The organism is Streptomyces bottropensis ATCC 25435 (assembly GCF_000383595.1).
GTDB lineage: Bacteria > Actinomycetota > Actinomycetes > Streptomycetales > Streptomycetaceae > Streptomyces > Streptomyces bottropensis.
Window position 1 is genome coordinate 1506584 of the sequence record NZ_KB911581.1, and the last position, 57671, is coordinate 1564254.

The 57671-nt window shown below is 71.4% G+C and carries 49 protein-coding genes and 2 tRNA genes (2 of these 51 running past the window's edge); 34 read left to right on the forward strand and 17 right to left on the reverse strand.

The window, feature by feature from the left end; translation table 11 throughout:
• The 6 genes from STRBO_RS45875 to moeZ form a co-directional block, all read left to right on the forward strand.
• Positions 1–626, forward strand: partial view of a DUF3152 domain-containing protein gene (locus STRBO_RS45875; protein ID WP_245170580.1) — the 3' portion only. Its footprint begins 1195 nt before the window's first position; only the last 626 of its 1821 coding nucleotides appear in the window; its start codon lies beyond the left edge, outside the window; its stop codon occupies positions 624–626.
• Between the two features lie 219 nt (positions 627–845).
• Complete coding sequence (locus STRBO_RS0106805; RefSeq protein ID WP_005480525.1) at positions 846–2966, forward strand: DUF3492 domain-containing protein; 2121 nt, start codon at positions 846–848, stop codon at positions 2964–2966.
• Positions 2963–4333: a hypothetical protein gene (locus STRBO_RS39950; RefSeq protein WP_020113971.1), complete on the forward strand. Its 1371-nt coding sequence runs from the start codon at positions 2963–2965 to the stop codon at positions 4331–4333. The genes STRBO_RS0106805 and STRBO_RS39950 overlap by 4 nt, the downstream gene beginning before the upstream one ends.
• Positions 4334–4531: 198 nt before the next feature.
• Positions 4532–5491, forward strand: a complete 960-nt coding sequence (locus STRBO_RS0106815) for an NAD-dependent epimerase/dehydratase family protein (protein WP_005480523.1) — start codon at positions 4532–4534, stop codon at positions 5489–5491.
• Entirely contained in the window at positions 5479–6228 is a 750-nt protein-coding gene (locus STRBO_RS0106820; RefSeq protein WP_005480522.1) for a spherulation-specific family 4 protein, read from the forward strand. The genes STRBO_RS0106815 and STRBO_RS0106820 overlap by 13 nt, the downstream gene beginning before the upstream one ends.
• Before the next feature lie 63 nt (positions 6229–6291).
• The gene (moeZ, locus tag STRBO_RS0106825) at positions 6292–7470 is read left to right on the forward strand and encodes an adenylyltransferase/sulfurtransferase MoeZ (protein ID WP_005480520.1); all 1179 of its coding nucleotides are present in this window, start codon (positions 6292–6294) and stop codon (positions 7468–7470) included.
• An 89-nt stretch (positions 7471–7559) separates the two neighbouring features.
• Here moeZ and STRBO_RS0106830 read toward each other — a convergent pair whose 3' ends face one another.
• The 3 genes from STRBO_RS0106830 to STRBO_RS0106840 all read right to left on the reverse strand — a co-directional run bounded on the left by STRBO_RS0106830 (position 7560) and on the right by STRBO_RS0106840 (position 13728).
• On the reverse strand, positions 7560–9095 hold the full coding sequence (locus tag STRBO_RS0106830; RefSeq protein WP_020113972.1) for an alpha/beta hydrolase: 1536 nt from the start codon (positions 9093–9095) through the stop codon (positions 7560–7562).
• Positions 9096–9214: 119 nt separating this feature from the next.
• Positions 9215–10765, reverse strand: a complete 1551-nt coding sequence (locus STRBO_RS0106835; RefSeq protein WP_005480515.1) for an alpha/beta hydrolase — start codon at positions 10763–10765, stop codon at positions 9215–9217.
• 167 nt (positions 10766–10932) lie between these two features.
• Positions 10933–13728, reverse strand: coding sequence for a lysylphosphatidylglycerol synthase transmembrane domain-containing protein (locus STRBO_RS0106840; protein WP_020113973.1), 2796 nt, complete (start codon positions 13726–13728; stop codon positions 10933–10935).
• A 185-nt stretch (positions 13729–13913) separates the two neighbouring features.
• On the opposite strand from STRBO_RS0106840, the gene STRBO_RS0106845 reads away from it, so the two are divergent.
• From STRBO_RS0106845 to nudC, 5 genes are all read left to right on the forward strand, one after another.
• Positions 13914–14279: an MGMT family protein gene (locus STRBO_RS0106845; protein ID WP_020113974.1), complete on the forward strand. Its 366-nt coding sequence runs from the start codon at positions 13914–13916 to the stop codon at positions 14277–14279.
• Between the two features lie 311 nt (positions 14280–14590).
• On the forward strand, positions 14591–18016 hold the full coding sequence (locus STRBO_RS0106850) for an ATP-dependent helicase (protein ID WP_086016330.1): 3426 nt from the start codon (positions 14591–14593) through the stop codon (positions 18014–18016).
• 58 nt (positions 18017–18074) lie between these two features.
• A complete protein-coding gene (locus tag STRBO_RS0106855) occupies positions 18075–21695 on the forward strand; it encodes an ATP-dependent helicase (protein WP_005480505.1) in 3621 nt (1206 codons plus the stop codon).
• Between the two features lie 10 nt (positions 21696–21705).
• On the forward strand, positions 21706–23118 hold the full coding sequence (locus STRBO_RS0106860) for a dipeptidase (protein WP_020113975.1): 1413 nt from the start codon (positions 21706–21708) through the stop codon (positions 23116–23118).
• 83 nt (positions 23119–23201) lie between these two features.
• Positions 23202–24149, forward strand: coding sequence for an NAD(+) diphosphatase (nudC, locus tag STRBO_RS0106865; protein WP_020113976.1), 948 nt, complete (start codon positions 23202–23204; stop codon positions 24147–24149).
• A gap of 32 nt (positions 24150–24181) precedes the next feature.
• On the opposite strand, the gene STRBO_RS0106870 is transcribed toward nudC, so the two are convergent.
• The gene (locus STRBO_RS0106870) at positions 24182–24424 is read right to left on the reverse strand and encodes a mycoredoxin (RefSeq protein ID WP_020113977.1); all 243 of its coding nucleotides are present in this window, start codon (positions 24422–24424) and stop codon (positions 24182–24184) included.
• A 240-nt stretch (positions 24425–24664) separates the two neighbouring features.
• On the opposite strand from STRBO_RS0106870, the gene STRBO_RS0106875 reads away from it, so the two are divergent.
• From STRBO_RS0106875 to STRBO_RS0106895, 5 genes are all read left to right on the forward strand, one after another.
• Positions 24665–26884 carry an ATP-dependent DNA helicase UvrD2 gene (locus STRBO_RS0106875; protein WP_005480497.1) on the forward strand — a complete coding sequence of 740 codons (2220 nt, stop codon included), beginning with the start codon at positions 24665–24667 and terminating at the stop codon, positions 26882–26884.
• Positions 26885–27048: 164 nt separating this feature from the next.
• Positions 27049–27372 carry a hypothetical protein gene (locus STRBO_RS0106880; RefSeq protein ID WP_005480496.1) on the forward strand — a complete coding sequence of 108 codons (324 nt, stop codon included), beginning with the start codon at positions 27049–27051 and terminating at the stop codon, positions 27370–27372.
• A 173-nt stretch (positions 27373–27545) separates the two neighbouring features.
• Entirely contained in the window at positions 27546–27914 is a 369-nt protein-coding gene (locus tag STRBO_RS0106885; RefSeq protein ID WP_005480495.1) for a WhiB family transcriptional regulator, read from the forward strand.
• Positions 27911–28234, forward strand: coding sequence for a hypothetical protein (locus tag STRBO_RS0106890; RefSeq protein ID WP_005480494.1), 324 nt, complete (start codon positions 27911–27913; stop codon positions 28232–28234). Before STRBO_RS0106885 ends, STRBO_RS0106890 begins: the two co-directional genes overlap by 4 nt.
• Before the next feature lie 149 nt (positions 28235–28383).
• On the forward strand, positions 28384–28593 hold the full coding sequence (locus STRBO_RS0106895; RefSeq protein ID WP_005480493.1) for a hypothetical protein: 210 nt from the start codon (positions 28384–28386) through the stop codon (positions 28591–28593).
• A 72-nt stretch (positions 28594–28665) separates the two neighbouring features.
• Here STRBO_RS0106895 and STRBO_RS0106900 read toward each other — a convergent pair whose 3' ends face one another.
• Together STRBO_RS0106900 and STRBO_RS0106905 are read right to left on the reverse strand one after the other, a co-directional pair.
• On the reverse strand, positions 28666–30021 hold the full coding sequence (locus tag STRBO_RS0106900; protein ID WP_005480492.1) for an ABC1 kinase family protein: 1356 nt from the start codon (positions 30019–30021) through the stop codon (positions 28666–28668).
• Positions 30014–31279: a TOMM precursor leader peptide-binding protein gene (locus STRBO_RS0106905; protein WP_005480491.1), complete on the reverse strand. Its 1266-nt coding sequence runs from the start codon at positions 31277–31279 to the stop codon at positions 30014–30016. Before STRBO_RS0106905 ends, STRBO_RS0106900 begins: the two co-directional genes overlap by 8 nt.
• A 219-nt stretch (positions 31280–31498) precedes the next feature.
• On the opposite strand from STRBO_RS0106905, the gene STRBO_RS0106910 reads away from it, so the two are divergent.
• The 4 genes from STRBO_RS0106910 to STRBO_RS0106925 all read left to right on the forward strand — a co-directional run bounded on the left by STRBO_RS0106910 (position 31499) and on the right by STRBO_RS0106925 (position 35425).
• Complete coding sequence (locus tag STRBO_RS0106910; RefSeq protein ID WP_028796514.1) at positions 31499–32095, forward strand: M48 metallopeptidase family protein; 597 nt, start codon at positions 31499–31501, stop codon at positions 32093–32095.
• Positions 32096–32360: 265 nt separating this feature from the next.
• A complete protein-coding gene (locus STRBO_RS0106915; protein WP_005480489.1) occupies positions 32361–33959 on the forward strand; it encodes a TerD family protein in 1599 nt (532 codons plus the stop codon).
• 8 nt (positions 33960–33967) lie between these two features.
• Positions 33968–34645 (forward strand): AIM24 family protein, encoded by a 678-nt coding sequence (locus STRBO_RS0106920; RefSeq protein WP_005480485.1) that lies wholly within the window; start codon positions 33968–33970, stop codon positions 34643–34645.
• 27 nt (positions 34646–34672) lie between these two features.
• The gene (locus tag STRBO_RS0106925) at positions 34673–35425 is read left to right on the forward strand and encodes an AIM24 family protein (RefSeq protein WP_005480483.1); all 753 of its coding nucleotides are present in this window, start codon (positions 34673–34675) and stop codon (positions 35423–35425) included.
• A 146-nt stretch (positions 35426–35571) separates the two neighbouring features.
• Here the strand turns inward: STRBO_RS0106925 and STRBO_RS0106930 are convergent, their stop codons facing one another.
• Together STRBO_RS0106930 and STRBO_RS0106935 are read right to left on the reverse strand one after the other, a co-directional pair.
• Positions 35572–36087: an NUDIX hydrolase gene (locus STRBO_RS0106930; protein ID WP_005480481.1), complete on the reverse strand. Its 516-nt coding sequence runs from the start codon at positions 36085–36087 to the stop codon at positions 35572–35574.
• On the reverse strand, positions 36084–37499 hold the full coding sequence (locus STRBO_RS0106935) for a zinc-dependent metalloprotease (protein ID WP_005480480.1): 1416 nt from the start codon (positions 37497–37499) through the stop codon (positions 36084–36086). The genes STRBO_RS0106930 and STRBO_RS0106935 overlap by 4 nt, the downstream gene beginning before the upstream one ends.
• Before the next feature lie 190 nt (positions 37500–37689).
• Between STRBO_RS0106935 and STRBO_RS0106940 the strand changes: the two genes are divergently transcribed.
• From STRBO_RS0106940 to STRBO_RS0106955, 4 genes are all read left to right on the forward strand, one after another.
• The gene (locus tag STRBO_RS0106940) at positions 37690–38802 is read left to right on the forward strand and encodes an SDR family oxidoreductase (protein ID WP_005480478.1); all 1113 of its coding nucleotides are present in this window, start codon (positions 37690–37692) and stop codon (positions 38800–38802) included.
• A gap of 105 nt (positions 38803–38907) precedes the next feature.
• Complete coding sequence (locus tag STRBO_RS0106945) at positions 38908–39369, forward strand: molybdenum cofactor biosynthesis protein MoaE (protein WP_005480474.1); 462 nt, start codon at positions 38908–38910, stop codon at positions 39367–39369.
• A gap of 130 nt (positions 39370–39499) precedes the next feature.
• Positions 39500–39664, forward strand: coding sequence for a hypothetical protein (locus tag STRBO_RS43675; protein ID WP_020113979.1), 165 nt, complete (start codon positions 39500–39502; stop codon positions 39662–39664).
• Positions 39665–39735: 71 nt separating this feature from the next.
• The gene (locus STRBO_RS0106955; RefSeq protein ID WP_005480472.1) at positions 39736–40833 is read left to right on the forward strand and encodes a YlbL family protein; all 1098 of its coding nucleotides are present in this window, start codon (positions 39736–39738) and stop codon (positions 40831–40833) included.
• A gap of 72 nt (positions 40834–40905) precedes the next feature.
• Here STRBO_RS0106955 and STRBO_RS0106960 read toward each other — a convergent pair whose 3' ends face one another.
• A complete protein-coding gene (locus tag STRBO_RS0106960) occupies positions 40906–41448 on the reverse strand; it encodes a PPA1309 family protein (RefSeq protein WP_020113980.1) in 543 nt (180 codons plus the stop codon).
• Positions 41449–41611: 163 nt separating this feature from the next.
• Here STRBO_RS0106960 and STRBO_RS0106965 point away from each other — a divergent pair, with 163 nt between their 5' ends.
• The 4 genes from STRBO_RS0106965 to STRBO_RS0106980 all read left to right on the forward strand — a co-directional run bounded on the left by STRBO_RS0106965 (position 41612) and on the right by STRBO_RS0106980 (position 46995).
• On the forward strand, positions 41612–44542 hold the full coding sequence (locus STRBO_RS0106965; RefSeq protein ID WP_202499822.1) for a UPF0182 family membrane protein: 2931 nt from the start codon (positions 41612–41614) through the stop codon (positions 44540–44542).
• A 44-nt stretch (positions 44543–44586) separates the two neighbouring features.
• A tRNA-Met gene (locus STRBO_RS0106970) sits at positions 44587–44660 on the forward strand.
• A 171-nt stretch (positions 44661–44831) separates the two neighbouring features.
• Positions 44832–46832, forward strand: coding sequence for a tetratricopeptide repeat protein (locus STRBO_RS0106975; protein WP_028796516.1), 2001 nt, complete (start codon positions 44832–44834; stop codon positions 46830–46832).
• 89 nt (positions 46833–46921) lie between these two features.
• Positions 46922–46995 (forward strand) — tRNA-Met (locus tag STRBO_RS0106980).
• A 96-nt stretch (positions 46996–47091) separates the two neighbouring features.
• On the opposite strand, the gene STRBO_RS0106985 is transcribed toward STRBO_RS0106980, so the two are convergent.
• From STRBO_RS0106985 to hisN, 3 genes are all read right to left on the reverse strand, one after another.
• Positions 47092–47508, reverse strand: a complete 417-nt coding sequence (locus tag STRBO_RS0106985) for a Fur family transcriptional regulator (RefSeq protein ID WP_005480466.1) — start codon at positions 47506–47508, stop codon at positions 47092–47094.
• A 275-nt stretch (positions 47509–47783) separates the two neighbouring features.
• On the reverse strand, positions 47784–48176 hold the full coding sequence (locus STRBO_RS0106990) for a CBS domain-containing protein (RefSeq protein ID WP_005480464.1): 393 nt from the start codon (positions 48174–48176) through the stop codon (positions 47784–47786).
• Positions 48177–48476: 300 nt separating this feature from the next.
• On the reverse strand, positions 48477–49277 hold the full coding sequence (gene hisN / locus STRBO_RS0106995) for a histidinol-phosphatase (RefSeq protein ID WP_005480462.1): 801 nt from the start codon (positions 49275–49277) through the stop codon (positions 48477–48479).
• Positions 49278–49693: 416 nt separating this feature from the next.
• On the opposite strand from hisN, the gene STRBO_RS0107000 reads away from it, so the two are divergent.
• Positions 49694–50320, forward strand: coding sequence for a TetR/AcrR family transcriptional regulator (locus STRBO_RS0107000; protein WP_028796517.1), 627 nt, complete (start codon positions 49694–49696; stop codon positions 50318–50320).
• A gap of 32 nt (positions 50321–50352) precedes the next feature.
• Here STRBO_RS0107000 and STRBO_RS0107005 read toward each other — a convergent pair whose 3' ends face one another.
• From STRBO_RS0107005 to STRBO_RS0107020, 4 genes are all read right to left on the reverse strand, one after another.
• A complete protein-coding gene (locus STRBO_RS0107005) occupies positions 50353–50676 on the reverse strand; it encodes a DMT family transporter (RefSeq protein WP_005480459.1) in 324 nt (107 codons plus the stop codon).
• 119 nt (positions 50677–50795) lie between these two features.
• On the reverse strand, positions 50796–51809 hold the full coding sequence (gene rsgA, locus STRBO_RS0107010; protein ID WP_005480458.1) for a ribosome small subunit-dependent GTPase A: 1014 nt from the start codon (positions 51807–51809) through the stop codon (positions 50796–50798).
• A 16-nt stretch (positions 51810–51825) separates the two neighbouring features.
• Positions 51826–53157 (reverse strand): 3-phosphoshikimate 1-carboxyvinyltransferase, encoded by a 1332-nt coding sequence (gene aroA, locus STRBO_RS0107015; RefSeq protein WP_005480457.1) that lies wholly within the window; start codon positions 53155–53157, stop codon positions 51826–51828.
• 141 nt (positions 53158–53298) lie between these two features.
• On the reverse strand, positions 53299–54021 hold the full coding sequence (locus tag STRBO_RS0107020; RefSeq protein WP_005480455.1) for a M50 family metallopeptidase: 723 nt from the start codon (positions 54019–54021) through the stop codon (positions 53299–53301).
• A 103-nt stretch (positions 54022–54124) separates the two neighbouring features.
• Here STRBO_RS0107020 and STRBO_RS0107025 point away from each other — a divergent pair, with 103 nt between their 5' ends.
• The 4 genes from STRBO_RS0107025 (at position 54125) to rsrA (ending at position 56840) form a co-directional block, all read left to right on the forward strand.
• Positions 54125–54940, forward strand: coding sequence for an SOS response-associated peptidase (locus STRBO_RS0107025; protein ID WP_005480454.1), 816 nt, complete (start codon positions 54125–54127; stop codon positions 54938–54940).
• A 1-nt stretch (position 54941) separates the two neighbouring features.
• Entirely contained in the window at positions 54942–55589 is a 648-nt protein-coding gene (locus STRBO_RS0107030) for an alpha/beta hydrolase family protein (protein WP_005480453.1), read from the forward strand.
• Between the two features lie 268 nt (positions 55590–55857).
• Positions 55858–56529, forward strand: coding sequence for an RNA polymerase sigma factor SigR (gene sigR / locus STRBO_RS0107035; RefSeq protein ID WP_020113984.1), 672 nt, complete (start codon positions 55858–55860; stop codon positions 56527–56529).
• Positions 56526–56840: a mycothiol system anti-sigma-R factor gene (gene rsrA, locus STRBO_RS0107040; protein ID WP_005480448.1), complete on the forward strand. Its 315-nt coding sequence runs from the start codon at positions 56526–56528 to the stop codon at positions 56838–56840. Before sigR ends, rsrA begins: the two co-directional genes overlap by 4 nt.
• 82 nt (positions 56841–56922) lie before the next feature.
• On the opposite strand, the gene STRBO_RS0107045 is transcribed toward rsrA, so the two are convergent.
• Positions 56923–57288: a hypothetical protein gene (locus tag STRBO_RS0107045; protein ID WP_005480440.1), complete on the reverse strand. Its 366-nt coding sequence runs from the start codon at positions 57286–57288 to the stop codon at positions 56923–56925.
• Between the two features lie 195 nt (positions 57289–57483).
• Here STRBO_RS0107045 and STRBO_RS0107050 point away from each other — a divergent pair, with 195 nt between their 5' ends.
• Positions 57484–57671: the 5' portion of a hypothetical protein gene (locus STRBO_RS0107050; RefSeq protein WP_005480439.1), read on the forward strand. Its footprint extends 154 nt past the window's final position; 188 of the gene's 342 nt are visible here — the first part of the coding sequence; it begins with the start codon at positions 57484–57486; its stop codon lies off the right edge, out of view.

Below are 57671 nucleotides of genomic sequence, written 5' to 3' on the forward strand. Positions count from 1 at the left end.
GTCCGCCGAGCCCGAGCGCGACCCCGTTGTCGTACGACGAGAAGATGGGCAGGACGTACCCGCTGGCCGCGGACCTGGAGGGCGGCGGGAAGTTCGAGGCGGTCAAGGGCTTCGACAGGGCGCCGGGGAAGGGACAGAAGTTCCGCTACCGCGTCGACGTCGAGCAGGGAATCGGCCTGGATCCCGCGCTGTTCGCCGAGGCGGTGCAGAAGACCCTGAACGACGAGCGGAGTTGGGCCCACAGCGGCGGCCGTACGTTCGAGCGGATCTCCTCGGGCACACCCGACTTCGTGATCACGCTGGCCAGCCCGGGGACCACCGCGACCTGGTGCGCCAAGTCAGGGCTCGACACGACCGTGGACAACGTGTCCTGTGACTCGGCCGCCACCGAGCGGGTGATGATCAACGCGTACCGCTGGGCCCAGGGGTCGAAGACGTACGGCGATCAGATCCACGCGTACCGGCAGATGCTGATCAATCACGAGATCGGTCACCGCCTCGGCTATCCCCACGAGACGTGTGACAAGGCCGGGGAACTCGCGCCCGTCATGCAGCAGCAGAGCAAGTTCCTGACGTACGACGGGATCACGTGCAAGGCCAATCCCTGGCCGTATCCCGGTAGTTGACGACGGCCGCCGGGCCACCCGTCTCCTGACGCCACGTGATCGAGTGATCCCTTAGCGCGACAAAACGCGTCCCGCTAGGGAAAGTTACGACCGTTCACCCCTTTTGGTGGTGTGACGGACAACCGTCCGTCACACCCCCGCCTTGTCCGCGTACGTTCGTCCCGCTGCGAGCCGCCGGGTGAACGGCGGCTCCTCAAACGGGAGATCGGGGGTGCACGCGTGCGCATCGGACTGCTTGCGGAGGGTGGCTATCCGTATGTGAGCGGTGACGCCAGGCTCTGGTGCGACCGACTCGTACGTGGGTTGGAGCGACACGAGTTCGACATCTACGCGCTCAGCCGGAGCGAGCGGCAGGAGGACGAGGGCTGGATCCCGCTGCCGCCCCAGGTCAGGCGCGTCCGTACGGCGCCGCTGTGGGCCGCGGAGGACGACGGCGTCGTCCACGGGCGCCGGGCGCGGAGGCGCTTCGCGGAGGCGTACGGCGAACTGGTGTCGGCGGTGTGCTCGGGGAGCGCGAGCGGTGCCGATGGTGTGGCCGGTCGGCCCGGTGGGTTCGGGGCGGCTTCCACAGGTGGTGCCGACGCTGAGGCGGACCGTTTCGGCAGCGCGCTGTACGGGCTCGCCGAGTTGGGCCGCGACGAAGGTGGACTGGTCGGCGCACTGCGCTCCGAGGCCGCCGTACGCACGTTGGAGCGCGCTTGTCGCGCGCCGGGCGCCCTGCGAGGGGCGCGCGAGGCGCGCGTACCGGATCTGCTGACGGTCGCCGCACATCTCGAACGCGCCCTGCGCCCCCTCTCGCTCGACTGGTACGAGGACGACGGGCTCGGCTCGGTCGACCTGTGCCACGCGACGGCCGGTGGCTCGGCCGCGCTTCCCGGGCTGCTGGCCCGGTACTTCCACGGGGTGCCGCTGCTGGTCACCGAGTACGGCGTGCAGCTGCGGGCGCACTACCTCGGAGCCTCGGGAGAAGCGCCGGTGCGCGCCCTGCTCGCGGCCTTCCACCGGCGGCTGACCGCCGAGGTCTACCGGCAGGCCGCCTGCCTCACCCCCGGCAACACTCACGCCCGGCGCTGGCAGGAGCGCTGCGGCGCCGACCCGTCGAGGATCCGGACGGTCTACCCCGGCATGAACGCCGCCCGCTTCGCGGAGGTCGGCGAGGCGCCGGAATACGCCGATCCGTACACGCTGGTCTGGGTCGGCCGCATCGAGCCCGCCAAGGACCTGATCTCGCTGCTGCACGCCTTCGCCGAGATCCGCCGTGCGGAGCCCAAGGCGCGGCTCAGGATCGTCGGTGCGGCAGCGGGCTCCGAGGCCACCGCCTACCTGGGCCACTGCCGCGCGCTGGCGGCGCAGCTCTTCCCCGACCGGACGGACGGTGTCCACTCCGTCGGCGACAACCCCGTCTCCTTCGAGGAGATCGGCGACCCGGCCGTTCCCGATCTGGCCGAGGCCTACGCGGCGGGTGCGGTGGTCGTGCTGTCCAGCGTCGTCGAGGGCTTCCCGATCAGCCTGGTCGAGGCCATGTTCTGCGCCCGGCCGACGGTCTCCACCGACGTTGGCGCGGTCGTGGAGGTCATCGGCGGCACGGGCCTGGTCGTCCCTCCGCGCAATCCGCGGGCGCTGGCCGAGGCGTGCGTGGCACTGCTACGAGAACCCGAGCGCCGCGCGCGCCTCGGCGCGGCCGCCCGCGCACGCGCTCTCGAACTCTTCACGGTGGAACAGAACGTCGAGGCATTTCGAGGCATCTACCTGGAGGTCGTCTCCCAGGCCCCGGTGCGCAAGGTCGTTGTCGACGGCACCGGTGAACCGCGTCCCTTCGGAGCCCCCGCCGAGGCCCGCGTGCCCGGCCGCTGGACCGATTCCCGACTGGTGACGGGCGGCCTCGGGGTCGCCGGCGTGGCAGGAGTCGCCGGCGTGGCAGGGGTTGCCGGGGGCGCCGGTGTCGCGGGTCTCGCTGGAGGCGTTCCCGGACGGCCGCGCTGGGCCGTCGACACACCTGGGCGGGCGACGACACCTGTGGGGGGAACCACGGCATCGGAGCCGGTCGCGAAGCCGGCTCCGGTTACCGCACGCGCCTCGACGCCCGACGCGGTACCGGGCATGGCACCGGGTTCTCCATCCGGTCCCGCGCAGGACCGTGCAGCGGGCGCGACTCCGGCGGCGGCGTCGCCCGCGACGACCCCCACCTCCACCACGAACTCTCCCTCCACCGCGGGTACTTCCTCCGGTTCCGCTGGGGCATCGTCCACCGCTTCGGCGGCGGACGCGGTTCCGGCCGCGGAGAGTTCTGCGGGTACGGCGGCCGGGGAGCCCGTGCCCGCGGGGGAGGGCGCGCGATGAGCGAGTTGCGATGGGACGGGCTGGACGGACCCGATGGGCTGGACGGCTTGGACGGCTTGGACGGCTTGGACGGACGCGAAGGGCTGAACGGCAGTGAAGGGCTGAACGGACGGGAGGGGCTGGAGCGCTTCGGCCGGGCCCCCGGCGCGGTCGATGTGAAGAGGTTGTCCGGCCCGGATCCCCATCTCGGGGCCATGCCCTCGGCCGATTTCCGGGCGGCGCATGACCTCGTCGCCTCACTCGACCCGGCCCACCGACCAGGCGACTGCGACGCCACTGCGGACGTCCCCAAATCCTCTGCCCACCGGGGGGCCGTCGACCCTGTGAAGGCATTGATGCGCCGGCACCGGGACCTCTGCGAGCGGGCGGTGGACCCCTTGGAGATCGCCGCCGGGCTGGAGGCGCACGGGGTGACCGACCGCACGGCTGCCCGCTTTCGGCACCGGGACGTGTTCTCACTCGCCGAAGAGATGTACGCGCGTGTGTCGCGGGACGGGGAGGAGTCCACGGCGCGCGAGCCGGTGCAGCGCGCGCCCGGCGCACGAGGTGGGTGGGCCGTGCTCGCCCTCCTGCCGGGTGCCCTGTGCGCGGCGGCCGTCGTCGGCGTGCGCCTCACCCACGGCCAACCCCGTCTCGCCGTCGCAGCCGTCGGAGCCCTCGCGGTGGCGCTCGGTCTCCGTGTCGCCCTCGGCCGCGGCCCCCTGCGCGCGCCGTCGGACGCGGCGGGCCGTACCCGCGCCTGGACCTGCTGGCTGGTCGCGTACGCGCTCCTCGGCGACGGCCTGCTCGCCGCCGGCCTCGACGGCGGTCCCCACGGGCCGTGGCCCCTGGCGGTCGCGCCCATGCTCGCGCTCAGCCTGTCCTGCGCCCCCGCCGTCTGGTGCGCCGGGCTCCTCGGCGCCCGCGCCCGCCGCAAACTCGCCGCCAGCCGAGGACTCGCGGAGTTCGCCGACTCCGTGAAGCCCCTGATCCTCGGCGTGTTCGCGCTCCACCTCTGTGCCCTGGCCGCCCTGCTCGCGCTGTGCGGCGAGGTCCTGCACGAGCCCTCCGGGTACGCCGGCGCGGGCGCCCTCGGCGCCCTCCTCCTGCCCGCCCGCCTCCTCATCGCCCACGGAGCCGCCCAGGCCTCGGTCGTCGCCCTCCGCGCAGCCGCCCTGGCCGAGGCGCTCGCGCTGGGCACGGTCTTCGCGAGCCGCCTGCCCGGCTGCTCCTTCCTGGCCGTCCCCGTCGAGGCGGTCGTGGACATCTGGGGAGCCGGAGCCGTCCCCGCCCTCGTGTGCGGCACCGCCGCGCTCGTCCTGCTCGTCCACGCCACCCGCACGCTGACCCGGGCCTCGGCCCACGCCCTGCCCTCCGGGGCGACCTGACCCACCTGGGCCCTTCGTCCGGCGGCCACCCGTCGCCGTACGAAGTCCGGGCCCGACCGCCGCACGGGGCTCACGTCCCGGGCGCCCGTCCCGCGGGGCCGACACCGCGGGCCACCTCATCACCCACGGCACCACCCCATAAGGAGAACGCCAGATGATCACCTCCCGAACCGGAGAACCCGCCCCGGGAGCCGCCCGATGAGGGTCCTGCTGATCGGAGCCAACGGATACCTCGGCCGCTTCGTCGCCGAACGTCTGCTCGCCGACCCGGCCGTGCAGCTCACCGCGCTCGGTCGCGGCGACGACGCCGACGTCCGGTTCGACCTCGCCACCGGCAGCCCGGGCGCGCTCACCCGCTTCCTGGACGCCGTCCACCCCGGAGTCGTCGTCAACTGCGCGGGGGCCACCCGCGGCGGCGCCCGCGAACTCACCCGGCACAACACCGTCGCCGTCGCCACCGTCTGCGAGGCCCTGCGTCGCAGCGGCTGCGGGGCCCGCCTGGTGCAGCTCGGCTGCGGCGCCGAGTACGGGCCCAGCCAGCCCGGGTCCTCCACCGCCGAGGACGCCGTGCCCCGCCCCGGCGGCCCGTACGGCGTCAGCAAGCTCGCCGCCACCGAACTCGTCCTCGGCTCCGGCCTGGACGCCGTGGTCCTGCGCGTCTTCTCGCCCGCCGGACCCGGCACACCGGCCGGCTCACCGCTCGGCCGCCTCGCCGAGGCCATGCGCCGCGCCATGCAGTCCGGCGACGGCGAACTCAAACTCGGCGGTCTCGGTGTCCAGCGTGACTTCGTCGACGTCCGCGACGTCGCCCGCGCCGTCCACGCCGCCTCGCTCTCCGCGGCCCAGGGCGTGATCAACATCGGCTCGGGCCGCGCCGTGCGTCTCCGCGACGCCGCGGCGGTCCTCGCCCGTGTGGCCGGCTATGGCGGTGCCCTCCACGAACTCGACGCTCCGCCCGGCCCCCTCAGGTCCACCATCGGCCACCCCCGACCAGAACCGGACCACGGCGGCCCCGTCTCCTATCCGTACCCGGACGGCTGCGGCAGCTGGCAGCAGGCCGACGTCCGCACCGCCCGTGACCGGCTCGGCTGGCGGCCCAGGATCAACCTCGAGGAGTCCCTCGCCGACATCTGGATGGAGGCGGCATGCCGTATCTGACCCCGGCCCCGTCCGCCATCGCGAGCACCGGCTTAGGCCTCGGTTTCGGCATCCCCGGCTATGCCCACCCCCTTGTCGCCCCTCTGGAATGGGGTGAACTCGCCCGCCCCGGGACCCCCCTTCACTGGGTCGTCCTGAACGTCTCCGGCGGGCCCGGCACCCGCCCCGACCCGCACTGCCTCGAAGCCGCCGCACGGCTGCGGAACGCGGGGGTCCAGGTCCTTGGCCACCTGGACACGGCCTACGGGGGGCGTGCCTTCGCCGAGATCGCCTCCGACGCGCGTCGGTATCTCGACTGGTACCGGATCGGCGGGTTCTTCCTGGACCGTTGCCCGACCGAGCGCGGTGCCCTGCCGGACATCGACCGCACGGTCACCGCGCTGCGCGCGCTCCTCGGCGGCGGCCACATCGTCCTCGGCCAGGGCACCCACCCACACCCCGGCTATGTCGAGACCGCCGACCAGCTGGTGACCTTCTCCGGGCCCTGGAACGACTACCGCTGGTCGCAAGTGGCGGAGTGGACCGCCGACCATCCCCCCGAGCGCTTCTGCCACTTCGTCCACGGCGTCCCGCGCGGCCACCTCGACGAGGCGTTGCGCGTCGCCCGCTGGCAGGGCGCCGCCACGATCTACTTCACCGACCGCACGGATCGCGGCGGCCGGACCGACCCCTGGGAGACGATGCCCGGCTACTGGGACGACATCGTCTCGCTGGTTGGAACGGGTGTCTCGGAATGAAAAAGGGCGTGGCAGTGTTACGCGGAGAACAACCGTAGTGATTGACCGACCAACGGAGTCCCCGTGTCGCTGCCACCCCTGGTCGAGCCCGCTTCCGAGCTCACCGTAGACGAGGTCCGCAGGTACTCCCGCCACCTGATCATTCCCGACGTGGGGATGGACGGGCAGAAGCGGCTGAAGAACGCCAAGGTGCTCTGTGTGGGCGCCGGCGGCCTCGGTTCGCCGGCGCTGATGTACCTGGCCGCGGCGGGCGTCGGGACGCTCGGCATCGTGGAGTTCGACGAGGTCGACGAGTCGAACCTGCAGCGCCAGATCATCCACAGCCAGGCCGACATCGGCCGCTCCAAGGCCGCGTCCGCGCGTGACTCCGTGCTCGGCATCAACCCGTACGTGAACGTGACCCTCCACGAAGAGCGGCTCGAAGCCGAGAACGTGATGGACATCTTCAGCCAGTACGACCTGATCGTCGACGGCACGGACAACTTCGCGACCCGCTACCTGGTCAACGACGCGGCGGTGCTGCTGAACAAGCCGTACGTCTGGGGCTCGATCTACCGCTTCGACGGCCAGGCCTCCGTCTTCTGGTCCGAGCACGGCCCCTGCTACCGCTGCCTCTACCCCGAGCCCCCGCCGCCGGGCATGGTCCCCTCCTGCGCCGAGGGCGGCGTCCTCGGCGTGCTGTGCGCCTCCATCGGCTCCATCCAGGTCACCGAGGCCATCAAGGTCCTCACCGGCACGGGCGAGCCGCTGGTCGGCCGCCTGATGATCTACGACGCCCTGGAGATGCAGTACCGCCAGGTCAAGGTCCGCAAGGACCCCGACTGCGCGGTCTGCGGCGAGAACCCCACCGTCACCGAGCTCATCGACTACGAGGCCTTCTGCGGCGTCGTGTCCGAGGAGGCCCAGGAGGCGGCGGCCGGCTCGACGATCACTCCCAAGCAGCTCAAGGAGTGGATCGACGACGGCGAGAACATCGAGATCATCGACGTCCGCGAGATCAACGAGTACGAGATTGTCTCCATCCCGGGCGCCAAGCTGATCCCGAAGAACGAGTTCCTCATGGGCACCGCCCTGGAGGCCCTCCCGCAGGACAAGAAGATCGTCCTGCACTGCAAGACGGGTGTCCGCAGTGCGGAAGTCCTCGCGGTCCTGAAGTCGGCGGGCTTCTCCGACGCGGTCCACGTCGGTGGCGGCGTGATCGGCTGGGTCAACCAGATCGAGCCGAGCAAGCCGGTCTACTAGGCACACGCCTTCCAGGGAGGGGCTCGGCACCGTGGGTGCCGGGCCCCTCTCCGCCGCGCCCGGTGGAGACGCGCGGCGGCCGTCCCGGCCTACGCGCAGACCTTGCCGTCCTTCGGCACCGTCCCGTTGAGCAGATACGCGTTCACCGTCGAGTCGACGCAGTCGCTGCCGCTGCCGTACGCGCCATGGCCCTCGCCCTTCCAGGTGAGCATCACACCGACGTCCTCGCCCAGTTCCGCGGCCATCTTCCGCGCGCCCTCGTAGGGCGTCGCCGGGTCCCCGGTGTTCCCCACCACGAGGACGGGCGCCGCTCCCGCTGCGCTCACCTCCGGCGAGTCGGTCAGGCCCGGTACCGGCCAGTCGTGGCACCAGCCCGCGGTGTCCCAGCCCAGGAACTCGCCGAAGACGGGCGAGATCTCCCGGAACTCGGGCAGTAGCTTCTTCGTCTCCTCGACGCTCGGCCGCTGCTTCTGGTCCAAGCACGATATGACCCGTTGGGAGTGGGTCGTCGTGCCGTAGCGGCCCGCCGCATCACGCTCGTTGTATCCGTCGGCCAACGCGAGCAGGTCGGTGCCGTCGCCGTCCTCGGCCGCGTCGAGCGCGCTGGTCAGCGTGGGCCAGCTCTGCTCGCTGTAGAGCGGCAGGACGATGCCGGTGGTCGCCAGTGTCTGCGTGAGCTCGCGGCCGGACGTCGTCGCCAGCGGTTCGGCGTCGATCCGCTCCAGCAGCTTCTCGATCTTCCTTGTGCCTGCCCCGGGGTCCTGACCGGTGGATTTCAGGTAGTTGTCGAGAGCGCGCTGGAAGCCCAGGGTCTGGTTCTTCGCGTGGCCCACCGTGTCGGCGGTCGGGTCGACCACCGCGTCCAGGACCAGGCGTCCCACGTGCCGGGGGAACAGATGGGCGTAGACCCCGCCGAGTTCGGTGCCGTAGGAGATGCCGAAGTAGTGCATCTTCTCGTCGCCGAGAGACTGGCGCATGAGGTCCATGTCGCGGGCGGTCTCGGCGGTCGAGACGTGCGACAGCAGCTTGCCCGCGGCCTTCTCGCAGCCCGCGCCGAAGTCGGCCGCGTCCTGGAAGAAAGCCGTCTCCTCCTGGGCGTCGTCGGGTGTGGCGTCCACCGACTCGCCCGCCTGGATCTCCTTGTCGCTGCGGCAGCGCACCCCCTCGCTTTTCGCCACCCCACGCGGGTCCCAGCTCACCAGGTCGTACCGCTGGTGCAGTTCGCTCGTCAGCCCCGCGTACGACGGCAGCATGGACACGCCGGAACCGCCGGGCCCGCCGAAGTTGAACAGGAGGGAGCCGATGCGATCGTTGGCGTCGCCGGTCGCCTTGCTGCGGATCAGTGCGAGCCCGATCGTCCCGTCGTCCGGGTTCCCGTAGTCCAGCGGCACCTTCAGCGTCGCGCACTGCCAGTCACCGCCCGGTGCCGGCCCCTCCGAAGTCGCCTCGCAGCGCCCCCAATCGAGCTTCTGGGGTGGTGTCGGCGGCGCCGACGACGCCGGTGCGGAGGGCGAGGCCTTCCCGTCGTCCGCTTCCTCACCCGCCCTGTCGCCCGTGCCCCCGCTGCAACCGGTGACCAGCACCACAGCGGCGGCCAGTGCGGCCCCCCGTACAAAGCGCGCCATGCGTACGTCCCCCCTCTGGCGGTTCCGTCCGCCAGATGTCCCGAATGGCGGTCATGCCATGGTATGCGGACTGCCGCCTCAACCGAGACTGCCTGTGGATAACGTTCTGACCTGCGAATTCACGCACAGACCCGGCCGGATTTCGGCACCTTCCCCGTGAGGAGGTAGCCGTCCACGGCCGTCTGTACGCAGGCATTCCCGCCGTTGTACGCACCGTGGCCCTGCCCCTTGTACGTCAGCTCGATCCCGACCCCCGCCCCGAGCGCCTCGACCATCTTCCGGGCTCCTTCGTACGGTGTGGCCGGGTCACCCGTGTTGCCGATCACGAGGATCGGAGCCGAGCCCGGGGCCCGCACGTCGGGGTGGTCCGCCGCACCGGCGACGGCCCAGTCGGCGCAGGAGACCAGGGACCAGGCCAGCCATTCACCGAAGACGGGGGAGGCCGCCCGGAACGTGCCCAGCCGCGCTTCCACATCCGCGGTGGTGTAGCGCGGCTTGGAGTCCGCGCAGTTGATGGAGACGTTCGCCGCGGTGAGGTTGCTGTACTCGCCGTTCTCGCCGCGTCCGTTCATCGAGTCGGACAGCGACATCAGCAGGCTGCCGTCCCCGCCGTACGCCATTTCGAGGCCCTCGGTCAGATACGGCCAGAGGTCCTGGGAGTACAGGGCCTGGGCGATACCGCTCGTGGCGACGGTCTGCGTCAGATCGCGGGGGAAGATCCCGTCGATCGGCCGGGTCTCGAGGTCGTCGAGCAGCTTGGTGATCCGGTTCTCGACGTCCTGTTCGGTGTCGCCGACCGGGCAGTCCTCCGCCTTCGACACGCAGTCCCGGGCGTAGTTTCCGAGCGCCAGCTGGAAGCCCTTGGCCTGTCCGAGCGTGCCTTGCTCCGACGTCTGCGTCGGGTCGACGACCGCGTCGAACACGGCGCGTCCGACCTTCTCGGGGAACAGGTGGGCGTAGACGCCGCCGAGTTCGGTGCCGTAGGAGATGCCGAAGTAGTGGAGTCTGTCGTCGCCGAGGACCTGGCGCATGAGGTCCATGTCGCGGGCCGCGTCGGTGGTGCGCACGTGCGGGAGGGTCTTGCCGGAGTTCTTCTCGCAGGCCGAGTTGAAGGCCTTGGTCGAGTCGAGGAAGTCGGTCCGTTCGGCCGCGTCGTCCGGGGTCCCGTCCTGCTGGAAGTACTCGTCGAGTTCCTCGTCGTCCTCGCACCGGACGCCCGCGCTGCGGCCGACCCCACGCGGATCGAAGCTGACCAGGTCGTAGCGGGTGCGCAGTTTCGCGTAGTCCTGGGCGGAGGCGGGCAGGGCCTTGACGCCGGAGCCGCCGGGGCCGCCGAAGTTGAACACGAGCGAGCCGATGCGCCGGCTCTCGGGGCCGCTGGTCCGTACCCGGATCAGCGCGATGTCGATGGTGCCGCCGTCAGGTTCGTCCCAGTCGAGCGGAGCCTTCATGGTCGCGCACTGCCACTTGTCGCCGTCGGGCAGCGGTGAGGGCGCGGTGCCGCCGCCCTCGGACTCCGACGGGGCATCGCAGCTCTTCCAGTGCGGTTTCTGGGCGGTCAGGTCGCTGTCGTCCCCCTGGGCGTCGTCGCCGCAGGCGGCCGCCGACAGGGACAGCAGGACGGCGATCGTGGCCGCGGTCACGGCACGGGTCCGGGGCGAGGTGGGCATGCCCCCATCGTGGAGGTCTCCGCGGCGATGTGCCCCGGGGCACGGGCCGTGCGGGTGAGGGGGACGGGCAGCCACGCACGCGGAGGCGAGGTGAGGACGCAAGCGCCGTCACGCGCGCGTGCGCCGAGCGAGCGGGGAGCGGGGATCCACGCGCGCGTGCGCCCCTCCTACAGCGCGCCCTTGCGTGACAACTGGTTGAAGGCCAACCAACCCGGAAGGACCGGCAGCCACAGGGTGAGCAGGCGGAACAGCAGCACCGCCGGTGCGGCGACCTCCTTGGGAAGGCCCACAGCGATCAGACCCACCGTCAGGGTGGCCTCCACCGCTCCCACACCGCCCGGGGTCGGTGCCGCGGAACCCAGCGCGTTGCCGGCGAGGAAGACGACGGCGACGCTGGCGATGCTGATCGAGACGTCCTCGTTGCCGAAGGCGCGGATCGAGGCGTCCAGGCACATCACGAAGCAGCCCGTGAGAAGCAGCATGCCGCCGATGCCGGTGACCAGCTTCTGCGGCCGCTGCAGCACGTCGAGCATGCGCGGCACGACACCGGCGAAGAGCGACCGCACGCGCGTGACGACGAACTTGCGCAGGAACGGGATCGACGTGACCACCAGGACGAGCACCGCGACCGTCAGAAGACCGGCGATGACGGTGCGGGACGGTGACAGTGACGGCGTCTTCTCCGTGCCGGTCAGGTAGCCGAAGGCGAGCAGCATCAGAATGTGGCAGCCGAGTCCGAAGAGCTGCGAAGCGCCGACACTCGCCACCGCGAGACCGGGCCGCACTCCCGCGCGCTGCAGGAAGCGTGTGTTGAGTGCCACACCGCCCACCGCGGCCGGTGCCACGATCTTGACGAAGGAGCCGGCGACCTGTGCCCCGATCGTCCGCAGGAACGGCACCCGCTCCGGCACGAATCCCAGCAGACTCATCGCCGCCGCGACATAGCTCAGCGCGGAGAAGAACACGGCCGCGGCGACCCAGCCCCACTCGGCGTTCTCGATGAGCGGTCCGAACTCGATGTGGGTCAGCTGGGTCAGCAGGAAGTAGGCGCCGATCGCGCCGGCGAAGAGACTGATCAGGGTGCGCGGCTTGACCCGCTCCAGCCGGGCCGGTTCGACCGGCGCCTGCGGTCTGATCAGCAGCACCTGGTGGCGGATCTGGGTGAGCAGGTCTTCTTCGCGGGCCTCTTCCAGCGCCTCGTCGATCGCCCGCTTCTCGGCCCGCTGCTCGGCTCGTACGGCCTTCTTGTCGGCCTTGTCGGGCTCGGTCGCCGCCTTGCTGTGTTCCTCCGCGCGGGCCTGTTTGGCCAGGTGGGACGCCTCCAGGACGGCCTCGCGCTCGCGCTCGGCGCGTTCCCTGGCCAGTCTGCGCAGGGTCGCGCGTGTGGAGCGCGAGAGGGCGATGGGCTGCAGCAGCGGCAGGCAGTCGGCCACCGCGTCGGGGCCGAGCACGCTCACGGCCGAGGCCACCGCGCGTTCGGCACCCACGCGCAGGCCCAAGGTCGTCAGCAGCTGGGAGACGTCCATGCGCAGCACCAGGTCGCCGGCCGCGATCTCGCCGACGCGCAGGTCGGTCAGGATCACCGTGCCGGAACGATCCACCAGAACCGCGTCACCCACGAGCCTGCGGTGCGCGATGCGCCGCGACTGCAGTGCCTTCACCTGGTGCCAGGTGTCGGACATCAGCGCGTCGGTGACCTCGTCGTCCGCCAGGGAGTCCAGGGTGCGGCCGCCGGTGTGCTCGTAGACGAGCATCACGGCGTCCGGTCCGAGTTCGGAGGTCGCGATCAGCTTGGGGGCGTTGGCACCCGCCGCGATGGCCGCGTACGCGAGGAGGGCCTCCTGCTCCAGCGCCTGGCGCAGGGACTGCAGGCTGCGGCGCGTGGTGATGCCGCGCAGCGTCAGCCGCCGCCAGACGCGGTAGAAGAACCCCTGCGCCTGTTGCTCCCGGTCGACGACGGTGACGTCCAGGGGCGGACCGTCCTCCAGCGTCACGAAGTACCGGCGGCCCCGGTCCCCGCCCTCCACCGTGTCCGGGATCTCCTCACGGGCCGCGCTCACCGGCTTGAAGCCGACCCGCCTGAGGCCGGCCATCAGGGTCCGGCCGGTCGGGCGTACGTTCGGGGAACCGACCGCGTACAGCGTCCCGTAGGCGACGGTCCAGCCGATGAGCACCGTCAGGATGATCGAGAACGGTGTGGTGTAGCCGGTGACCAGCATCGAGAAGGCGTCCAGCAGCAGCACGATCCATAGGACGGCCCGCCAGCGGGGTCTGCGTGACATGCCGACGGCGGTCATGTACGCGATGACCGGCGCGAGATAGCCGTGCACGGGGTCGGTGAGGGCGTGGATGTCACCGGGTGAGGGTTGGGTGAGAGCTTCCTGGATCGAGTCCGGGGCCCCCCTGGCGACCCACAGGTCGGTCGCCAGCGTCACCCCGTGCGCCAGGACCGCCGCGAGCACGCCGTCGGCGATGCGCAGCCCGTCCCGCTTGATCAGGCGTTCGATCGCGAAGGCGACCGGCACCAGCAGGATCGCGATGCTCGACCCGAGGCCCGCGAGTTTGATCAGCAGATCGGGCGCCTGGCCCGTGCCCTTGTTGATGTCCTGTTCGAGTCCGGAGGTGGTGCCGTGGGCGAACGCGGCGATCGCCAGCAGCAGGACGATGCCGAGGATGCCGACCGACAGTCGCATGAGGTCGGAGGGGCGGTGCACGCGCGCGGGGAGCAGCGGTTCGTCGCCCTCGACCTCCTCGGCGTGGGCCTCCACCGGGTCGCCGCCCTCCTCGACCTGCTGCTCCTCGTCCTCGGGTGGGGTGGCTGTCTCGGCCACGGGAGGGGTGGTCTCGGAGGCCGCGTTCGAGACGCCTTCGGTACCCGCGTCGCCTTCCTCGGGGGTGTCCGGGCGCGACGAGGCGTCAGAGGTGCCCGCCGCGTCATCGGGGTGCACGCTCTGCTGCTTCATCGTCTCTTCTTGGTCTCGTATCACCAGTCACCGCCCGCACGATGGTGGCATGCCGGGTGGGCACACAGGGGCATCAGGGTGCAATGCGGGGGCGCACAGTCTGCCCGAAGACCGCCCCCGGAGCGAGGGACGCACGCGTCGGCCGCCTGGTCCCATTGTCGGTGGGGTGGGGCAGGATGGGGCGGATGAGCGAGGAGAGCCTTCCGGCGGACGCCCTGCCGGAGTACGCGGAGCGGGTCCTCGAGGTCACCGACCTGATCCCGCCCGGACGGGTCATGACATACGGGGACGTCGCCGAATGGCTGGGGGAGGGCGGCCCGCGCCAGGTGGGCCGTGTGATGGCCCTCTACGGGGGCGCGGTCGCGTGGTGGCGGGTCGTCCGCGCCGACGGCGTCCTGCTGCCCGGACACGAACTGAGAGCCCTGGACCGCTACCGCGTGGAGGGCACCCCCCTGCGCGAGGCGAGCCGCACGGCCGAGGGGCATGTGCCGCGCGTCGACATGAGACGGGCACGCTGGGACGGCGGAGAGCACGCGGAAGCGCCCACCTGACGGCCGCCGGCCGCCGACGGACCGCGGTGCGCCCGCTGCTCCGAACGGGGGAGGCGTGGCACGTCGGTGCCATGCCGTACGTTCGTGGGGCGAGGGACGCACGTGCCGCGCGAGCCGGAAGGGAACAAGAGGAAGCCCCGCTTCCGTACCACCGGTCGGCGTAGCGTCGGCTGCGCGTGTCCCTCTCACCCCGCGGCCACCGGCCTCCCCGAACGGCAGGCCGCGCACCCGTCTCCCGACCACCACTCCTCGGCATCGGCGCACCGCGTCGGCAGTGACCTCTCGCACACCCACCAGGACCGGCGAACCACGTGAGCTCCTCTTTCTCCACCAGGCGCCTGTCGCACCCCCAGGTGCGGCAGGGGAGCCGTGGCGCTTACCGACTGGTGCGTACCCCACCGGCCCGCAGGGACCCCCCTCCTCTGGACGCCGAACAGCGCGGCGTGGTTGACCACCGGAGCGGCCCTCTGCTCGTCCTCGCGGGTCCGGGGACCGGCAAGACGACCACCCTCGTCGAGTCCGTGACGGCCCGCATCGCCGGGGGAGCCGATCCCGCGCGCGTGCTCGTCCTGACCTTCAGCCGCAAGGCCGCCGTGGAGCTGCGCGACCGGATGGCCCTGCGCATGGGCGCCGCGCGCGCCCCGCAGGCCACCACCTTCCACTCCTTCTGCTACGCCCTGATCCGCGCCCACCAGGACAGCGACCTGTTCGTCGAGCCCCTGCGGCTGCTGTCCGGCCCCGAACAGGACGTGGCCGTGCGCGCGCTGCTCGCGGGCCAGCCCGACCTGGAGCGCCTGGGTCTCGCACATGTGCGCTGGCCGGACGAACTGCGTGCCTGCCTGACCACGCGCGGGTTCGCCGACGAGGTCCGCGCGGTCCTCGCCCGCAGCCGCGAACTGGGCCTGGCCCCCGAGGACCTGCGGGCCTTCGCCGCGCGCATCGGCCGACCGGACTGGCTCGCGGCCTCCGCCTTCCTCGCCGAGTACCTCGACGTCCTCGACCTGCAAGGAGTGCTCGACTACGCGGAACTGGTCCACCGGGCCGTGCTCCTCGCCGGTCGGCCGGGGGTCGCCGAGCGGCTGGCCGCCCGGTACGACGCGGTCTACGTCGACGAGTACCAGGACACGGACCCCGCACAGGTACGACTCCTGAGGGCCCTCGCGGGCGGCGGTCGCACCCTGGTGGCGTTCGGCGACCCCGACCAGTCGATCTACACCTTCCGGGGCGCCGACGTGAACGGCATCCTGGAGTTCCCCTCGGCCTTCCCGCGCGTGGACGGCCGCCAGGCCCCGGTGGCGGTCCTGCGGAACTCCCGCCGCTCGGGAGCGGACCTGCTCGCCGCCACCCGGCTGCTCACCCAGCGGATGCCGCTCACCCGCCTCCCCGCCGAGAAGGTGCGGGCCCATCGCGAGCTCCGGCCCGTGCGGGACGGCGGCCGCGTCGAGGTCTACACGTACCCGACCTCGGGCACCGAGCTGGACAACATCGCCGACGTCCTGCGGCGGGCCCACCTGGAGGACGGCGTGCCCTGGCGCGAGATGGCCGTCCTGGTGCGCGCCGGCGCCCGCACGATCCCCTCGATGCGGCGCGCCCTCACCGCCGCGGGCGTTCCTCTGGAGATCGACGGTGACGACCTGCCCCTGCGCCACGAACCGGCCGTACAGCCCCTTCTGACGGCGCTGCGGGCGGTCGCGCGGGCGGAGCTGGAGGCGGCGAACCCCTCGGCCTCGGCCGACGAGGGCGACGACTCGTCCGACGCCCTCGACCACGCGCCCGACGCGTCGTCCGACGCCCTCGACCACGGGCCCGACGCGTCGTCCGACACTCCCGACCACCCGTCCGACGCGCCCGAGCCGCAGACCTCCTGGCTGGACACCGAGACCGCTCTCACGCTCCTCGCCTCGCCCCTCGCGGGCATGGACACCGCCGATCTGCGGCGCCTCGGCCGCGCGCTGCGCGAGGAGGAGCGCGCCGGCGGCAACTCCGTACCACCGCCCTCGGACGAACTGCTCACGCGCGCGCTGGCGGAACCGGAGCGACTGGTGGCGCACGACCCGGTGTACGCGCGGGGAGCGCAACGCCTGGGCGCGCTGCTGCGCAAGGCCCGCGAGCGACTCGCGGGCGGCGGCACCGCCGAGGAGGCGCTGTGGGAGCTGTGGGACGGCACCCCGTGGCCCAGGCGCCTGGAGCGGGCCGCGCGGCGCGGTGGCGCGGCCGGGCGCAACGCGGACCGTGACCTCGACGCCGTGTGCGCGCTGTTCGCCACCGCCGCGCGCGCGGAGGAGCGCACCGGCGGCCTCGGCGCCCTCAACTTCCTGGCCGAGATCGAGGCCGAGGACATCGCCGCCGACACGCTCACCGGGCGGGCCGTGCGTCCCGACGCGGTACGCCTGATGACCGCGCACCGCTCCAAGGGCCTCCAATGGCGCCTGGTCGTCGTCGCCGGCGTCCAGGAGGGCCTGTGGCCGGACCTGCGGCGACGCGGCTCGCTCCTGGAGGCCGACCGCATCGGCCGCGACGGTCTCGCCGAACCGCTCACCCCGGGCGCCCTGCTCGCCGAGGAACGCCGGCTGTTCTACGTGGCCGCCACGCGCGCGCGTGAACGTCTCGTCGTCACCGCGGTCAAGGCACCGGCCGACGACGGCGACCAGCCCTCCCGCTTCCTCGCCGAACTCGGTGTCGAGCCCAGGGACGTCACCGGGCGCCCCCGCCGCCCGCTGTCCGTCGCCTCCCTCGTCGCCGAACTGCGCGCCACCACGGTGGACCCGCGCGTGTCGGACCCCCTGCGCGAGGCAGCGGCCCTGCGCCTGGCCAGGCTGGCCGCTCTGAGCGACGAGGACGGCCGCCCCCTGGTGCCGTCGGCGCACCCGTACCGCTGGTGGGGGATGTTCGAGCCCACCGAGAGCAAGGTGCCGCTCAGGAATCGCGACCAGCCCGTCGTGCTGTCCGGCAGCGCCCTCGACCAGCTCGCCAACACCTGCGCCCTGCAGTGGTTCCTCGGCCGCGAGGTGAAGGCGGACGCGCCCGCTACCGCCGCCCAGGGCTTCGGCAACGTCGTGCACGTCCTGGCCGACGAGGTCGCCTCCGGCCGCACCCCCGCCGACCTCGACGTCCTCATGGAGCGCCTCGACTCCGTGTGGAACGCGCTCGCCTTCGACGCGCCCTGGAAGTCGGAACAGGAGAAGCAGCACGCGCGCGTGGCGCTCGAACGCTTCCTGAAGTGGCACGTCATGGACCGCACGGGACGCACTCCGGTGGCCAGCGAGCACGACTTCGACGTCACCCTCGAAGCGGGCGACTACGAGGTGCGCATCCGCGGTTCCATGGACCGGGTCGAGACCGACGCCGAGGGCCGCGCGTACGTCGTCGACTTCAAGACGGGCAAGCAGGCCGTCAGTTCGGCCGAGGTCACCCGGCACCCCCAGCTCGCCGTGTACCAGCTCGCGGTCCGGGAGGGAGCCGTCGACGAGCCCTTCGGCGGCGTCCGGCCGGAACCGGGCGGCGCCGAACTCGTCCAGCTGAGGCAGGGTGCCGCCAAGAAGAACGGCGGCGAGGCCGTCCCCAAGGTGCAGGCACAGGAACCCCTGCGGGGGGAGTGGGTGGGTGATCTGCTGGCCACGGCCGCGGGGAAGGTCCTGGACGAGCGTTTCTCCCCCACCGCGGGACAACACTGTGCACACTGCGCTTTCCGGGCATCGTGCAGTGCCCGCGCGGAGGGCCGTCACGTGGTCGAGTGAGGCCGCCCGCGGGGCGACCCGGCATCCACTGTCAGTGGCCGGCGCTAGCCTCTTTGGAATGTCCGCCCGTATCAGCGATCCCGAGCAGCTCAAGGAGCTCCTCGGCATCCCGTTCACCCCGGAGCAGACGGCCTGCATCATCGCGCCGCCCGCCCCGCAGGTGATCGTGGCCGGAGCCGGGTCGGGCAAGACCACGGTGATGGCCGCGCGCGTGGTGTGGCTGGTCGGCACCGGACAGGTCGCGCCCGAACAGGTCCTCGGCCTGACGTTCACCAACAAGGCGGCGGGCGAACTCGCCGATCGCGTACGCAAGGCCCTGGTCAGGGCGGGCATCACCGACCCGGACGCGATCGACCCCGACCACCCGCCCGGCGAGCCGGTCATCTCCACGTACCACGCCTTCGCGGGCCGCCTCCTGACCGACCACGGCCTGCGCATCGGCCTGGAACCCACCTCCCGGCTCCTCGCCGACGCCACCCGCTACCAGCTCGCCGCCCGCGTGCTCCGGGAGTCCCCGGGCCCCTACCCGGCGCTGACCCGCTCCTTCCCGGACCTGGTCGGCGACCTGCTGACCCTCGACTCCGAACTCGCCGAGCACCTCGTACGACCCGAGGACCTGACCGCCTACGACACCGCACTGCTGCGCGAACTGGAGAGCGTCAAGCTCACCAACGCGGACCTTCGCAAGGTCCCCGAGGCGGCCGCCGCCCGCCGCGAACTCACCGGACTGGTGGTCCGCTACCGAGCGGCCAAGCGCGAGCGGGACCTCCTCGACTTCGGCGACCAGATCGCCCTGTCCGCCGGTCTCGCCGGGCTCCCCGAGGTGGGCCGCATCCTGCGGGACGAGTTCCGGGTGGTCCTGCTCGACGAGTACCAGGACACCTCGGTCGCCCAACGCGTCCTGCTGGCCGGCCTGTTCGGCGGCGGCACCGGCCACCCCGTGACAGCTGTCGGTGACCCCTGCCAGGCCATCTACGGCTGGCGCGGAGCCTCCGTCGCCAACCTCGACGACTTCCCCGACCACTTCGCCCACCCCGACGGCCGGCGCGCGACCCGCCAGGCGCTCAGCGAGAACCGTCGCAGCGGCGGCCGTCTCCTCGACCTCGCCAACGGCCTTGCGGAGCCCCTGCGGGCCATGCACGCGGGCGTGGAGGCCCTCCGGCCCGCCCCTGGCGCCGAACGCGACGGCATGGTCCGCTGCGCCCTGTTGAACACGCACGCCGAGGAACTCGACTGGCTCGCCGATTCGATCGCCCACCTCGTGCGCACCGGCAAGGAACCCGGCGAGATCGCCGTCCTGTGCCGTACCGCCACCGACTTCGCCGAGATCCAGGGCGCGCTCGTGGCCCGTGACATCCCCGTCGAGGTCGTCGGCCTCTCCGGACTGCTCCACCTCCCCGAGGTCGCCGATCTCGTCGCCGTCTGCGAGGTCCTCCAGGACCCCGGCGCCAACGCCTCCCTCGTCCGCCTGCTGACCGGCCCGCGCTGGCGGATCGGCCCGCGTGACCTCGCCCTCCTCGGCCGCCGGGCCAGGCTGCTCGTCTCCCACGCGCGCGTGGACGGCGACGACGACCCGGACCGCAGGCTCGCCGCGGCCGTCGAGGGCGTCGACCCGTCCGAGGTGATCTCACTGGCGGACGCGCTGGACACGTTCCTGGAAATGCCGCTCGAAGCCGAGGGGGAGGACGACGGGCTGCCGTTCTCGCCCGACGCGCGCGTGCGGTTCGCCCGGCTCGCCGCCGAACTGCGCGACCTGCGCCGCTCGCTCGCCGACCCGCTCATGGACGTCCTGCACCGCGTGCTTGCCGTCACCGGCCTGGAGGTGGAACTCTCGGCGTCCCCGCACGCGCTCGCCGCACGACGCCGCGAGACCCTGTCGAACTTCCTGGACATCGCCGCCTCCTTCGCCGCCAACAGCGCCGGCGAGGCCACCCTGCTCGCCTTCCTCGGCTTCCTGCGGACGGCCGCCCAGTACGAGAAGGGCCTCGACAACGCGCTGCCGGGCGGCGAGAACACCGTCAAGGTGCTCACCGCCCACCGGTCCAAGGGCCTGGAATGGGATGTCGTCGCCGTCCCCGGCCTGGTCACCGGCACCTTCCCCAGCACGCAGGGCCGCGAGAAGTGGACGGCACAGGGCAAGGTCCTGCCCCACGAGCTGCGCGGCGACGCCGACACCCTCCCCGACGTCGAATCGTGGGACTCGCGCGGCCTGAAGGCCTTCCAGGAGGCCATGAAGGACCACCAGCACACCGAGGAACTCCGGCTCGGCTACGTCACCTTCACCCGCCCCCGCTCCCTGCTCCTCGGCTCGGGGCACTGGTGGGGCCCGTCCCAGAAGCGCCCGCGCGGGCCGTCCGACTTCCTCACAGCCCTCCACGACCACTGCGCGGCCGGGTACGGCGAGATCGAGGCCTGGGCCGACGAACCCGAGGAGGACGCCGAGAACCCGGCCCTCCACGAGTCGGCGGCCGACCACGCCTGGCCACTCCCGCTGGACGACACGGCCCTGCGGCGCCGCCGCGCCGCCGCCGCGACCGTACTGGCCCACCTGGAGCGGGCCGCGTCCCACGAGGACGCGCACCCGGGCGCCGACCACGCCCCGGACCCCCACTCGGCGGACCACCCGGACTGGCCACCACCGCCGGACGACGAGGAACTCCTGTACGAGGACGACGCCCTCCCGGACGACGTGCCCCCTGAGGACGACGGCCCTTCGGCGGACGACTTCGGCGGCCCCGACGAGGAGGACACCGGCGACTGGGACTCCTGGTCGGCGGACCGCCCCGCACGGGCCGTGCACGCGCGTGTGGAGCACCCCCCGCGGGACGCGCGCACGCCGGCCGTGCCGCACGCCCGCAGGCACCCCGCCGCGTCCGGCCTCACCCCCGAGGAAGCCCGCACCGTCGCCTCGTGGGACCGCGACCTGGACGCCCTCGCCGGAGAACTCGTGCGGGCCCGCGCCAAAGTCACCGACGTACCGCTGCCCGCGTCGCTCACGGCCTCGCAGCTGATGCGTCTGGCGGCCGATCCGGACGGCTTCGCGCAGGAGCTCGCCCGCCCCATGCCCCGCCCGCCGCAGCCCGCGGCCCGCCGCGGCACCCGCTTCCATGCCTGGGTCGAGGCCCGCTTCGAAGAGCTGCGACTGCCCATGCTGGAGCCCGAGGAACTGCCCGGCAGCGACGCCGAGATCGCCGACGAGCTGGATTTGGAGGTCCTCAAGGAGGCCTTCGAACGCACCCCCTACGCGCAGCGCACGCCGTACCGCGTCGAGGAACCCTTCCAGCTGGGGATCGCCGGCCGCGTCGTGCGCGGTCGCATCGACGCCGTCTACCGCCAGAGCGACGCCGCCGGGACGACGACGTACGAGATCGTCGACTGGAAGACCGGCCGCAACCGCACCGCCGACCCGCTCCAGCTCGCGATCTACCGGCTCGCCTGGGCCGAACAGCAGGGCGTGCCCCTGGAAGCCGTCGGAGCGGCCTTCCTGTACGTCCGCACCGGCGACGTCGTACGACCCGAGGGCCTCCCCGGCCGGGACGCGCTGGAACGGCTGCTCCTGGAGGATCCCGGCGCCGACGGGACCCCGGATCACGAGGCAGGGCGCCCGGAATCGGCGGCGGACGGGCCCGGGGCGTCCACGGACGAACCGCCCGACGAGCGCGTCGGTGTGGGCCGATAGGCTCGTGAGCATGAGCCAGTCCGTTGACAGCGACGTCAGCGTCGTCCGTACGTACATCCGGAACCACCGGGCCGCCTTCCTCGACGACCTCGTGGAGTGGCTGCGCATCCCCTCGGTGTCGGCGCAGCCCGAGCACGCGCCGGACGTACGGCGCAGCGCCGACTGGCTGGCCGCCAAGCTGAAGGAGACCGGCTTCCCCACCGCCGAGGTCTGGGAGACGCCGGGCGCCCCCGCCGTCTTCGCGGAATGGCCCGCCGCGGACGCCGACGCCCCCACCGTCCTGGTCTACGGGCACCACGACGTGCAGCCCGCGGCCCTCGCGGACGGCTGGGACACCGAGCCCTTCGAACCGGTGATCCGCGGAAACCGGCTCCACGCGCGCGGAGCGGCCGACGACAAGGGGCAGGTGTTCTTCCACACACTCGGTGTCCGCGCCCACCTCGCCGCGACCGGCCGGACCGCCCCCGCCGTCCACCTGAAGATGCTGATCGAGGGCGAGGAGGAGTCCGGCTCCCCCAACTTCCGCGCCCTCGTCGAAGCGCACGCCGAGCGGCTCGCCGCCGACGCGGTCGTCGTCTCCGACACCGGCATGTGGGCCGAGGACACCCCCACCGTGTGCACCGGCATGCGCGGCCTCGCCGAGTGCGAGATCCGGCTGCACGGCCCCGACCAGGACATCCACTCCGGTTCCTTCGGTGGCGCCGTACCGAACCCGGCGACCGAGATCGCCCGCCTCGTCGCCGCCCTGCACGACGAGCACGCGCGCGTGGCGATCCCCGGCTTCTACGACGGCATCGCCGAACTCACCGACCGCGAGCGCGAACTCTTCGCCGAACTCCCCTTCGACGAGGAGCGCTGGCTGCGCACGGCCAGGTCCACGGCGGCGCACGGCGAAACCGGACACACCACTCTGGAACGCGTCTGGGCCCGCCCGACCGCCGAGGTCAACGGCATCGGCGGCGGCTACCAGGGCGCGGGAAGCAAGACGGTCATCCCGTCCTCCGCCATGGTGAAGCTGTCCTTCCGCCTGGTCGCCGGACAGGACCCGGACCACATTCGCAAGGCCGTCACCGCCTGGGCCGCCGAGCGCGTCCCAGCCGGGATCCGTCACGAGATCACGTTCAGCGGCTCCACCCGCCCCTGCCTGACACCGCTGGACCACCCGGCCCTGCGATCGCTGGTGCGGGCCATGGGCCGTGCCTTCGAACAGCCGGTCCGCTACACGCGCGAGGGCGGCTCCGGGCCCGCCGCCGACCTCCAGGAGGTCCTCGGCGCACCCGTGCTCTTCCTGGGCATCTCCGTCCCCTCCGACGGCTGGCACGCCCCCAACGAGAAGGTCGAACTCGATCTGCTCCTCAAAGGTGTCGAGACCAGCGCGTACCTCTGGGGCGAGCTGGCCCGAGGCCCTCGCGAGGCACACTGAAGAAGACTCCGCACGCCCCAGCCCNCCCGCCCGCCGCACGCCCCGCCGAACCGCCCGTTTCACCGGGGGAGTTGGAAGCACCCGTGACCACCTGGACCGACCACACCGCCGACCGCCCCATCGCGCTCACCGCGCCCAGCGGCATCGACCGGGCCGCCCACCACCGGCTCGACGAGGCCTGGCTCGCCGCGGCGTGGAGTCACCCCACGACCCGCTGCTTCGTGGTCTCCGGCGGACAGGTCCTCATCGACGAGACCCCGGACGGCACCACCGAACTCGTCATGACCCCCTCGTTCGAGGCCCCGCTCACCGAGGCGCACCGCTACTTCCTGGGCACCGACACCGACGGTGTGAGCTATTTCGCACTGCAGAAGGACGCGCTCCCCGGCCGCATGGACCAGTCCGCGCGCCCGGCAGGTCTGCGTGAGGCGGGCATGCTGCTGTCACCGCGTGACACGGGTCTCATGGTGCACGCGGTCGGTCTGGAGAACTGGCAGCGCACCCACCGCTTCTGCTCCCGCTGCGGCGAGCGCACGGTCATCGCGGCGGCCGGTCACATCCGCCGCTGCCAGGCCTGCGGCGCCGAGCACTACCCGCGCACCGACCCCGCGGTGATCATGGCGGTCACGGACGACGACGACCGCATCCTGCTCGGCCGCCAGGTCCACTGGCCCGAGGGACGCTTCTCCACCCTCGCGGGCTTCGTGGAACCCGGCGAGTCCATCGAGCAGTCCGTGCGGCGCGAGGTCCACGAGGAGGTCGGCGTCACCGTCGGCCAGGTCGAGTACGTCGCCAGCCAGCCCTGGCCCTTCCCCTCCAGCCTCATGCTGGGCTTCATGGCCCGCGCCACCTCGACCGTCGTCAACGTCGACGGCGACGAGATCCACGAGGCCCGCTGGTTCTCCCGGGAAGAGCTGCGGGCCGCGTTCGAGTCCGGGGAGGTCCTGCCTCCCTACGGCATCTCGATCGCGGCCCGGCTGATCGAACTCTGGTACGGCAAGCCCCTGCCGACGCGGAGTCACATCGGTTGAGCCCGGTCCGCAGCGGCTGGGACCCGCCGCCGTTACGCGCCGATCTTCTGCTTGACCTGCGCCAGCGAGGGGTTCGTGAGCGTCGAGCCGTCCGGGAAGAGGACGGTGGGGACCGTCTGGTTCCCGCCGTTCGCCTTCTCCACGAAGGCGGCCGAATCCGGGTCGTGCTCGATGTTGATCTCGTCGTACGTGATGCCCTCGCGGTCCATCTGGCTCTTCAGCCGACGGCAGTAGCCGCACCACGTGGTGCTGTACATCGTCACAGTGCCCGGCATGTCCCTGGCGCTCCTTCACGGTCTGAGGGGTGCTGCTCGCAGTGAGTGGAACGTACGCGACACGCCCGCCATTCCCGGACGCGGGTGGCGTCCACCACCCCGCGCGGTGAGTCCGCCGCACCGGAGACAGGATGCCCGTCGCACCGTTACGCGAAGGCGACTGTCGTATTGATATGACCGCAGGGGCCTGCCTGTGGACAACTCGCTCAGCCGTCTCCGGCGACCTGGCAGCATGGCCATGTGACAGCAGCAACGCACTCCACCCTCTTCCCGCGGGTCCCCGACTCGGCCGACGCGGTGCTCGACGGGCTCGACCCCGAGCAACGCGCGGTGGCGACGGCCCTGCACGGCCCGGTGTGCGTGCTGGCGGGCGCCGGCACGGGCAAGACCCGGGCGATCACCCATCGGATCGCCTACGGGGTGCGCGCCGGGATGCTCCAGCCCGCCGGCGTGCTGGCCGTCACCTTCACCAACCGCGCCGCCGGCGAGATGCGCGGCCGTCTGCGCCAGCTCGGCGCCTCCGGGGTCCAGGCCCGGACGTTCCACTCGGCCGCGCTGCGCCAGCTCCAGTACTTCTGGCCGAAGGCCGTCGGCGGCGGCATGCCACGCCTCATCGACCGCAAGATCCCACTCGTCGCGGACGCGGCCGCCGCCTGCCGCATCCGTCTCGATCGCAATGAACTCCGCGACACCGCGGCGGAGATCGAGTGGTCCAAGGTCACCCGGACCGTGCCCTCCGACTACGCCGCCGCGACCGCCAAGCACGGCCGCGACGCCCCCCGTGACCCGGCCGAGATCGCCAAGATCTACGCGACGTACGAGGACCTGAAGCGCGAGCGGGGGGTCATCGACTTCGAGGACGTCCTGCTGCTCACGGTCGGCATCCTCCAGGACCGCCAGGACATCGCCGAGCAGGTGCGCTCCCAGTACCAGCACTTCGTGGTCGACGAGTACCAGGACGTCAGCCCCCTCCAGCAGCGTCTCCTGGAGCTGTGGCTGGGTGACCGGGACGACCTGTGCGTCGTGGGCGACGCCAGCCAGACGATCTATTCGTTCACTGGCGCAACTCCCGACCATCTGCTCGACTTTCGCCACCGCCACCCCAGGGCCACCGTCGTCAAGCTGGTCCGCGACTACCGCTCCACCCCGCAGGTCGTCCACCTCGCCAACGGTCTGCTCTCCCAGGCCCGCGGCCGCGCCGCCGACCATCGACTCGAACTGATCTCCCAGCGCCCCCCTGGCCCCGAGCCCCGCTACACCGAATACACGGACGAACCCGCCGAGGCTGAAGGCGCCGCCCGCCGCATCCGAGATCTCGTCGCCGCCGGTGTGCCAGCCGGCGAGATCGCCATCCTGTTCCGGACGAACTCCCAGTCCGAGATCTACGAGCAGGCCCTCGCGGACGCCGGAGTGCCCTACCAGCTGCGCGGCGCGGAACGCTTCTTCGACCGCCCCGAGGTGCGCAGGGCAGGGGCGGCGCTGAGAGCCGCGGCCCGCTTCGGGGGCAACGACACCGCCCTCGAGGACGCCGTGGACCTTCCCTCGCAGGTACGGGCCGTGCTGTCCGGCGAGGGATGGACCGGTGAACCGCCGGCGGGGTCCGGCGCGGTCAGGGAACGCTGGGAGTCGCTGGCAGCCCTCGTGAACCTGGCTCACGACTTCACCGCGGCCAAGGCCGACGCCACACTCGGCGACCTCGTGGCGGAACTCGACGAACGCGCGAACGCCCAGCACGCCCCGACCGTCCAGGGCGTCACCCTCGCCTCCCTGCACTCCGCGAAGGGGCTGGAGTGGGACGTCGTCTTCCTGGTCGGTGTCGCCGAGGGCATGATGCCGATCACCTACGCGCGAACGGACGAACAGATCGAGGAGGAGAGACGGCTCCTCTACGTGGGGGTCACCCGCGCCCGCGAACAGCTCTCGGTCTCCTGGGCCCTGTCCCGGTCGCCGGGCGGCCGCCCCAATCGCCGTCCCAGCCGCTTCCTCGACGGACTGCGCCCCGGTTCCACCGCCAGGGCGGGCCGGACCGGCAGCAGCGGCACCGGGGGCGTCGAACTGGGATCGGGGGGCGGCCGGACGGGTGACGTCACGGGCGGCACCGAAGTGGTCGCGCGACGCACCAGCCGAACCCCTGCCCGCTGCCGTGTCTGCGGGCGCACCCTGCGCGACGCCGGCGACATGAAGCTGATGCGCTGCGAGGACTGCCCCTCGGACATGGACGAAGGCCTCTACGAGCGACTGCGCGAGTGGCGCGCGGCCCAGGCCCTACGCAGCGGCCAACCGGACTTCTGTGTCTTCACCGACCGGACCCTGATGGCCATCGCAGAAGCGGGGCCGAGCACTCCGGTTGAACTCGGTCGCATCCCTGGCGTCCGCGCCCGCAAGCTGCAACGGTACGGGGCCGATGTTCTGGACATCTGCGCAGGTCGGGAGCCTGCATGCGAGGACGGGAACGACTGATACGAACTCATCGAAAAAATAGTTTGCGCATGCCCCAGGAATCCCCATAGGTTCTTAGGCACGAGAGCAGCGGCCTTCTCGAAGGCCCTGGTTTCGTGGTGTACTTCATATCCGTCGGATTGGCTCATGCCGGTCCCCATAGACGCCGAGAGGAGGCGAGTCCAGTGATCAGCATCAACACCAGCTTCATCAGCACGGTCAAAATGACCGATCGCTCGGCCGTCTCCCTGTGCATGCTCGGTGTCTCCAACCTGGGTACCGGTCTGTCCGCCATCAGTGGCGGCCGTCCGGCCACCTCCGTGTCTCTGGCGGGTCTCCCCGTCCGTGAGCGCAATGAGCGACCGAGCAAGGCACTGGAAGCAGCAGTAGAGGCACAGGCCCAGGCCTATGCCTTCGCGGCGGCCGGTGCCGGATTCCGGAAGCAGACGACGCAGCATCACCTGATGTGGGCCTTCCGTGGGCCTGAACCCTGGAGTGATCCAGCCTGATCGACGATCAGGCCGGCGCCTTCAGGGCCGCGGAACCCCACCCGGGATCCGCGGCCCTTCTGTTTGTCCCCGACCGGGGGCTACAGAGCGAAGGGGCCTCGGGACAAGAAAAGAACCCGGTACCAGCCGCCACCGGCCAACAGGCCGGAACGACCAGACGAGGAAGACCAACCGTGCAACTCGAAGCGCACGCCCCGTCCGTACCGCCTTCCGAAACGATCCCCCCGCCCGGCCTCACGGAGGACTCCACCTTGACCCCGCTCACCGCGCTCACCGCGCTCGACGACGCCATCGAGAACCTCGGCGTACCCGTCCCCTGCCGTTCCTACGACCCGGAGGTCTTCTTCGCCGAGTCGCCGGCGGACGTCGAGTACGCCAAATCCCTGTGCCGCACCTGCCCGCTGATGGAGGCCTGCCTCGCCGGCGCCAAGGAGCGGCGTGAGCCCTGGGGCGTCTGGGGTGGCGAGCTCTTCGTCCAGGGTGTTGTCGTGGCCCGCAAGCGGCCCCGTGGTCGCCCGCGCAAGAACCCGGTCACAGCATGAACATCACCGGAACGATCGACCGCCCCCTCACGCACGATCCCAAGAAGCAGGCCCCGATGAAGCCGTCCACGAGCGAGCCCCTCGGCTCCGTGACTCCAGACTGCACCACCACCGGCGCGAACGCCTCGCGTCAGAACAGGACCCGAGAAATGCATCTCATGCCAGAAGCCCTGGCTCGTGCGCATATGCACGAGCGCCTGCACCAGGCCGAGCAGGAACGCCGGGCCATGCGCCTGGCGGTCGCCCGCCGGATGCAGCGCCGGGCCGAGCGCGCGTCGATGCGCGCCCGCCGTGCGCTCGCCATGGCGGTCATGCAGTAGCCGCCACGCGGCAACCGGCATCACCAGCCTGACCAGGCACATCAGAACCACCGACAGCAGTCGCTCCCCGCGGGGGCCGGTCCGAAAGGGCCGGCCCCCGCGGCGCGTGGTGACCCCGGATCCGTCGACCGCGGGGCTATCGTCGCCAGGTGACGAGTCTTTCCGGAGACAGCGACAACGGCGGCTCCGCCGCAGAACCCCAGACCCTCATGTGCGCCCGCTGCGGCACCACCGCCGAAGCTCCTCAGCCCCTGTGGATCTGCTCCGTGGAGAACGGCCGACGGCACTACTTCTGCGCCGCCTGCGCCCGCGAGAACCTGCGAGCCATCGAGGGCCGCCTGGACTCCGCCTGGTGGTGAGCCCCGAGCAGGGCCTGGGCCCGAGGACGGCTTCCCGGCGCCCACCCCTGTTCCGTCGACCGCACGAACCGATCACGCCTCCGCGGCCGACTCGCCCTCCTCCTCGTCGAGCAGGAACCCCGGCAGCCACTCCTCCAGTTCGTCGCGCATGCGGACGGTCGCGCCGAGCTGGCACAGCACGCCGATGGTGCTCAACGTCACCCGGTGGATGAGGAGGTAGGACGGAGGCAGGTTCAGCTGCTTGCCCAACTGGTGGGCAGGAGAACGGGGGTCGGCGATGCGGGCGGCCTGGCTGCGCATCCAGCCGCGGGCGAAGGAGAACTCGTCGGCGCGGACCGGTTCGATGATGGGGTGCAGATAGTCGAGGACCGCGTCCGGGTCGAGGTCTATCGATTCCTTCACGAAGCCCTCCGTGCGGAGCATCTCGTAGACGGCCTCGGCCTCGCCCTCGATCGTCAGCCGCAGGGCCGCACCTATCGGGGCCGGCAGCCCGCCCGGCAGACGGTCCACCGTGCCGAAGTCCAGGACTCCGAGACGCCAGCCGAGCTTCTCGTCCGGCAGCAGACGGAAGTTGCCCGGATGCGGGTCGGCGTGCAGCAGACCGGTGCGGGCCGGACCGGAGAAGAGGAAGCGGGTCAGCAGCTGGCCCGCCCGGTCACGCTGCTCCTGCGTGCCGTTGGTGATCACTTCGGAAAGAGGGGTGCCCTCCATCCACTCGGTCACCAGCACCTGATCGCACTGGTGCACCACGGCGGGAACGACGACGTCCGGGTCACCCGCGAACTCCTCCGCGTGGGCCTGCTGGGCCTGTGCCTCCAAGCCGTAGTCGAGCTCTTCGGAGACACGGTCCCGCAGCTCGGCGATGAGCGGTTTGATGTCCATCCCGGGGATCAGCGGACCCAGCAGACGAGCGAACCGGCTGAGCTGGCCGAGATCGGAGAGCAGAGCCTCGCCCGCGCCCGGGTACTGCACCTTCACCGCGACAGTGCGTCCGTCGTGCCACACCGCGCGGTGCACCTGGCCGATCGAGGCCGCGGCGGCCGGTTTCTCCTCGAACTCCAGGAACAGCTCCTGCCAGTTCTCACCGATGCGTGCTTCCAGTACGGAGTGCACCGTGCTGGTCGGCATCGGGGGAGCGGCGTCCTGGAGCTTCGTCAGAGCCGCGCGGTAAGGGCCCGCGACCTCCTCGGGGAGCGCCGACTCGAAGACGGACAGGGCCTGCCCGAACTTCATCGCGCCGCCCTTCAGCTCGCCCAGCACCTTGAAAAGCTGCTCGGCCGTGCGCTGCTGGAGTTCACGGCCCACGAGCTCCGCCGACTCACCGACGATTCGCTTGCCGAGTCCCCAGGTGGCCCGGCCTGCGATGCCGAGCGGAAGCGCGGCGAGCTTGGCGGTCCGGGTGACCGCCTTCCGGGGAAGATCAGACATGCGCCCTCCAAGTCCCAGCAGGCCGTGCCGCGTGTGCCTTGCGGGACAACCTCGTTGACCGCTGTTGCTCCGCCATTGTCGCGCGCGCCTCCCCCTCCTTTGGGGTGTGTTCCCCATTACCTTTCGCCGTGCCGCCCTTTTCCGCGGCTGCGCAGGAACACGCCGGGTGGGGCCACACCGGACGAGGGTGCCAGTCGAACCCCGGTGCCGAGACCTCCCAGCGAGCGCCCGCGCTGGACGGCAGCTGCCCGTCGAGGAACGCCAGAGCGTGCCCCGCGGCCAGTCCGGCGACGGTCGCGGCCAGCGTGACATCGCAGGCCTCGAGCTGATGAGGGCGTCCGGAACGCCACTGGGCGACCAGCCGCGGCCAGGTCTCGTCGCGGTCGGCACGGCTCTGGTCGAGGCAGCCCGCACACCCCGTCTCGCCCGGCAGGACGAGGGGGCCGATCACACCCGTCCCCTCCACGACGCCGGCATAGAGGTGGGGCGTGCCCGAGTCGATGAGCGGTTCGGCGGCCGCGGGCTTCGGGGCGTGGACGTCGACACCGGCCCGCGGGGCGAGGACCACCAGGGAGAAGCCCGGCTCCTCGCGCAGGCGGTCCAGCGACATGTCCTCGGACGGGTCCGCGGGCTTCCTGGGACCCCGGCGACGACGCGGCGGGCGATCGGGTGCCGCGTGCCGGGCGGCTCGGCGTGCCGCCATGTCCCTGCGCTCACCGATCGACTCGGCCGGCAGACCACCGGGCGTCACATCCCACGGCTCGACCCGGCCGACATCGCGTACGTCCACCTCGCCGACGCCGGCCGCCGAGAGTACGGAGGCGATCATCGCTCCCACGCGACCCGCGCCCCGAACCTGCACTCTCAGTGACCGGCGGGCCGCCAGACGTTTCAAGGCGTCTCCCGGCTCGGGCGCGATCAACGAGAGTGCGGCGGCGTCAGGACGCAGCCGCTCCATGACCTCGCGTTTGCCACGCAGCTCGTCCGCGGCCGGACCGCCGCCCGTCGCGTCGTCCAACAGGCCGGATCGAGTGAGGCGGTCCACCAAGCCGTCCACATGACCGTCCGGCAGGCCCATCCGCCGTCCCTCCTCCCGCAGGAGCGGCAATCCGCGTGTCCCGTCGAGCAGGGAGAGGAAACTGCCTGTCGCCGTGTCCATCGGGCCCAGCACCATGGCGTGCGCCGGTACCAGACCGAACTGCACGGTGTTGAGATCCCGCCAGCCGCGCCGGAGCGCGGGCTTCACCATCGGATGCATGATCGGCCCCCGTCAGCCTTGGATAGGTCCCTGTGTGTCGACGGTGCGTGGGCACGGTCCCGCCGACGAGTGCCAGCATGCACGGACCGCGACGAAGCCTGTCGAGAGTTGTCCACAGGCGGCGGCATCCGTATGACAAATCGGCGCTCGGAGTGCGGATCGATATCGAACCCTTCCGGAGGCGGGACTTCCCCCGTGTGCAGCGGGTAACGTCGGGACGTGCCCGCCGACCCACTGCACCGCGCCGGAAAGCCACAGCGCAGCACGACGAGCCAGCCGCCGAGCGGCTCACGAGCGAGCGCGATCGAGGTCCGCAGGAGCGCGCGACGGCGTAGAACCGTGTCCGCGTACCGCGAGGGCGATCGCACCGTCGTGCTCATCCCCGCCCGGATGTCCGAGGCGGAGGAGCAACGCTGGGTGACGGTCATGCTCGACAAGCTGGCCGCGCAGGAAAGCAAACGGCGCCTCGGCGACTCCGAGCTGACGGAGCGCGCCGCGCTGCTCTCGGACCAGTACTTCGGTGGCAGCGCCCGGCCCGCCTCCGTCCGGTGGGTCACCAACCAGAACACCCGCTGGGGCTCGTGCACCCCTGCCGAGGGCAGTATCCGCCTGTCGCACCGGCTGCAGGGCATGCCCGAGTACGTCGTCGACTACGTCCTCCTCCACGAACTCGCACACCTGCTCGTACCAGGGCACGGGCCCGGTTTCTGGCGGCTGCTGGAGGCCTATCCGCGCACGGAGCGGGCGCGTGGCTACCTCGAAGGAGTGGTCGCCGCCGGCCGGCTGCCGCATCTGCCGGTCGCCCCGGACGAGTGACACCACCCACCGGCCGGCCTGGCGCACACGGGCCGGCCCGGCGCACGGCCGGTGGTCGTAAGGCGCGAGACGGCCCGCGGCCCGAGGTGAGGACCGCGGAAGGGGGCATCCACGCGCGTGTGTGTGCGTTTGTGGGACCGGTGACCGAAGTCGCGCTTTTGTACCGGCTCTGTACCAGCCTCGTACGCTTCACGACTTTGCGGTTAGCCTGACGCGACGCACTCGCAGGCGCACGCACATTCGGGATGGGGGACGGTCGTAACGCATGGCCAGGGAATTCCAACGCGGCCACAAGGCCAAGATCAGTGACCTCACCGCGGGCACGGATCTGTACGTAGGCGTACAGATCTCCGGCCCCGGGCTGACCTTCGACATCAGTTGCTTCGGTCTGGACGCCGACGAACGGCTCTCCGACGATCGCTACTTCGTCTTCTTCAACCAGCCGAAGTCCCCCGAGGAGTCGATCCAGCTCCTGGGTGCCCAGTCGGGTGACACGGAGTCCTTCCGCGTCACTCTGGACAGGATCCCGCCCCGGATCCAGAAGCTGTCCTTCACGGCGACCCTCGACGGCAACGGCCAGATGTCGCAGATCAGCCCCGGTTACGTCCGTATCGTCGCAGGTGGCGAGGAGGTGGCTCGGTACCCGTTCGACGGCTCGGAGTTCTCCACCGAGCGTGCCGTGATGCTGGGCGACTTCTACCTGAAGGACGTGTGGCGGTTCGCGGCGGTCGGACAGGGTTTCGACGGAGGCCTCGACGCGCTGCTGAAGAACTTCGGCGGCGAGGTCGCCGAGGAGGAGCCCGCCCCCGCACCGCAGCAGCCGCCGACCGGCGCCGCGCCCGGCTTCGCCCCGCCCGCCTTCGGTGCACCCGCCGCTCCGGCGCCCGCACCGGCCCCGGCCCCCACGCAGGGATACGCGCCCCCGGCGCCCGCGCAGGGTTACGCGCCCCCGGCGCCCCCACCCTCCGTGCACGCCGCGCCGACCATCGTCGCTCCCCTGCACACGCCGCCCGGCGGCACTGTTCCGCCCCCGGCACCGCCCGCCCCGTTCACCCCGCCCGGCGCGCCGCCCCAGGGCGGACCCTTCACTCCTCCCGGCGCGGCCCCGCAAGGCGGACCGTTCACGCCCCCCGGCGCTCCCGGAGCCTTCCCGGGGCAGGCCCAGCCCTTCGGCGGCGGCACCCAGCTCGCGCCGGTTCCGCCGGAGGCGGGACTGCGGGCCGTGCTGACGAAGTACTCCGAGGCACCCGTCGGCGACCGCTGGACCGAGCAGAACCCGCAGCTGGTTCGGACGACCCTCACCAAGGGCGCCAACATCCTCGCCAAGCAGGGCAGCATGGTCGCCTACCAGGGCGACATCGACTTCGCCCACAAGGGTTCCGGCCTGCTCGGCAAGTTGACGGGCCAGCTCACCGGTCAGGGCATGTCCCTCATGCGTTGTTCCGGAGACGGTGAGGTGTTCCTCGCGGACGAGGGCAGCCGCCTCTTCGTCATCCGCCTGGAGAACGAGCAGCTCTACACCAGCGCGCCGGGGGTCCTCGCCTTCGACGAGTCCCTGGACACGGAGGTCCGCCGGATCGAGGGCGCGGGCCTGCCGGGAGGTGGCCTGTTCAGCATGCTCTTCTCCGGCACGGGGGCGGTCGTCGTCAAGACGCGCGGCGTTCCCGTCGTCCTGCCCGTCGGCCCGGCCACCTACGTCGACGGCAACGCCGTCATCGCCTGGTCCGCCGGCGCGCAGGCCGTCACCACCACCTCGCTCAGGCTGCGCCGCTCCGGGTACGCCCGGCAGACGCAGGAGGCCATCAACCTCCAGTTCCGCGGCGCTCCCGGCAACTTCGTCGTCGTCCAGCCCTTCGAGGTGTGAGGCAGAGCATGGACCTCCAGACACTCAACGCACACCGCTCCACCTCCACCGGCGTCCGCATGAGCGTGCACAGCTCCAAGACGCTCAAGGTCACCATGGTCACCGGCCAGGACCTCCTGGCCAAGGCCGGCTCGATGATCGCGTACGACGGCTACGTGCAGTTCGACGGACCGCCCGCCACACTGCGGCGCAGCGCGGAGGAAATGGTCAGCGGCGAGGGCGGCAAGCTCATGCTCTGCCGGGGCGACGGGGACCTGTACCTCGCCGACTACGGCGGCGACGTCCTCATCCTCCACCTGAACAACGAGGCGCTGTCCGTCAACGGCCCCACCCTCCTGGCCTGCGACGCCTCGCTCCAGCTCTCCATCGAGCCGGTCAAGGGCCTCGCCAAGCTCTCCGGCTCGGGCCTGACCAACCTCGTGATCCGCGGCACCGGGTGGGTCGCCCTGGTCAGCCGGGGCGTGCCGATCTCCCTCGACTGCGCCGAACGGGAGACGTACGTCGACCCGGACGCGCTGATCGCCTGGACCGACGGGCTCGACATGAAGGCCCGTCGCACGATCAAGGCCAGTGCGCTCATCGGCCGGGGCAGCGGGGAGGCGTTCCAGATCGGTTTCAAGGGACGCGGCTTCGTGGTCGTCCAGCCCAGCGAGGACTCCGGCGACCGTTTCAAGATCCGTGGCTGACCGGGGCCGAGAGGAGAACAGCACACCATGCACAGCACACTCTTCGCGCACATCCCGGTGAACCACACCGAGCGCTACACGCTGCAGAACCCACAGCTGCTCAAGACCGACATCACCATCGGCAGCAGCCCCGTCCTGGCCCGCCAGGGCGCGATGGTCGCCTTCGAGGGGCAGGTCGACTTCGACAGCCAGTACCGCAACCGCAGCTGGCGCAACGCCGAGCGGATGACCGGCGAACGCCTCGAACTCATGCGCTGCAAGGGCAACGGGATCGTGTATCTCGCCAACTTCGCGCAGTACCTGCACATCATGGAGGTCGGCAGCGGCGTCACCGTCGACTCCTCCGCCGTCCTCGCCTTCGACGGCTCCCTGAACGTCGGCATCGTCGCCGTGGACAGCGCCGTCGAGGTGGCCTCGGCCGGGGCGTACAACCTGGAGTTGTCCGGTGGCGGCAAGGTCGTCCTGATGACCTCGGGGGAGCCGCTCGCCCTGGAGGTGACGCCCGAGAAGAACATCTGCGTCGACTCGGACGCCGTCATCGCCTGGTCCACCTCTCTGCGCACCCAGCTCCAGGCGCCGACCTCCACGTCCGCCGTATGGCGCCGCAGGGGTTCCACCGGTGAGGGCTGGGAGATGCACTTCGGGGGCCACGGGCACGTCCTGGTGCAGCCGAGCGAGCTGCTGCCGCCGCAGCATCTGCGCACGTCCGGAGTGCTCGGACAGTTCGGCATGGGGGGCGGCGGACTGAGCGGGAACTCCCTCGGGGGCAGCCGCAACTGATCAGCGGGCACGTGTGCCGGTACATGGGTAAGGGGCGTCCGCCAATGGCGGACGCCCCTTACCGCGTCCGTCCCCCCGGCGGGGGCCTTCCCCACCCCCGTCGGCAGCACACCGCCCGACCGCGCACTCCACACGAAAGAGCGAGGTCAGAGCCGTGCTCGTGCGGCTTCCAGCAGGCGTACGACCGAGTCGTCGGCCACGGTGGGCACCTCGTCGTAGGCGAACCAGCGCAGGTCCAGGGACTCGTCGCTGATCGCCTCGACGGCGCCCACGGGGGCGAGGGCCGCGTACTGGACGTCGAGGTGCCAGGCGCACGGGGTGTGGTGGCGGTCGAGACGGACCGGCCCGCCGGGCAGCAGCGTCAGGCCCGCGATGCCGGACTCCTCCGTGGCCTCGCGCAGGGCGGAACCCGCGAGGGTGCCGTCCCCGGGCTCGCAGTGGCCGCCCATCTGGAGCCACATGCGCAGCTTCCGGTGGAGAGTGAGCAGCACCCGGCCGCGCTCGGGGTCGATCACCAGGCCGCTTGCCGTGATGTGCCCGGCGCCGCACGCCTTCCACAAGCCGTCCGGGTGGGCCGCCAGATGGTCGAGGTACGCCTGGCGCAGCTCGGCCTGGTCCTCGTAGCTCTTCAGTACGAGGACCGCGTCGTCGTGCAGGCTCACTCGGTGTCGTCGTCCTTCTTCTTGAGGTCCGGCTTCTCGGTGGAGCCGCCCGCGGCCTCGCCGAGCATCTTGTCCAGCTCGGAGAAGTCCATCTGCTCACGGTGGACGAAGCCGTCCGGGTCGTCCAGGTCGGAGGCCGTGGGCAGCATGTCGGGGTGGGCCCACAGGGCGTCGCGGCCGTCGACACCGCGCGCGTCCGTGAGGGACGCCCAGAGCCGGGAGGCGTCGCGCAGGCGGCGAGGGCGCAGCTCCAGCCCGATCAGTGTCGCGAAGGTCTGCTCGGCCGGGCCGCCCGTGGCGCGACGGCGGCGCAGCGTCTCACGCAGCGCGTCCGCGGACGCCAGGCGCGGCTTCGCGGCGGCGTGCACCACCGCGTCCACCCAGCCCTCCACCAGTGCCAGAGCGGTCTCCAGACGGGCCAGGGCGGCCTTCTGGGCCGGGGTGTCCTCCGGCTGGAACATGCCCTGCTGGAGCGCCTGCTGCAGCTCCTCCGGGTTCTGCGGGTCGAACTGGCCGACCACGTCCTCCAGCTTGGCCGTGTCGACCTTGATCCCGCGCGCGTAGCCCTCGACCGCGCCGAACAGGTGCGAGCGCAGCCAGGGGACGTGGGCGAAGAGACGCTGGTGGGCTGCCTCGCGCAGGGCCAGGTAGAGGCGTACCTCGTCCTTGCCGACGCCCAGGTCCTTGCCGAACGCCTCCACGTTGATCGGCAGCAGCGCGGCCTTGCCAGCCGGGCCGAGCGGCAGGCCGACGTCGGTGGAGCCGACGACCTCGCCCGCGAGCACGCCCACGGCCTGCCCGATCTGCTGGCCGAACATGGCGCCGCCCATCGACTTCATCATGCCGATCAGCGGGCCGGCCATGGCCTGCATCTCCTCCGGCAGGATGTCGCCCATGGCGCCGCCGACGCGCTCGGCCACCGGATCGACGAGCTCCTTCCAGGCGGGCAGGGTGGCCTCCACCCACTCCGCGCGGCTCCACGCCACGGCGGAGCCCGCGCCGGACGGCAGGGATGTCGCGTCGTCGAGCCACAGGTCGGCCAGACGCACGGCCTCCTCGACGGCGGTGCGCTCCGCGGGGCCGACACTCGCGTCCTTGGTGCCGTCGGCGGTGCCCTGGGCGACCGTCTGACGGGCGATCTGCTTGGCCATGTCCCAGTTCACCGGGCCGCCCTCGTACGAGAGCATCTGGCCCAGCTGCTGGAAGGCGGCGCCCAGGTCGGTGGGGTTCATGGAACCGAACATCGCGGCGAACGGATTGTCGGCGCCGGGGCCGCCGACCCCGGGAAACCCGAAGCCGAACGGGTTGGCCGGTCCCTGACCACCACCGCTCTCCTGGTCCTTCTTCTTGCCCTCGTCGCCGTCGTCCGGCTCCTCCGGCGGAAGGCCGAATCCGAATGGGGTGTCACTCACGGGATTCCTCGGCTGATAGGGCCATCGGTTTTCGCCGACGGCACGGCTGCCCGAACACCACCCAGCCTAGACACCACGGCGGGTTAAGGCCTCGGTGCTCCGCCGACCGATGGCCTGCGGCAGGATGGATGCCACCTGGTACGCACGCGTCGCCCGCGTTCGTACTGAAGACAACCGCTGGAGACGCCCGGTGAGTTCCCCAGATCCACAGGTTCGCGCAGCGCGAAACCACTCAACCAGTCCCGCCGCGCGCGGGCCCGTCGTCGCGGTCACCGGTGCCGCGTCCGGCGTCGGAGCGCTGCTCACCGAGCGGCTCGCCGAGTCCGACGAGATCCGGCAGGTCATCGCCATCGACGAGCGGCGCGGCGAGTGCGCGGCCGCGCAGTGGCACATCCTGGACGTGCGGGACCCGGCGATCGCCGAGAAGCTGCGCGGGGCGGACGTCGTGGTGCACCTCGCCGTCGACCTCGACCTGGGCAGCGACGCGGCGGCCCGCAGCGCGTACAACGTGCGTGGCACGCAGACCGTGCTGACGGCGGCCGCCGCGGCCGGGGTGCACCGGGTCGTGCTGTGTACCTCGGCGATGGTCTACGGCGCGCTGCCCGAGAACGAGCTGCCGCTCTCGGAGGACGCCGAGCTGCGGGCGACCGCCGAGGCGACCGGGGTCGGCGACCTGCTGGAGATCGAGCGCCTCGCACGCCGGGCGCCGCGCGCCCATCCGGGACTCAATGTCACCGTCGTCCGCCCGGCGACTCTTGTGGGAGGCACGGACACGGCCCTGACCAGGTACTTCGAGTCGCCTCGGCTGCTGGTGGTGGCCGGGTCGCGGCCCGCCTGGCAGTTCTGCCATGTCGAGGATCTGTGCGGTGCGCTGGAGTACGCCGTGCTGGAGAAGGTCGACGGGGAGTTGGCCGTCGGGTGCGAGGGGTGGCTGGAGCAGGAGGAGGTCGAGGAGCTCAGTGGGATCCGGCGCATGGAGCTGCCGTCCGCTGTCGCCCTCGGGGCCGCCGCCCGGCTCCACCGGATCGGGCTGACGCCGTCGCCGGCGGGGGATCTCGCCTACACGATGTATCCGTGGGTCGTCAGCGGGAGCCGGCTGCACGACGCCGGGTGGCGGCCGCTGTGGACGAACGAGGAAGTGCTGGCGGAGCTGCTGGAGGAGGTCGCCGGGCGGCACACCGTGGTCGGGCGGCGGCTGGGGCGCAAGGACGCGACCGCGGCGGGTGCCGCGGGGGCGACGGTCGCGTTGCTGGGTACGGCGGCGTTGGTGCGGCAGGTCCGGAGGGCTCGGGGGCGGCGCTGAGGTTCGGCCCTGTGCCCGTGGATGGAGGTCGCTCCAAGTCGCCACACGCGCGTGACGGCGTTTTCGACCATGTCGGTCGGGAGACGAGTGGTGCACGATGGGGGTATGGCAGTCAATGATGATCATCCCGGCGAGCAGGGGGCCGAGGAGCCCGTCAAGCTGATCGGGATTCGGGAGACGGCGCTCTCCCTCGACGAGGTGTTCCGGGCGGTCGGGGACGACGCGGCCGGGGGGACCGCGCTGTTCGTGGGGACCGTGCGGAACCACGACGGGGGAGCGGATGTCGACGAGCTGGGCTATTCGTGTCACCCGACGGCCGAGGCCGAGATGCGGCGGATCGCGGAGAAGGTGGTCGCCGACTACCCGGTGCGGGCCCTCGCGGCCGTGCACAGGGTGGGAGACCTGAAGGTCGGGGACCTGGCGGTGGTCGTCGCCGTGTCGTGTCCGCACCGGGGCGAGGCCTTCGAGGCGTGTCGGAAACTGATCGACGACCTGAAGCACGAAGTGCCCATCTGGAAGCACCAGAAGTTCTCGGACGGCACGGAGGAGTGGGTGGGCGCCTGCTGAGGCGTGACCGGCACGCGCCTGTACGCGTTCCGGTTGCGTAACCCGCCCCCCGGCGCGAGCGTTGACGGAGCGGACGGATAATCTGCTGATCAGTCAGTTGTGGTCGTTTGACAGGGGTTGGGAGGCCGGCATGGCGGCGCTCGCCTGGTTGCTGATTCCGCTCGTGGCCGCGATCGGTGCCGGACTGTGGGGCGGCTGGGTCGGCCGGAACCGCAGGAGCATCGAGGACGGCACCGAGCTCGCGGGGTACTCTCGCTTCCGCGAGGCCATGGAGCGGTCCCACTCCGGCGGCTAGCGCCCGCTCCGCCCGCCCCGGACGGACGGCCCCGACAGTGCTCCTACATGCCTGTCCCGTACTGTCGTTCCATGCCACGCCGCACCGCGACGATGCTCGCCTCCACCCTGATGCTGATCGCGCTCCTGTGCGCGGGTGTGATCATTCCCGTGCCCTATTCGGAGATGTCACCGGGGCCGACGGTGAACACGCTCGGGAAGCACGACGGGGAGCCGGTGCTGCAGATCTCCGGGCGCAAGACGTACGCGACGACCGGCCATCTGAACATGACCACGGTCCGCGTCACCAGCGCCGACTACCGGATGAACCTCGTCGAGGCCGTGTACGGCTGGCTGACGCACGACAACAAGGTCGTCCCGCACGACACGCTCTACCCGGACGGCAAGACCAAGGAGCAGTCGACGCAGGAGAACGCCGAGGAGTTCAGCCAGTCCCAGGAGAGCGCCAAGGTCGCGGCCCTGAAGGAGCTGGACGTCCCGGTGCGGTCCTGGGTGATCGTCTCCACCGTCCTCAAGGACTCCCCGGCCGAGGGCAAGCTGCACGCCGGTGACGTGATCAAGTCCGTCGACGGTACGGCGGTCAAGGCGCCCGAGGACGTGGCGAAACTGGTCACCAAGCACAAGCCGGGTGAGAAAGTCGACTTCGTGATCGTGCCCGCCAAGGCCCAGGCCGCCGCGGAGAAGGCGAACAGGACGGCGACCGGGACCCAGGAGGTCACGATCACCACGGGCACGTCCGACGACACGGGCGAGGAGCGGGCGATCGTCGGCATCTCCGCCGGGACCGACCACACCTTCCCCTTCACCATCGACATCAAGCTGGCCGACGTCGGCGGCCCGAGCGCAGGACTGATGTTCGCCCTCGGTATCTACGACAAGCTCACGCCGGGGAACCTGACGGGCGGCAAGTTCGTGGCCGGCACCGGCACGATCGACGACCAGGGCAAGGTCGGCCCCATCGGCGGCATCGAGATGAAGACGGTCGGCGCGCGCGCCAAGGGCGCCCAGTACTTCCTGACGCCCGAGGACAACTGCGCCACGGCCGCCGGGGACGTCCCCGACGGACTCACCCTCGTCAAGGTCGGCACCATCGAGGACGCGCTGGGCGCCCTGAAGGACATCCGCGCCGGCGACACCGCCGACCTGCCGAAGTGCACCACCAAGGGCTGACGGAAACGGACGTACGCGCGCGTGGGGGCGCTCCCGAGGGCCGGGGGCGCCCCCACCGCCGTACGGCGGGGATCAGTCCACGAAGGTCGCGGACAGGGCCTCCGCGAGGCCCGGTACCAGTTCGGGGCCGGTGAGGACCTCGGTCGGAGAGTCCTTCTCGCGCAGGCGCAGGGCCGCGTCGCGGGAGCCGTCCCGGAGAACGGCGACGGTCATACGGACCTCCTGACGCTCCGGGTGGGAGGCGACCCACTCGGCGAGACGGGCCTCGTCGAGATTCTCGGGGACGGACGCCTCGGCGGACGGCGGCAGCATCAGCCGCTCCACGGTCAGCGCGCAGCCGACCACCGCGTCGGGCCAGGCGATGGTGCCGAGGAACTCGTCGAGGGCCTTGCCCGCGGGAATCTCGTCCTGCTCGATCGGGGTGAGACCGACGGTCTCGGACTCGTCCTGCAGACCGAGCTGGGCCGCGAGGGCGGGTTCCTGGGACCGCAGACGCGCGGTATCCACCAGGGCGAAGAGGCGAGCGGGCTGGTCCCAGCCGAGGCCCGAGGCGTACTCGTCGATCTCGAGGACGGCCCGGGTGAGGGGGTTCGCTGCCATGGGAGTGTTGGACATGGTCACAATCCTGCCTCGTTCGTTCCCCGAAGCGGGAACCGAGTAAAGCGTGAGTAAGTTGCATAGGTGAGGCCCCTGCGATCACGGGGCCCGCTGGAGGGTCCGTAGACGCGGGCCTGACGTATCGACAGCGAACTTCGAGGTGCGCACCTTGGCTTTCCAGATGCCGGACCGCGGCGGAGGCCCGACGGGGCCGCGGATCAGAGTGGGCCGACCGTCCCGACGTGTCCGGACGCTGCTCATGACGTTGGGCGTCCTTGCCGTCCTCGGCATGGCGTTCGTCATGTTCGCGGGATTCTGGACGGACTGGCTCTGGTACCGGTCGGTGAAGTATTCGTCCGTCTTCACCACCACACTCTGGACGAAGATCGGGCTCTTCTTCGTCTTCGGCCTGCTGATGTCGGCCTCGGTCGGCTTCAACATCTGGCTCGCGCACCGGCTGCGGCCACCGCTGAGCGCCATGTCGATGGAGCAGCAGAGCCTCGACAGGTACCGCATGGGCATCGCGCCCTACAAGAAATGGCTGCTCCTCGGGATCACCTCCCTGGTGGGCCTCATCGCCGGCGCCTCCGCCTCCGGGCAGTGGCGCACCTGGCTGATGTGGGTCAACGGAGTGTCGTTCGGCCAGAAGGACCCCCAGTTCGACCTGGACGTCTCCTTCTACGCCTTCGACCTGCCCTGGTACCGCTTCCTGCTCGGCTTCGGCTTCGCCGCCGCCGTGCTCTCGGTGATCGGCGCCGCCCTCACGCACTACCTGTACGGCGGCCTCAGGGTCACCTCCCCGGGTGCGCGGGCCACCGCCGCGGCCACCGGACACCTGTCGGTGCTCCTCGGCATCTTCGTCGCCCTGAAGGCGGTCGCCTACTGGCTCGACCGGTACGGGCTGGCCGTGAAGTCCAGCGACTTCAAGGCGACGGGCAACTGGACGGGCCTGAGGTACGTCGACGCGAACGCGTACCTGCCGGCCAAGACGATCCTGTTCTGCATCGCGGTGATCTGCGCGCTGCTGTTCTTCGCCACCATCTGGCGGCGCACCTGGCAGCTGCCGGTCATCGGCTTCGGCCTGATGGTGCTCTCCGCCATCCTCATCGGCGGGCTGTATCCGGCGATCGTCCAGAAGTTCCAGGTCCAGCCGAACGAGCAGGCCAAGGAGGCGCCGTACGTCGAGAAGAACCTGGCGGCGACCCGCCAGGCCTACGGCATCGACGGGACCGACGTCGAGGAGTACTCGGGCGTCAGCGACACGGACAAGGCCCAGCTCCGCAAGGACGCCGACACCACGGCCAGCATCCGCATGCTCGACCCGAACATCGTCTCGCCGACCTTCCAGCAGCTCCAGCAGATGAGGAACTACTACGCGTTCCCCACGAACCTGGACGTCGACCGGTACAGCAACGAGGACGGCGCCGAGCAGGACACCGTCATCGGTCTGCGCGAGCTGAACCTGGCGGGCATCCCGAAGAACAACTGGATCAACGACCACTTCCGCTACACCCACGGCTACGGCGTGGTCGCCGCCAAGGGCACCGAGGCCACCTCCGGCGGCCGCCCGGTGTTCACCGAGTCCGACCTGCCGTCCAAGGGTGATCTGGGCAAGTACCAGCAGCGGGTCTACTACGGCGAGAAGACCACGCAGTACTCGATCGTCGGCGGTCCCCAGAAGGAGATCGACTACTCCGACGACAGCGGTGAGAAGACCACCAGCTACAAGGGCAAGAGCGGGATCAACCTCTCCAGCCCGGTCAACCGGGCCGCCTACGCGGTGGCGTTCAACGAGCCGCAGATCCTCTACTCCGGTGCCATCGGCGAGGGTTCGCGGATCCTGTACAACCGCACGCCCAAGGAGCGCGTGGAGGCGGTCGCCCCCTGGCTGACCATCGACGGTGACGCCTATCCGGCCGTCGTCGACGGGAAGATCCAGTGGATCGTCGACGCGTACACCACCACCAACGGCTACCCGTACGCCTCCCGCACCACCCTGGGCGACACGACGGCCGACTCGCTGACCGCCGACAACAGCCAGCGCGCGGTGGTGGCCCAGCAGAACCAGGTCAACTACATCCGCAACTCGGTGAAGGCGACCGTCGACGCGTACACGGGTCAGGTCAAGCTCTACCAGTGGGACACCGAGGACCCGGTCCTGAAGACCTGGATGAAGGCCTTCCCGAACACGGTGGAGCCGAAGGACGGCATCTCCGACTCGCTGCTGGCGCATCTGCGGTACCCGCAGGACCTCTTCAAGGTCCAGCGCGAGCTGCTCACCCGCTACCACGTGAAGGACGCCGAGACGTTCCTCAGCGGCAGCGAGGTGTGGCAGGTCCCGGACGACCCGACCAACACCTCGGGCAACGCGGTGCCGCCGTACTACCTGAGCATGAAGCTGCCCGGCCAGACGGCACAGGCGTTCTCGCTGACCACCACGCTCACGCCGAACGGCCGCGACAACCTCAGTGCCTTCGTGGCGGTCAACGCCGAGGCGGGCACCAAGGACTACGGCAAGATCAGAATTCTGAAACTGCCGACGAGCGAACCGATCGACGGACCGAAACAGGTCCAGAGCCAGTTCAACTCCGAACAGGACATCGCCGAGACCATCAGCCTCCTCAAGAGAGGTGACTCACAGGTCGAGTACGGCAACCTCCTGACGGTCCCGCTCGACGGCGGACTGCTCTACGTGGAACCCGTCTATGTGCGAGGCGGCGGACTCAAGTACCCGCTGCTGCGCAAGGTCCTGGTCACCTACGGCGGCAACACGGCCTTCGAGGACACCCTCGACGCCGCGCTCAACAAGGTGTTCGAGACCGAGGGTCCGCCCACGGAGCCACCCGTGGACGACGGTGACGAGGGCACCGACGAGCCGCCGAAGTCCGGAGACCCGACGGTCCAACAGGCCCTGAAGGAAGCCCAGAAGGCGTTCGACGAGGGTCAGCAGGCACTCAAGGACGGCGACTGGGAGGCGTACGGCCGGGCCCAACAGGACCTGGAGGACGCGCTGAAGCGTGCCGAGGACGCCCAGGCCAAGGCCGGCGGGACCGGCGGCAGCGGCAGTGCGGACAGCGACAAGAGCGGCGACGGAGACTCCGGAAGCGGCTGATGCAAGGCTCCCTCCCGCGCCGTGGTACGGTTGCAACACAACGGCGCGGGGTGGAGCAGCTCGGTAGCTCGCTGGGCTCATAACCCAGAGGTCGCAGGTTCAAATCCTGTCCCCGCTACTGAAGTTGAAGGCCCGGATCCTCCAAAGGATCCGGGCCTTCGACGTGTTGGCGGGGGGATCCGGGGAATCTGTGTTTCACTTGTCGCTCTGTGGGCATGTCGACAAAACGCTGTAGTGACCTCAATGGCTGCGGTATACCAGGTGTACCCAGGTTGCAGGTGGTGCGACGATGGACGTTATGGGGGACAAGGCAACTCTGTTGGAGACAGGGCGGTTTGCGCAGCCTGCCGACTTTGCGCTGCCTGCCGGCCTTGTGGTGCCCGCCGAGTCCGCCGCGTCGGTCGAGTCCGTGCGGGCGGAGGACGAGGACGAGACGGGGGACGCCGTAGAGGAGGCGCGTCAGCGGCTCGCCGCCGAATCCGGTGACGCCGAGGCGATGAGCGTCCTCGGAGCCATGCTGCTGCGCCGAGGCGACCTCGACGGGGCCGAGCCCTACCTGCGGGGCGCCACCGCCGCCGGAGACCGTGCGGCCGCCAACAACCTGGGTGTCCTGCTGCACCAGCGCGGGTACGCCGACGACGCCGCCGGCTGGTGGCGGGTCGCGGCCGTCGCCGGTTCGGCCGCCGCCGCGCACGCGCTCGGCCGGCACCACCGCGAGCGCGGTGACGAACCGGCCGCCGAGTACTGGCTGCGCCAGTCCGCCGAGCAGGGCCATGCCCTCGGTGCGTACGCCCTCGCCGACCTGTTGGAACACCGCAGCGACCCCGCCGCGGAGCGGTGGATGCGGGTCGCCGCCGAGCGTGGGCACCGCGAGGCCGCCTACCGGCTCGCCCGGGCGCTGGACCGGCTCGCCGAGCTGGAGGAACGTGCCGCGGTGCGTGAGGGGCGCAGAATCGCGCGCGCGGCGTTCGAGAGCGGTGGCGCGGGCCGTGAGGCCACCCGTGAGGGCCGTCCCGTCGTGCGGGAGGGCCGCGCCGGCGTGCGCGCGGGGGAGTCCGGCGCCGACAACGGTGTCGGGGCCGCCGCCGAGGAGGCCGAGCAGTGGTACCGCCAGGCCGCCGCGCGCGGCCACCGGCGGGCCGCGCTGCACCTCGGGGCGATCCTGGAGCGGCGCGGGGAGCTCAAGGAGGCCGGCCGCTGGTATCTGACCTCCGCCAAGGACGGTGAGCCGCGCGCCGCGTGCGCGCTCGGGTTCCTGCTGCGGGACGCGGGCGACACCGAGAGCGCGGCCGTGTGGTGGCTGCGGGCCGCCCAGGACGGCGACGGCAACGCGGCGAACGCGCTGGGGGCGCTGCACGCCGAGCGCGGTGAGACGCAGACCGCCGAGCGGTGGTACCGCGCCGCGATGGACGCCGGTGACGTCAACGGGGCGTACAACCTCGGGCTGCTCTGTGCCGAGCAGGGGCGGACCGCCCAGGCCGAGCAGTGGTACCGGCGGGCCGCGTACGCCGGGCACCGCGAGGCGGCGAACGCCCTGGCCATCCTGCTGCTGCAGGTGGGGGACGCGGCGGGGGCCGAGCCGTGGTTCTCCAAGGCCGCGGAGGCCGGCAGTGTGGACGCCGCCTTCAACCTGGGCATCCTTTTCGCCGGGCGGGGCGACGACGGGACGGCGCTCGTCTGGTACGAGCGGGCGGCTGCCGCCGGGCACACCGAGGCGGCGCTCCAGGTCGCCATAGCGCGGCTGCGGGACGGTGACGAGCGGGCCGCCGAGCGGCATCTGCGGCGTGCCGCCGGCGGGGGCAGCGCGGAGGCCGCGTACCGCCTGGCCGCCGTGCTCGACGCCCGTCGGCCGCCTGTTCCCGCGCATGGGCTGGGGGAGCCGGTGCGGGAGAAGAACGAGTGCGAGGAGTGGTACGAGAGGGCCGCCTCCCAGGGCCACCGGCGGGCGCAGGTGCGGGTCGGGATGCTGGCGGCCGGGAGGGGCGACGTGGTCGAGGCGGCTCGGTGGTATCGGGCCGCGGCGGAGTCCGGGTCGCGCAACGGGGCGTTCAACCTGGGGCTGCTGCTCGCCCGCGAGGGGAGCGAGCCGGAGGCCGCGTTGTGGTGGGCCCGGGCCGCCGACGCGGGGCACGGGCGGGCGGCTTTGCGGCTCGCCCTCGTCTACGCGCGTCGGGGGGAGCTGGTGGAGGGCAAGCGGTGGGCCGACCGGGCCGTGGCGCTCGGGCCGGCGGAGGTCACGGACCGCGCGGCGCGGTTGCGGGACGCGTTGCGGGACGAGTTGTCGGCGTAGTCGCCGGCCGGCTCCGGACGGGGTCCGCGGGCTGGTCCTTAATGGATTTGCGCTGGTCGATGGGCGTGACGTAGTGTTCTGTTCATCGCCGCGGGGTGGAGCAGCTCGGTAGCTCGCTGGGCTCATAACCCAGAGGTCGCAGGTTCAAATCCTGTCCCCGCTACTGAAGACCTAGGGCCCGGAACCGATCAGGTTCCGGGCCCTAGGTGTATGCCCCCGGCCGTTCGGCGCCGGGGGCTTTGTCATGTGTCGCCGGGGGCTAGGCCGCCGCGCAGGTCGGGCACACGCCTCGGTAGGTGACCTCCACGTCGGAGACGGCGAAGCCGAAGCGCTCGGAGGCGGGGAGGTCGGCGAGGGGGTTGCCGGTGGGGTGGACGTCCCTGATCGTGCCGCACCGGGCACAGACCAGATGGTGGTGCGGGCGGTGCGCGTTGGGGTCGTACCGCTTGGCCCGCTTGTCCGTGGCGACTTCGAGCACCTCACCGAGGACGACCAGCTCGCCCAGGGTGTTGTAGACGGTCGCCCGGGAGATCTCCGGCAGCTTGGCGACAGCTCGCGTGTGCACCTCGTCGGCCGTCAGGTGGACGTGTTCGCCGTCGAGGACCTCGGCCACGACACGCCGCTGTGCGGTCATGCGCCATCCGCGTCCGCGCAGCCGCTCCAGAAGGTCACTCATACCGGTCAGCGTAACAGTCTGGGCGAACAGTTCCCGAACAGGTGTGACTTTAGAGCTTGCCTTGACCTGGAATTGGTCCAATGTAGGATCGGAAGCAATGTGGGCGGGATTCTGCTCGGCCGAGGTGCTCGTCGACGCGTCGGCCAAGGCTTCGGCAAGCGCCTGGAGGCCGCCGTCCAGGCCCTGTGCGGCCCACCGGGGTTGGACCGCTTGTCGTGGGGGAGGGGCCGGGATCTCAGTCCGAGATCCCGGCCCCTTCGCGCGTGCGGGGCCGCTCAGGCCGTCGCGTGCTGTCGGGCCGGGGTCCAGCAACGGATGATGTCGCGGACCGAGACGATGCCGATCGGGGCGCCCTCGTCGAGGACGATGAGATGGCGGAAGCCGCCATGGGTCATGGCGCGGGCCGCTTCCTCCAGAGTCCAGGACGGCGTGGCGAACACCACGTCGGTGGTGGTGTGGGCGTGGGCGCGCTCGGCGTCGGGGCTCTGGCCGAGGCCGACGGAGTTGAGGACGTCGCGTTCGGTCAGGATCCCGAGTCCGCCGGCGTCCGGGTCGAGGACCACGGCCGCACCGATCCGGCGGGCCGACATCAGTGCGGCGGCCTGCCGGAGAGTGTGATCGGGACCGATGGTGAGGACCACTGTGCTCATGGCGTCGCGGACGAGCATGGAGTTCAGCCACCTCCTAGGGCACCCCGGTGACGATTGGTTCAGGCCCGGCGCCGGAGGCGCCAATTGAGCGCTGCACAAGTTCACAAGAGGGGGACTCCCAATGTGGCAGGCAAAGCGGAGGTCAACAAGGGGGCGTGCGTGGTCAGTTCGGGGCGCCCCGGGATCACTCCGGGATCCCGCGCACCGGACGGTGACGGTGGGAGGAGGCAGGAGGCGACAGAAGGCGGCGGCCCGTGGCGCGACGTGGCGGGAGGCCGGCAAGCCGGGGCGGAGCCGGACGAGGGCGGCGGAACCGGGCTAGTGGCGCTCGTTCAGGTATCCCAGCAACTCGTCGTGGAGCAGACCGTTCGAGGCCGCCGCGTTGCCGCTGTGCGGGCCGGGGCGGCCGTCGAGGCCGGTGAAGGTGCCGCCCGACTCGGTGACGATGATCGCGTTGGCGGACATGTCCCAGAGGGACAGTTCGGGTTCGGCGCAGATGTCCACCGAGCCCTCGGCGACCATCATGTACGGCCAGAAATCGCCGTACGCGCGCGTCCGCCACACCTCGCGGGTCAGGTCCAGGAAGCCGTTGAGGCTGCCGCGCTCCTCCCAGCCACTGAGGGAGGAGTACGCGAAGGACGCGTCCGACAGCTCGGCGACGCGGGAGACGCGCAGGCGGGAGGCCGAGCTGAGGCTGCGGCCCGTGAAGGCGCCGTGGCCCTTCGCCGCCCACCAGCGGCGGCCCAGGGCGGGGGCGGAGACGACACCGACGACGGGCTGGTAGCCGCCCTCGGCCGCCTCCATCAGGGAGATCAGGGTGGCCCAGACGGGGACGCCCCGGACGTAGTTCTTGGTGCCGTCGATCGGGTCGACGACCCAGCGGCGGGGGCCGGTGCCGGCGAGCCCGAACTCCTCGCCGAGGATGGCGTCCCGGGGGCGGGCGCGCTGGAGTTGGCCGCGGATGAGTTCCTCGGCGGCCTTGTCGGCCTCGCTGACCGGGGTCATGTCCGGCTTCGTCTCGACCTTCAGGTCGAGGGCCTTGAAGCGGGCCATGGTGGTCGCGTCGGCGGCGTCCGCGAGGACGTGGGCGAAGCGGAGGTCGTCGAGGTAGTCGGCCATGTGGCGAACGGTATCTGTCGAGGTCGGTACGGGGCTACAGGGGGCCGGGGGCGGCTCGGGGCACGGGGGCGGGGCTGCCGATCGGCCGGCGCTCCGGCGGGCGGGAGCGGGGGTGGGCGCGGTCGGTTCGCCGGCCCGCGAGCTTTGTCGGCCCGCGACGGGGGAGGCCGATGCCCCGTACGGGTGCGGGCAGGTCCGTGATCATGTGGGCTCCGGCGTGAATGGTCCCCCGTGGCCGTGGGCACACGAGGGGGAGCCACCGACGGGGGTGGAGGTGCCTTTGCCGAGGTGAGGTCGGTGCGTGCCGCGCGCGCCGGCCGGCGCGCGCCCCAGCGGGCCGCCGCGAACTCTTGACAGTGACTTGATGCGCGTCAAATCTGAGGGCCAGAGCCGCCCACTCGCTTGTTAGGGAGGCGATGATGCCTGCAGCGCGGGAATCCTTGTTGGACGCCGCATACACGGCGCTGATGCGTCGGCCGTGGTCCGCCGTGCGCATGGTGGACGTGGCGGCGACGGCCGGAGTGTCACGTCAGACGCTGTACAACGAGTTCGGCAGCAAGGACGGACTCGCCAGGGCGCTGGTCCGCAGGGAGGCGGACGGCTATCTGGCGGGCGTCGACCGGGCACTGGCCCTGCCCGCGGACACCCGGGACAGGCTGGCCGCGACCGCCGAGTGGACCGTGCGGGCCTGCCGTAGCAACGTGCTGGTGCGGGCCATGCTCACCGGCTGCTGGAGCGAGCGGCTGCCCTCGCCGTCGCTCACGGCGGTGGCCTCGTCCTGCGTCGTGCCCGCCCAGCGCCGCGCGGACGGACCGTTGCCCGCGCCCGCCGACTTCGTGGCGCTGGTGCGCGAACGGGCCGTCGCAGCCCTGGCCCCGCCCGGCACTCCCCGGTCGGACGCGGGGGAGTTGGCCCGGTCCTGCGAACTCGCCGTGCGGCTCGCCCTGTCCTGCGTGGCGGCGCCCCCGGGAGAGGGCGGGGTCGCGGAGCTCGTGCGGACCACGCTGCCCCGCCAGCCCAGCCGGTCCCTCAACCACCTGTAGCCGACGCGGGACCGTGCCCGCCGCGCCGCGAACTAATGCGCGGATCCCGACAGTTGCAGACCCACGACCCCCACGATCACCAGGCTGATCGAGACGATCTTCAGGGTCGAGACGAGGTCGCCGAGGAAGACCATTCCGTAGATCGCGGTACCGGCCGCGCCGATGCCCGTCCAGACGGCGTAGGCGGGGCCGACGTCGAGCTTCTTCAGGGAGAGGGTCAGCAGACCGAAGCTGCCGAGGGCGAAGACGCAGAAGGCGACCGTGGGCCAGAGTCTGGTGAAGCCGTGCGAGAGTTTCAGACAGACGGCGAATCCGGTCTCCAGGAACCCCGCCACGACCACCAGCAGCCACGCCATGTCTCGTCCTCCCGTGTCTCCACGTTCCGTGACCGCTTCGTGTGCTCTCGTCCGGTCGGGCTCCGACTTGGTGCGATTATGCACTTACCGGGTAGAGAGGGGCGCAAACAACGCGGAGGTCAGTCGCCTTCCCGCCGTTCGCGTGTCGAGAGCAGCCTGCGCAGGGAATAGAGCCGGGCCGGGTCCGCGTGACCGTCCGCCACCCACTGGTCCAGCGCGCAGTCCGGCTCGTCGTGACCGCACGCACGCGGGCAGCCCTCGGTGCCCGGCACCAGATCCGGGAAGGCGTTGATGACCCGCGAGGGGTCGATGTGGGCGAGACCGAACGACCGTACGCCCGGGGTGTCCACCAGCCAGCCGCCGTGCGAGTCCGCCAGGGGGAGGGCCAGCGCCGAGGTCGTGGTGTGCCGGCCGCGGCCCGTCACCGCGTTCACATGGCCGGTCGTACGGCGCAGGTCCTCCGGGACCAGGGCGTTGACCAGGGTCGTCTTGCCCACGCCCGAGTGACCCACGAAGGCGGTGATCTTGCCGTCGAGGTGTTCGCGCACGTGGTCGGCGGTGTCGTCGGCCTCCAGTTCCTGGCGGCTCGTCACCACGTACGGGATGTCCAGGTGGCCGTAGAGCTCCAGGAGTTTGTCGGGCGAGGCCAGATCCGACTTGGTCAGGACGAGGAGCGGGTCCAGGCCGGCGTCGTAGGCCGCCACCAGGCAGCGGTCGATCAGACGGGGGCGGGGTTCGGGGTCGGCGAGGGCCGTGACGATGGCGAGTTGGTCGGCGTTGGCGACGACGACGCGCTCGTAGGGGTCGTCGTCGTCGGCCGTGCGCCGCAGTACCGACGTGCGGTCGGCGATGCGGACGATCCGGGCGAGGGTGTCCTTCTTGCCGGAGAGGTCACCGACGAGGGCGACGTTGTCGCCGACGACGGCTGCCTTGCGGCCCAGTTCCCGGGCCTTCATCGCGAGGACGACGCGGTCCTCGACGAGACAGGTCAGCCGGCCCCGGTCGACGGTGAGGACCATGCCCTCGGCGGCGTCCTCGTGCTTCGGACGGATGTGCGTACGGGGACGGTTGCCCTTGCGGTTGGGGCGGCTGCGGATGTCGTCCTCGTCGGTGTGCTTGCCGTAACGGCGCATGATCCCGGTCCGCCCGTCAGTTCTTCCCGAGCATCCCGGTCCACAGGTCGGGGAAGTCCGGCAGGGTCTTGGCCGTCGTCTCCACGTTCTCGATGCGCACACCCTCCACGGCCAGGCCGATGATCGCACCGGCCGTGGCCATGCGGTGGTCGTCGTACGTGTGGAAGACACCGCCGTGCAGGGTGCGGGGGCGGATGTGGAGGCCGTCGGCGGTCTCGGTGACGTCGCCGCCGAGTTCGTTGATCTCCTTGGTGAGCGCGGCCAGCCGGTCCGTCTCGTGCAGGCGCAGGTGGGCCACGCCGCGCAGTGTCGAGGGTGAGTCGGCGAGGGCGGCGACCGCCGCGATGCCCGGGGTCAGCTCGCCGACCTCGCTCAGGTCCACGTCGATGCCGTGGACCGAACCGGAGCCGGTGAACACCAGGCCGTACTCGGTCAGCTCGCAGGTGCCGCCCATCTCCGTGAAGATCTCGCGGAGTTGGTCGCCGGGCTGGGTGGTGCGCGAGGGCCAGTCCGGGACGACGACCTTGCCGCCGGTCACCAGGGCCGCCGCCAGGAAGGGCTGGGCGTTGGACAGGTCCGGCTCGATCGTCAGGTCGCGGCCGAGCAGCGCGCCCGGCGTGACCCGCCAGACGTTCGGCTCGCCGCCCGACTCCGGGGTGTCCACCTGCGCGCCGACCGAGCGCAGCATGTCGACGGTCATCCGGATGTGGGGCAGGGAGGGGAGGGTCGCGCCGGTGTGGCGGACCTCCACGCCCTGGTTGAAGCGGGGGGCCGACAGCAGGAGCGCCGAGACGAACTGCGACGACGAGGACGCGTCGATCGCCACCGGGCCGCCGTCCAGCGCGCCGCTGCCGTGGACCGTCAGCGGAAGGGCGCCGCGGCCGTCGTCGTCGATCCGGGCGCCGAGGACGCGCAGGGCGTCGATCACGCCGTGCAGCGGGCGCTCGTAGGACCGGGGATCGCCGTCGAAGCGGATGGGGCCGTCGGCGAGGGCGGCGACCGGGGGGAGGAAGCGCATGACCGTGCCGGCGTTGCCGACGTCCACCGTGGCCGGGCCGTGCAGGCCGGTGGGCAGGACGCGCCAGGCCTCGCCGGAACCGCCCGCGCCGGAGGAGCTGGACGACACGGTCTCCTCGATGCCGACGCCCATCGCGCGCAGCGCGGCCGCCATCAGGAGCGTGTCGCGGGAGCGCAGCGGGCGGCGCAGCCAGCCGGGCTCGCTCGCGAGCGCGGCGAGGACGAGGGCGCGATTGGTGACGGACTTGGACCCCGGGACGTGGACCGTCGCGTCGACGGCTCCGCTCGCGTAGGGGGCGGGCCAGAGGGCGGGCTGTGCGTTCAGGGCCATGCGGCCCACTTTAATGGGGGTTGGCTCCGCCCGGATCCGCCGGTTGACATGCGTCGTCGGTCCGGTGCGCCTCCGTCGTGGCAGGTCGGGTGGTTCCCCGCGCCGCCCGCGCGCCCCCCGCGCCCCCTGGGCCGCCGGGGGTCACAGGTGCAGCAGCCAGCGGCCGCCGCCCGTCAGTGCGCACAGCGACACCACGTGGAACATCACGAGCCACACGGTCGCCGGGACGTGGGTCAGGCGGGAGAGCTGGTCCGCGTCGGAGTCGCCGGCGCCTCCCCGACGGCGCTTGGCCTGGAGTTCGAACGCCGGGCGTACGCCTCCCAGCAGCAGGAACCAGACCACCGCGTAGGCGAACGCCGCCTGGATCTGGGGGCCCGCCAGCCACGAGACGACCACGAAGGTGCCGCCGGTGAGGACGACCGTGAGGGCGCCGTAGGCGTTGCGGATCATGACGAGCATGGCGATCAGCAGGATCGTGGCGAGCCACAGGAGGAGGGTGATGCGGCCCGATCCGAGGAGGGCGGCGCCGCCGAGGCCGAGGAGCGGCGGAGCGGTGTAGCCGGCGGCCGCGGTGAGGATCATGCCGAGGCCGGTGGGCCTGCCCCGGCTCACCGTGAGGCCGCTGGTGTCGGAGTGCAGCCGGATGCCGGTCAGGGTGCGGCCGGTGAGCAGCGCGACCAGACCGTGGCCGCCCTCGTGCGCGATGGTGATGGCGTTGCGCGAGAGCCGCCAGACGCCGTGCGGGACGATCGCCGCGAGCGCGGCGACCGCGGTGGCTATGACGACCCAGAGATCGGGCTCGGGCTGGGTGCCGAAGACCTCGTCCCACAGGCCGGCCAGCGAGGTGGCTGCGGTGCTTTCCATGTTCTGCGGTGGCTCCTCGGGGTCGCGATCGACGGGCGCCGGCGGGTGGCGCCGTCGTCGGGGTGGTGGTCGGGTGACGGGTGGGCCTGGCAGTGTGGCACTTATGTGCGGACGGTATGCGTCGAGTCGTAGGCCCGAGGATCTCGCAGGAGTCTTCGAGATCGAGAAGTGGGAGCCGGAGGAGTCCTTGGAGCCCGACTACAACGTGGCTCCCACCAAGGAGGTCTACGCGGTTCTGGACCGTCCTGTGAAGGACGCCGACGACAAGCGGCCGGTTCGCCAGCTGCGCAAGCTCAAGTGGGGGCTCGTCCCCTCCTGGTCCAAGAGCCCCGAGGGCGCCGCCCGGATGATCAACGCCCGCGCGGAGACCGTGCACGAGAAGCCGTCGTACCGGCGGGCCTTCGCCACCCGGCGCTGCATCCTGCCCGCCGACGGGTACTTCGAGTGGGTCACCGGCACGGGGGAGCGGGAGCTGGAGGTCGAGGGGAAGAAGAAGCGGCCGCGCAAGCAGCCCTACTTCGTGCTCCCGGCCGACGGGTCGGTCTTCGCGATGGCCGGGCTCTACGAGTTCTGGCGGGACCGGACGCTGCCGGACGACCATCCGCGGGCCTGGTGGGCGACCTGTTCGGTGATCACGACGGAGGCCGAGACGTCCCCGCTGGCGGTGTCCCCCGAGGACGGCCCGCGCGCGCTGGCCGAGATCCACCCCCGGATGCCGCTGATGCTCACCCCGGACCGCTGGGACAGCTGGCTCGATCCGGCACGTACGGACGTGGACGATCTGCGCCGGCTGCTGGAACCTCCGCCCGCCGGGCTCATGCGCGCCTACCCCGTCTCCACCGCGGTCAGCAACGTACGCAACAACGGGCCGGAGCTGCTGAAGGAGCTGGAGGGGCCCGAGGAGGGCACACTCTTCTGACGTGAGCGAGATCGAGGCAGCGGCGAAGAAAGAGATCGACACGGAGGCCGGTACGGGCCGCGTCAGCTGGTACGAGGCGGCAGGAGCGACCTGCGTCCTCGCTGTCGGCCATGGTGCCGGCGGTGGTGTCGAGGCCCGTGATCTGCGGGCCCTGGCCGCCGTGCTCCCCGCGCACGGAGTGAGTGTCGCCCTGGTGGAGCAGCCGTGGCGGGTGGCCGGGAAGAAGCTGGCGCCCGCGCCGAAGACGCTGGACGTGGGCTGGCGGGGACTGTGGCCGGCGCTGGCGGAGCCGGGACTCCCGGTGATCGCGGGCGGGCGCAGCGCCGGGGCCCGGGTGGCCTGCCGTACGGCGACGGAGCTGGGCGCGGTGGCCGTACTGGCGCTGAGCTTTCCGCTGCACCCGCCGGGCCGGCCGGAGAAGTCGCGGGCCGACGAGCTGCTCGGTGCCGGCGTGCCCACGCTCGTGGTCCAGGGCGGGAACGATCCGTTCGGGAGGCCGGAGGAGTTCCCGGAGGGCTCCTACGGGCTCCTGGAGGTGCCGTACGGCGATCACGGGTTCGCCGTGCCGAAGCGGGCGCCCCTCGGGCAGGAGGAGGCGCTGAAGGTGATCACGGACGGCGTCGTGGAGTGGATCGCGTCACTCGGATGACGGTGCGGGTGGGGGCGGGAATGTCGAGCGGCGTGCCCCTGTTGTGCGGATCAGACAGCGCGAAAAGACCGTGCTGACCGCCGTACGAGAGGAAGTCCGCCGCATGGGTTCGACCTATTGCCCGAGCCGCAGCAGCCGCGCTGACCTGGACTGGACGGTGCTCCACGCGGCCAAGAGCGGCCCTGTTCGGGCGGCGGCGGGCATGGATCGTCGTCTATCCTCCGATTCTGGTGGTACCGGTTTCGGTATCGCACAGACGCTGGAGGAGGTGGGTCCGGTCACTGGGACCGACGCAGGGACCGAACGGGGCCAGGCGGAGCAGCCCGAGGGCACCGAGACCGCCGCGGAGCGCAGCGCCCGGTTCGAGCGGGACGCCCTGGAATTCCTCGACCAGATGTACTCGGCCGCGCTGCGCATGACGCGCAACCCGGCCGATGCCGAGGACCTGGTGCAGGAGACGTACGCGAAGGCGTACGCGTCCTTCCACCAGTTCCGTGAGGGCACCAACCTGAAGGCCTGGCTGTACCGCATCCTCACGAACACCTTCATCAACTCGTACCGCAAGAAGCAGCGCGAACCCCAGCGCTCCGCGGCCGAGGAGATCGAGGACTGGCAGCTGGCGCGCGCCGAGTCGCACATGTCGACCGGCCTGCGTTCGGCCGAGTCGCAGGCGCTCGATCACCTGCCCGACTCGGACGTGAAGTCGGCGCTGCAGGCGATCCCCGAGGAGTTCCGCATCGCGGTCTATCTCGCGGATGTCGAGGGCTTTGCGTACAAGGAGATCGCCGACATCATGGGGACACCCATCGGTACGGTGATGTCCCGGCTGCACCGGGGCCGCCGTCAACTGCGCGGCATGCTCGAGGACTACGCCCGTGACCGCGGGCTCGTCCCGGCCGGCGCCGGAGAGTCGAACGAATCGAAAGGCTCGGGCTCATGAGCTGCGGAGAGCCGCATGAGACGGATTGCAGCGAGATCCTCGATCATCTCTACGAGTTCCTCGACCGGGAGATGCCCGACGCCGACTGCACCAAGTTCGAGCACCACTTCGAGGAGTGCTCGCCCTGTCTGGAGAAGTACGGGCTCGAACAGGCCGTCAAGAAGCTGGTGAAGCGGTGCTGCGGGCAGGACGACGTGCCCACGGATCTGCGCGCCAAGGTGATGGGCCGGATCGATCTGATCCGGTCGGGGCACACGGTGCCCGACCACGACGTGACGGCGGCCTCGCCGGTCACACCGCGGGAGAGCTGAGCACGCGAGCCCGCCTCGCGAACGGCCTGGGGGCCGTTCGCGAGGCGGGCTCCGTCATGGGCACGCGGTGGGGTGAACGGGCTCAGACCTCAAGGCCGCTCTCGATGCGCTTCAGGCCGTGCCGGGCCAGTGCCAGGTTGCTGCGGGAGCGGTCCAGCGCCAGGTAGAGGAAGAGCGATCCCTTGCTGCTGGTCAGCGGGCGTATCAGGTGGTACTGCCGGCCGAGTGTGATCAGGATGTCCTCGATCACGTCGTGCATGTCCAGCGAGGCCAGCGTGCGCATCTTGGCGCGCACCACCTCGGTGTTGCCGGCCGCCGCGAGCTCCAGGTCGAGGTGCTGCCCGCCGCCGAGGGTGCCGAGCGACATGCCGCTCTCGTAGTCGACCAGCGCGACGCCGACCGCACCGTCGAGAGCCATGGCTTCCTTGAGCGCCGTCTCGATGTTCATATTGCTGCCCCAATTCCTCAGTGCTGCTGACCGGTCACTGTCCGGCCAACTACGATCGACGCCAGTGACCTACCGGTCACAAACATCAACTTTTCGCCTTGTTATGGAAGTTGGCGTTCAAAGTACTGCGCGGCGCGTGAACGTGGAGGGCGAATGGGGGGACTTGAGGAAACGAAGCCTGCGCTTCAGACCTCCTTGGACCGGCTTCTCGACTCTCCCGGTGTCGTCGGCGTCGCCCTCGTCGACGCGGTCACGGGTCTCACCTATGCCACGGCGGGTGACGCCGCCGAGGCGGGTACGGGAGCGGAGTGCTCCGATCTCGCCACCCTCATCTCCGAGCGGCTCGGCGCGGCGGGAGCCGAGGGGGAGTTCGAGAGCGTGGT

Coding starts and splice junctions, on each gene's coding strand:
- rsgA (WP_005480458.1), bottom strand. CDS start 51,809: ATGCGCCGTTACGGCAAGCACACCGACGAGGACGACATCCGCAGCCGC.
- aroA (WP_005480457.1), bottom strand. CDS start 53,157: ATGGCCCTGAACGCACAGCCCGCCCTCTGGCCCGCCCCCTACGCGAGC.
- hisN (WP_005480462.1), bottom strand. CDS start 49,277: ATGGCCGACTACCTCGACGACCTCCGCTTCGCCCACGTCCTCGCGGAC.
- STRBO_RS0106905 (WP_005480491.1), bottom strand. CDS start 31,279: ATGCATCCGATGGTGAAGCCCGCGCTCCGGCGCGGCTGGCGGGATCTC.
- STRBO_RS0106925 (WP_005480483.1), top strand. CDS start 34,673: ATGCACAGCACACTCTTCGCGCACATCCCGGTGAACCACACCGAGCGC.
- STRBO_RS0106990 (WP_005480464.1), bottom strand. CDS start 48,176: ATGCTCGTCCGCGACGCCATGAGCACAGTGGTCCTCACCATCGGTCCC.
- STRBO_RS0107025 (WP_005480454.1), top strand. CDS start 54,125: ATGTGCGGACGGTATGCGTCGAGTCGTAGGCCCGAGGATCTCGCAGGA.
- STRBO_RS0106955 (WP_005480472.1), top strand. CDS start 39,736: ATGCCACGCCGCACCGCGACGATGCTCGCCTCCACCCTGATGCTGATC.
- STRBO_RS39950 (WP_020113971.1), top strand. CDS start 2,963: ATGAGCGAGTTGCGATGGGACGGGCTGGACGGACCCGATGGGCTGGAC.
- STRBO_RS0106900 (WP_005480492.1), bottom strand. CDS start 30,021: ATGTCTGATCTTCCCCGGAAGGCGGTCACCCGGACCGCCAAGCTCGCC.
- STRBO_RS0107045 (WP_005480440.1), bottom strand. CDS start 57,288: ATGAACATCGAGACGGCGCTCAAGGAAGCCATGGCTCTCGACGGTGCG.
- STRBO_RS0106845 (WP_020113974.1), top strand. CDS start 13,914: ATGAGCGAGGAGAGCCTTCCGGCGGACGCCCTGCCGGAGTACGCGGAG.
- STRBO_RS0106840 (WP_020113973.1), bottom strand. CDS start 13,728: ATGAAGCAGCAGAGCGTGCACCCCGATGACGCGGCGGGCACCTCTGAC.
- STRBO_RS0106915 (WP_005480489.1), top strand. CDS start 32,361: ATGGCCAGGGAATTCCAACGCGGCCACAAGGCCAAGATCAGTGACCTC.
- STRBO_RS0106975 (WP_028796516.1), top strand. CDS start 44,832: ATGGACGTTATGGGGGACAAGGCAACTCTGTTGGAGACAGGGCGGTTT.
- STRBO_RS0106855 (WP_005480505.1), top strand. CDS start 18,075: ATGTCCGCCCGTATCAGCGATCCCGAGCAGCTCAAGGAGCTCCTCGGC.
- STRBO_RS0106985 (WP_005480466.1), bottom strand. CDS start 47,508: ATGAGTGACCTTCTGGAGCGGCTGCGCGGACGCGGATGGCGCATGACC.
- STRBO_RS0106830 (WP_020113972.1), bottom strand. CDS start 9,095: ATGGCGCGCTTTGTACGGGGGGCCGCACTGGCCGCCGCTGTGGTGCTG.
- STRBO_RS0106820 (WP_005480522.1), top strand. CDS start 5,479: ATGCCGTATCTGACCCCGGCCCCGTCCGCCATCGCGAGCACCGGCTTA.
- STRBO_RS0106920 (WP_005480485.1), top strand. CDS start 33,968: ATGGACCTCCAGACACTCAACGCACACCGCTCCACCTCCACCGGCGTC.
- STRBO_RS0107005 (WP_005480459.1), bottom strand. CDS start 50,676: ATGGCGTGGCTGCTGGTGGTCGTGGCGGGGTTCCTGGAGACCGGATTC.
- STRBO_RS0106870 (WP_020113977.1), bottom strand. CDS start 24,424: ATGCCGGGCACTGTGACGATGTACAGCACCACGTGGTGCGGCTACTGC.
- STRBO_RS0106945 (WP_005480474.1), top strand. CDS start 38,908: ATGGCAGTCAATGATGATCATCCCGGCGAGCAGGGGGCCGAGGAGCCC.
- STRBO_RS0106965 (WP_202499822.1), top strand. CDS start 41,612: ATGCCGGACCGCGGCGGAGGCCCGACGGGGCCGCGGATCAGAGTGGGC.
- STRBO_RS0106960 (WP_020113980.1), bottom strand. CDS start 41,448: ATGTCCAACACTCCCATGGCAGCGAACCCCCTCACCCGGGCCGTCCTC.
- STRBO_RS0106835 (WP_005480515.1), bottom strand. CDS start 10,765: ATGCCCACCTCGCCCCGGACCCGTGCCGTGACCGCGGCCACGATCGCC.
- rsrA (WP_005480448.1), top strand. CDS start 56,526: ATGAGCTGCGGAGAGCCGCATGAGACGGATTGCAGCGAGATCCTCGAT.
- STRBO_RS0107000 (WP_028796517.1), top strand. CDS start 49,694: ATGATGCCTGCAGCGCGGGAATCCTTGTTGGACGCCGCATACACGGCG.
- STRBO_RS43675 (WP_020113979.1), top strand. CDS start 39,500: ATGGCGGCGCTCGCCTGGTTGCTGATTCCGCTCGTGGCCGCGATCGGT.
- STRBO_RS0106890 (WP_005480494.1), top strand. CDS start 27,911: ATGAACATCACCGGAACGATCGACCGCCCCCTCACGCACGATCCCAAG.
- STRBO_RS0107020 (WP_005480455.1), bottom strand. CDS start 54,021: ATGGAAAGCACCGCAGCCACCTCGCTGGCCGGCCTGTGGGACGAGGTC.
- STRBO_RS0106860 (WP_020113975.1), top strand. CDS start 21,706: ATGAGCCAGTCCGTTGACAGCGACGTCAGCGTCGTCCGTACGTACATC.
- STRBO_RS0106815 (WP_005480523.1), top strand. CDS start 4,532: ATGAGGGTCCTGCTGATCGGAGCCAACGGATACCTCGGCCGCTTCGTC.